Here is a 57,671-nt window from a genome sequence, read left to right on the forward strand (position 1 = left end):
TTATTCCTATTTTTGCTTGTTGACGAACATAAGAGTTAGCGCCATCAGCTCCAATCACCCATTTTGCTTTTAATACGGAATTATCACTTAGAGTTAATTCATTGTATTCTTGATGAAAAGTGATTGTATTAATGTTTATTGGAGTAAGTACATTTAAGTTACTGTACTGAGAAAATTCATTCCAAAGACCTAATTGGATTAATCGGTTTTCAACAATAAAGCCAAGTTGTTCCATATTAAGAGCATCTGAATGAAAACGCGTCCTACATTCAGGATGTTCCCACGTTTCTAATCGCTTATAGGGACAAACTCTTGTCTCGCTTATAAATTTCCAAGCCCCTAAAGAATCTAATAAGTCGACTGATGATTGTGAAATAGCCGAAACTCGAATATCCATAGGTTGTGCTTCGTCGTAAACCGCAGGTTCTCTTGCTTCAAGCAAAACAACTGAGTGACCTAATTTAGCCAAACCAACCGCAGTTGCAGCACCAACCATGCCACCACCGACTACGGCATAATCATATTCTTTTATCATCCATCGACCTTATTGAATCAATTATTTTCCCTTATTCTAGCCTGATTTATCAGTAATCGAAATCACTCACTGCATGTCCTTATAATTTTCATGGTCTACTACACCTAGTCACAGCCCTTGGAAAGCAGTACAATACGCGCCCTATCCGTTTTGATCGAGCTTGTCTCTCAAAACTGTACCGAATTTTAGTAATACAAAACGAGTGAAAAGTTACATGACTAAGAAACTGCTGATCAAAACCTGGGGCTGTCAGATGAACGAATACGATTCATCTAAAATGGCCGACCTTTTAGGTGCCGCAAATGGTTATGAATTAACAGAAGAACCAACAGAAGCTGACGTTCTACTATTAAATACCTGCTCTATTCGTGAAAAAGCACAAGAGAAAGTGTTTCACCAATTAGGCCGCTGGAAAAACCTAAAAGATAAAAAACCAGATCTAGTGATCGGTGTTGGTGGTTGTGTTGCAACTCAAGAAGGTGATCATATTCGCCAACGCGCTCCATACGTTGACGTAATCTTTGGTCCACAAACTTTACACCGTTTACCTGAAATGATCCGTCAATCTCAATCAAATGAAAAACCAGTAATGGATATTTCATTCCCAGAGATCGAAAAGTTCGATAACCTTCCTGAACCAAAAGCAGAAGGTGCAACAGCGTTCGTTTCTATTATGGAAGGGTGTTCTAAGTACTGTACTTACTGTGTTGTTCCATACACTCGTGGTGAAGAAGTAAGCCGTCCTCTTGATGACGTATTATTTGAAATCGCACAACTTGCAGAACAAGGCGTTCGTGAAGTAAACCTATTAGGCCAAAACGTTAACGCGTACCGTGGTCCAATGCACGACGGTGATATCTGCACATTTGCTGAATTATTACGTATGGTTGCATCTATCGATGGTATCGACCGTTTACGCTTTACAACAAGCCACCCATTAGAGTTTGGTGATGACATCATCGCTGTATACGAAGATACGCCAGAGCTAGTAAGTTTCTTACACTTACCTGTTCAAAGTGGTTCTGATCGTATTTTAACCATGATGAAGCGCCCTCACACAGCGATTGAATACAAATCAATCATTCGTAAATTACGTAAGGCTCGTCCTGATATTCAAATCAGTTCTGACTTTATTGTTGGCTTCCCAGGTGAAACGGCGAAAGACTTCCAAGATACAATGAAACTGATTAAAGATGTTGATTTCGACATGAGCTTTAGTTTCATCTTCTCTGCGCGTCCAGGAACACCTGCTGCTGATTATCCATGTGATATCCCTGAGCAAGAGAAGAAAGATCGTTTAGCTGAACTGCAACAGCAAGTAAACAGCCAAGCAATGCGCTACTCTCGTTTAATGCTAGACACAGAGCAACGTGTATTAGTTGAAGGCCCATCGAAGAAAAACCTGATGGAGCTTCGAGCTCGTACTGAAAACAACCGTGTTGTAAACTTTGAAGGTTCAGCGGATCTTATTGGTCAATTTGTTGATGTTAAAATCACAGATGTATTTGCGAACTCACTTCGTGGTGAACTAGTTCGTACAGAAAAAGACATGGGTTTACGTGTTGTTATGACTCCAGCTGAAATGATGGAAAAAACACGTCGTGAAGATGATCTAGGTGTGGGTACTTTTACGCCATAGTGTGATCTCTTTAATAAAATCAAAGACAAATAAAGATGATTGAGGTTACTCAGTCATCTTTTTTCTTTTATAGTCTTGAGAAAATACCTTATTTACCCAATAAATACGATATAGATATCTTACTAGTTACTTTATGCGAGGCGACATTGAGCATTAAAACAACCAAATTAGAGTTGACCTTAGAGCCAGCAGACAACCATCGTTTATCTAGCCTTTGTGGGCCTTTTGATGACAACATCAAGCACCTTGAACGTCGTTTAGGTGTAGAGATTAACTATAGAGGCAACCTATTTACTGTGGTTGGTAAACCTCATACCGTTTCAGCTACTATTGATATTCTCAAAGATCTATACGTCGATACTGCTCCTGTAAAAAATCAATACCCGGATATTGAACCAGAACAAATCCATTTAGCGGTAAAAGAATCCGGTGTTTTAGAACAGGCAAAAGAAGACATTTCAACTATTCCTTATGGAAAAGAAGTCTTTATTAAAACCAAAAAAGGGTTAATAAAGCCAAGAACTGAAAACCAAGCGCAATACGTAACCAACATGGTAACTCACGATATTACCTTTGGTATTGGCCCAGCAGGTACAGGAAAGACCTACCTTGCGGTTGCTGCAGCGGTTGATGCTTTAGAGCGCCAAGAAGTTCGTCGTATCCTACTTACTCGTCCAGCTGTTGAAGCGGGTGAAAAATTAGGCTTTTTACCAGGCGACCTTAGCCAAAAGGTTGACCCGTATTTACGTCCTCTTTATGATGCGCTATTTGAAATGCTTGGCTTTGAGCGTGTTGAGAAACTGATTGAACGCAACGTGATTGAAGTAGCCCCACTTGCTTATATGCGTGGTAGAACGCTTAACGATGCTTTTATCATTCTTGATGAAAGCCAAAATACCACAGTAGAACAAATGAAAATGTTCTTAACTCGTATTGGGTTTAACTCACGAGCAGTCATCACTGGCGATGTAACTCAAATTGACTTACCTCGTGGTGCTAAATCAGGTTTGCGTCATGCTATTGAAGTGCTTTCTGAAGTTGAAGAAATCAGCTTTAACTTCTTTATTGCTGATGACGTTGTTCGTCACCCTGTCGTAGCTCGAATTGTGAACGCTTATGAAAAATGGGAAGCAAAAGATCAAAAAGAGCGTAAACTAGAGGAAATACGCAGAAAGCAGGAGCGTGATGCTCGTATGGCTGAAGCAGAAAATAATCAGTAACAAAATCAGGTGAACAATGAGTATTGAACTCGATCTACAAATTGCATGTGAAAATGAAAACGGCTTACCATCAGAAAAAGATCTGATGACATGGTTAAATGCGGTTATTCCACAATTTCAACCACAAGCTGAATTAACCATTCGTATTGTAGACGAAAAAGAAAGTCATCAATTAAATCACGAGTATCGTGGTAAAGATAAGCCAACTAATGTACTTTCATTTCCGTTTGAAGCACCTCCTGGTATTGAACTCGATTTACTTGGTGATTTAATCATCTGTCGCCAAGTTGTTGAGAAAGAAGCTGTTGAGCAAAATAAGCCATTATTAGCACATTGGGCTCATATGGTTGTACATGGCAGTCTTCATCTGCTAGGTTATGACCATATCGAAGATGATGAAGCTGAAGAGATGGAATCACTCGAAACAGAATTAATGCAAGGTATGGGATTTGAAGACCCATATATTGCTGAGAAATAACAACGGAATAACCCGTAGTTACTAATGTGCGCTATCCACATTGATAGCATTTACTTTAAAAGAAGCCATGAACGACGAAAATTCACAGAATACAGAAGGTCCGAGTAGAAAGTCCTTCTTAGGACGCCTTTCACAATTATTCCAAGGAGAGCCTAAAGATCGCCAAGAGTTGGTTGATGTATTTAGAGACTCTGAAGAGAATGAAGTTATCGACCATGACACTCGAGATATGCTTGAAGGTGTTATGGAAATAGCAGAAATGAGAGTAAGGGACATTATGTTACCTCGCTCTCAAATGGTTACGGTCGAGAAAACTCAAGACCTTGAATCACTGATAGCAACCATCATTGAAGCGTCTCACTCACGCTACCCAGTGATCAGTGAAGATAAAGACCATGTTGAAGGTATACTCCTTGCGAAGGACTTACTAAGATACTTAGGCTCTGACTGTGAAGCCTTTGAAATAGAGCAAGTCATTAGACCTGCTGTTGTAGTTCCAGAAAGCAAACGTGTTGATAAACTTTTAAAAGAGTTTAGAGAAGAGCGTTACCACATGGCCATCGTTGTCGATGAGTTTGGTGGAGTTTCTGGTCTAGTTACCATTGAAGATATCTTAGAAGAAATCGTTGGTGACATTGAAGATGAATTTGATGACGAAGAAGAAAAAGACATTCGTCAGTTAAGCAAACACACATTCTCTGTGAAAGCATTAACTGAAATCGAAGACTTTAATGAAGCGTTCTCAACCAACTTCAGCGACGAAGAAATTGATACTGTAGGTGGTCTTGTATTAACTGGGTTTGGTCATTTACCTGAAAGTGGTGAAACGATTGAAATCTCAGGATTTACATTCAAAGTTACAGCTGCGGATAACCGTCGAATTATTCAACTTCAAGTGACGATTCCTGATAAAGAATCTGAAAACAAAGATCTTGAAGAAGAATAACAAAATCAGCCACTGATATTTCAGTGGCTGAACTTTATCTAGATTATACAGACTAACTCTTTTTCGCTACTTACCATCTATTTGAGTTATAGCCGATGCCTTTACTTTCTCATTACCTTATTCGTCTTCTTGTTGCTCTACTATCAGGTGCAAGTGCAACCCTCGCTTTTGCTCCCTACTCCTTATGGCCTTTTGCTTTTATTGCGCCTTTAACCCTTTTATTATTAATGCATAAGCAAACAACAAAAAAAGCCACTTGGTTAGGTTTTGTTTGGGGTTTAGGTTACTTTGGTGCAGGCGTGAGTTGGGTTCATGTCAGTATCGATAATTTTGGTGGAATGCCTGTTGCTGCCAGTTTATTTTTAATGATAGGACTCATCAGTTATCTGTCATTATATCCAATGCTATTCTCATTTCTTTTACAGCGCTTTTTTAGCAATCACAACATCACAAAGTACTTACTTGCCGCACCTGCTCTTTGGATTATCACCGATTGGCTTCGTGGTTGGGTATTTACTGGCTTTCCATGGTTATGGCTAGGTTACAGCCAAATCGATAGCCCATTGTCTGCTTGGGGACCAATATTTGGTGTTGAAGGCATTACTATAATGATCCTTCTATCTGTTGGTACTATTGCGTACAGTTTCCTTGAAAAGAAATGGGCTTTATTGCTTATTCCCGCAGTAATTTTAGCGACATCTTTTGCTGTAAAACCTTTTGATTGGGTTGCGCCCCAACCTGATAAAGCAACTAAAGTGGCGTTAATTCAGGGGAATATTAATCAAGCGATTAAATGGCTACCGAGTGAGCGTTGGCCAACGATCATGAAATATATGGATTTAACGCGTAAAAACTGGGATGCCGATGTCATTGTATGGCCTGAAGCCGCTATTCCAGCATTAGAAGTAGAAATCCCTAGTTTTCTTCGCAACTTAGATAGTGCTGCATCAATGAATAACAGCACAGTCATCACTGGAATTGTGGGTCAAAGCCCTACCGGTAATTTCTACAATAATATCATTTCATTAGGCGTTAACGGCACTAATGGCTACGATTACGGACAACAACCAAGATACAGCAAACACCATTTACTTCCATTTGGTGAATTCGTTCCTTTTGAAAACTTATTACGTCCAATTGCACCACTATTTAATCTACCTATGTCATCATTTAGCCGAGGTGATTATATTCAACCAAATATGGAAGCGAGTGGTACTCATTTAGCCCCTGCATTGTGCTATGAGATCGTTTATGGCGAACAAGTGAGAGAAAATATCACACCACAAACCGATTATATTTTAACCCTGTCTAATGATGCATGGTTTGGTACTTCTATTGGTCCATTACAACACATGGAAATGGCTCAAATGCGAGCGTTAGAAATAGGAAAACCAGTAATTCGCTCAACCAATAACGGGGTTACAGCAATTACTGACCATAAAGGACATATAACAAAACAAATACCACAATTCACTACTGCAGTATTACGTGGAGAAGTCATTCCAACCACGGGGACGACACCTTATCGCTACTGGGGATCGATACCTCTATATTTCCTAGTTGGTTTATCTTTACTTATTGCTTGGCGTAAACGAAAAGACAATATGTAATTTCATACGGTCTGTATCTCTTTTTATTTTGATATACAGACCTTTTAACCAATAGCCTTTTTAAACTAAGGTTTTAAAGAAACTCTTGTAAATTCATCATGTTGACAGTGAGTACACGGCTCTATGATTTGAGCGTGGTTAAATTGCTCACGATGTCCGCACTTTTCACAGACTAAAATACCTAAACCGATAACCTCTCCTGTCTGATATACCCCTTGATGCTCCAAATCATCAAAAACCTCTTTCCATTCAACTTGCGTTCTATCGGTTATTTCCAATAAACCATGCCAGATCGAATCCGCAATTAATCGGTAGAAAGGCGAATCGGGGAATGTGCTTTTACTCTCTTCATAACTTTGAGCAAATTCTTTAATGTCACGTTTAACGTAAGTGGAAATGAGCGCAAGCTCATCTTTGGTCATATCAGAAGCCGCATCCACCACTTCCTCTGAAGATTTAGCCCAATGTTCAAATTCTTCAGGACTTCTTTCTAATACATTCATTACCCGCTCAAAGACAGCGTTATAACCTGTTTTTTGCTTAGACATAAGTCACCTCCAAGATTTCGCTGGATTTATATAGCGAAGAGTGAGTTAAAGGTTATCAGGTCGCTTGAGTATAAGCGCTCCATTAGTTATTCTATGCCGATCAAGTATTATCTGATCAAACCGATCTCACATTTTTTGTGATCCACTGACATAACTGGGTAAATCGATGCAAGAACAATATAATCCACAGGATCTTGAACAAAAGATCCAAAAACATTGGGACGACAACAAAACGTTTGTTGTAACTGAAGACGCAAACAAAGAAAAATTCTACTGTCTCTCAATGTTCCCATACCCAAGTGGTCGTCTACACATGGGTCACGTTCGTAACTACACTATCGGTGATGTAGTTTCTCGTTACCAACGTCTACAAGGTAAAAACGTAATGCAACCTATTGGTTGGGATGCGTTTGGTCTTCCTGCTGAAAATGCGGCTGTTAAAAATAAAACAGCTCCAGCGCCTTGGACTTATGAAAATATCGAGTACATGAAGAACCAACTTAAGCTATTAGGCTTTGGTTACGACTGGAACCGTGAATTTGCAACATGTACTCCTGAGTACTACCGTTGGGAACAAGAGTTCTTCACAAAACTGTACAACAAAGGTCTAGTTTACAAGAAAACCTCTTCTGTAAACTGGTGTCCTAATGACCAAACGGTTCTGGCTAACGAACAAGTTGAAGACGGTTGTTGTTGGCGTTGTGATACCCCTGTTGAACAAAAGAAAATTCCACAGTGGTTCATTAAAATTACTGAATACGCACAAGAACTTCTTGATGATCTAGATAACCTTGATGGTTGGCCTGAAATGGTTAAAACCATGCAACGTAACTGGATTGGCCGCTCTGAAGGTGTTGAACTTTCATTTACTGTAAACGGCGAAGAAGCACCATTAGAAGTATATACTACACGTCCTGATACGCTAATGGGCGTAACTTACGTTGGTATTGCTGCTGGTCACCCTCTTGCAGAAAAAGCATCTCAAAATAACCCTGAGTTAGCTGCTTTTGTTGAAGAGTGCCGTAACACTAAAGTTGCTGAAGCAGAATTAGCAACGATGGAAAAGAAAGGCATGGACACAGGTCTACGTGCTATTCATCCATTAAATGGTCGTGAAGTACCAGTATTTGTTGCCAACTTCGTATTAATGGATTACGGCACAGGTGCGGTAATGGCGGTTCCTGCTCACGATCAACGTGACTTTGAATTTGCAACTAAATACGGCCTAGATATTATCCCTGTAATCAAACCAGAAGATGGCTCTGATTTAGATGTATCTGAAGCAGCTTACACCGAAAAAGGCGTTCTATTCGATTCGGGTGAATTCGACGGTCTTGCTTTCCAAGAAGCATTCGATGCTATCGCAGCTAAACTTGAAGCGGAAGGCAAAGGTAAGAAAACAGTAAACTTCCGTCTACGTGACTGGGGTGTATCTCGTCAACGTTACTGGGGTGCTCCAATCCCAATGGTAACAACTGAAGATGGTGAAGTTCACCCAGTACCTGCAGACCAATTACCAGTAATTCTTCCTGAAGACGTAGTAATGGATGGCGTTACTAGTCCAATTAAAGCAGACAAAGAGTGGGCTAAAACTACATTTAACGGCGAGCCAGCTCTACGTGAAACTGATACGTTCGATACCTTTATGGAATCATCTTGGTACTACGCTCGCTACTGTTCACCACAAGCTGACGACATCCTAGATCCAGAAAAAGCAAACTACTGGTTACCAGTAGACCAATACATTGGTGGTATCGAGCACGCTTGTATGCACCTATTGTATTCTCGCTTCTTCCATAAGCTTCTACGTGATGCAGGTTATGTTACTTCTGACGAACCATTCAAGCAGCTTTTATGTCAAGGTATGGTACTTGCGGATGCATTCTACTACACCAACGACAAAGGCGGTAAAGAATGGGTAGCTCCTACGGATGTTACTATCGAGCGTGATGGTAAAGGTCGTATCGAGAAAGCCGTTGATGACCAAGGTCGTGAAGTTGAACACTCAGGCATGATCAAAATGTCCAAGTCTAAAAACAACGGTATCGACCCACAAGAAATGGTAGACAAATACGGTGCTGATACCGTTCGTCTATTCATGATGTTTGCTTCACCAGCAGACATGACACTTGAATGGCAAGAGTCTGGCGTTGAGGGTGCAAACCGTTTCCTTAAACGTGTATGGAAACTGGTTCACGAGCACACAAACAAAGGCACAACTGAAGCGCTAGATACATCATCACTAACAGGTGATCAAAAAGCACTTCGTCGTGACGTTCACAAAACAATCGCAAAAGTAAGTGATGATATTGGCCGTCGTCAAACATTCAATACAGCAATCGCTGCTATTATGGAGTTGATGAACAAGCTAAACAAAGCACCTCAAGAATCAGCACAAGATCGTGCTCTTCTTGATGAAGCACTAAAAGCGGTTGTTGCTATGCTTTACCCAATGACACCACACGCAAGTTTTGCAATGTGGGAAGCACTAGGTGAATCAGATTTAGATTCTGCAACATGGCCAACATTCGATGAGAATGCACTAGTTGAAGATGAAAAAACAATCGTAGTAATGATCAACGGTAAACTTCGTGCAAAACTGGTTGTTGCTGCAGATGCAACAGAAGAGCAGGTACGTGAACTGGGTCTAAAAGACGAAAACGCAATGAAGTTCTTAGATGGCTTAACAATTCGTAAAGTTATCTACGTACCAGGTAAGCTATTAAACATCGTAGCGAACTAAGAAACGATAAGAAAAGTAATTTGAACCATTTTTCTTATTACTTTTCTACTAAAGCATAAGCGGCTATCCGCTTGTGCTTATTTAACCATTTTGTCTTATGCAATCCATAAGAGAGCCGATAAAGTGGTTAAATAAGCATTTTTATCACCACTTGAGGGAGTTACTCGGTGAAACGACTTTTATCTCTATTTTCTCTTCGAACGGTAATCGTTCTGACTCTTTCATTAATGACTTCAGCCTGTGGGTTTCACCTACGTGGTGATTATTTATTACCAGATGAAGTTCATGAAATATCATTAACAAGTTTTGACCAATACAGTTCACTAACTCGTGATGTTCAAAAGCAACTTCGCATGAATGGTATTCGTCAGGTGGCACCAACAACAGTGACTCCAAGTTTAGATTTAATCAGTGAAAGTCTAAATGAGCGCACGTTATCTCTTTATCAAAACAGCCGTGCAGCTGAAAAAGAACTTACTTACAATGTTCGCTATAGCGTTTTAATTCCGGGACATGATTTAAAAACATATACAACAACGGTAAACCGTAATTATCTTGATAACCCACTAACAGCCTTAGCAAAATCGGTTGAACGAGATATGATTGAAGATGAAATGCGAACTCAAGCGGCTGAACAGATTTTACGTCAAATGGCACGTTTAAAAGCAGATGATACGCCAGTTGTGACAACTGATGTAATTACGCACGATGATGAAACTGAAAGTAAAGTGACAACTAAAGAAGTCATTAAGTCAATGAGCACTACAGCTGAAACAACTCAATAATCATGCGTGTATTTCCAGAACAATTAGCTCAAAGTTTAGAGCGTGGGCTACGTCAATGCTATTTACTGTTTGGTAATGAGCCTCTGTTAAAACAAGAAAGCCTTGACGCAATTCGCCAAGCGGCATTTGCACAAGGTTTTGAAGAAAAGCACCAATTTACACTGGATAAGCAGTTAGATTGGAATAACGTGTTTGATTGTACTCAAGCGTTAAGTCTTTTTTCATCCAGACAAATAATAGAGCTTACTATTCCTGATACTGGGATAACTACCGCGCACACAAACAAACTTAAAGAACTCGTACCAACACTGCATGACGATATAATTTTATTGTTACAAGGTCCAAGAGTTAATAAAGCTCAAGAAAACACCCAATGGTTTAAAGCTTTAACGCAACTTGGTTTATTTATTCCATGTAATACACCTGACAATCAGCAGTTACCACGTTTTATCCAACAACGTTGTAAAAAATTAAAGCTAAAGCCAGATACAGAAGCAATTCAAATGCTTGCTCAATGGCACGAAGGTAATTTATTAGCACTTGCTCAAAGCCTAGATAAATTAGCCCTTTTATATCCCGATGGCTTGCTAACGTTAATTCGAATAGAAGAAGCCTTAAATAGAAACAATCATTTTACGCCATTTCAATTAGTCGATACGTTATTATCAGGCCAAGCTAAGCGTGCACAACGAATATTGCGTCAACTTGAAAGTGAAGGGACAGAAGTCATCATCCTTTTACGTACACTGCAAAAAGAATTGTTGTTATTACAGACATTCCAATATGCCATCTCTCAAGGTGATGCGATGTTCACTGTTTTTGACCGCTATAAAGTATGGCAAAACCGTCGAGCACTATACCAAGCAGCTCTACAGCGCTTATCTATCACTCAGATAAAGCAATTAATTCGTTTGCTTGCTCAAATTGAGATAGCAACAAAAACAGACTACGACAGCGATAGCTGGCCACAACTTAGTCAACTAACGCTAGATATGTGCAATATTCACATTTCGGTGACATCGAACGTCTCTCATTAAGCGGCGTTCACTGATATACTTCATTATAAATAATCCATTTCTAGGTGATTACTTTGCAAGATAAAGAACTCCATGATTTTCTATTCAACAATGTTGATGATATGAAAGCTGAAAATATAACAACTCTTGATGTTCGTGGTAAATCAAGCATTACCGATTTTATGATCGTATGTACAGGAACATCGAAACGTCATGTAAGCTCTATTGCATCAAATGTCTCAGATAAAGCAAAAGAAGCAGGCTTAATGCCTTATGGGATTGATGGTGAAGCAGAAGGCGAATGGGTTGTTGTAGATATGGGGAACGTTATGGTTCATATTCTACAAGAAGAGCACCGTGAGTTATACCAACTAGAAAAACTGTGGAGCTAACTCCATGAAAATTCAGTTAATCGCTGTTGGAACTAAAATGCCTAAATGGGTTGAAGAAGGCTATAAAGAATACAGCCGACGCTTCCCTAAAGATATGCCTCTTGAGCTTGTAGAAATTACAGCAGGAAAACGAGGTAAAAATGCCGACATAGCTCGAATCCTTCAAAAAGAAGGTGAAGCAATGCTTGCTGCTGTTCCTAAAGGCAATCGTATCGTAACACTTGATATTCCAGGAAAACGTTGGGATACAGAGCAGTTGGCTGAACAACTAGAAGCTTGGAAATTAGACGCTCGTGATGTATCTATTTTAATAGGTGGCCCTGAAGGTTTAGCTCCTGCATGTAAGGCAGCAGCCGATCAAAGCTGGTCTTTATCACCACTAACCCTCCCTCACCCTCTGGTTCGAGTTGTCATGGCTGAAAGCCTATATCGAGCATGGAGTATTACGGCAAATCATCCTTACCATAGAGAATAAGAGTTGATTAAGCGCAAACGCACACAGATCCGTGACTATCACGCTGAAACGAGATTATTTGCATCACGTGCAATTATCTCGTTTTCAGGGATCATTGTACTTATTGGTCTGCTTTTGACTAACTTGTACAACATTCAAATCAATGAATTTCAAGATTATAAAACACGCTCAAATGATAACCGTATTAAGATAGTCCCTATCGCACCAAACCGAGGATTAATCTTTGATAGAAACGGAAATCCATTAGCGGAAAACCGCCCTGTTTTTAATTTAGAAGTGACACCAGATAAGGTATCTAATCTTCCTCAGTTATTCACTGAGTTACAAACTATCTTACCAATCACACAAGATAATATTGATGACTTTCAAAAAGAACGTCGCCGTACTCGTCGTTTTAAATCCGTCCCTCTTCTTACTCAATTAACACAAGAGCAAGTAGCGATATTTTCTGTTAATCAACACAAATTCCAAGGGGTTGAGATAAAAGCTTACTTAAAACGTTTTTATCCTTATGGGAAAACCCTCACGCATGTTCTTGGTTATGTAGCTAAAATTAACGACCGTGATTTAGCTCGTTTAGCACGTGAAGAAAAAGACGCAAATTATCAAGCAACTCGTGATATTGGTAAATTAGGTATTGAACGCTTTTATGAAGATATTCTTCATGGAACCGCAGGCTATCAAGAAGTTGAAGTAAATAGCCGAGGTCGAGTCATTCGTACACTGAAGTATGTGCCACCAATCCCGGGTAAAGATATCGTATTAAACCTAGATATCAAACTTCAAAAGTTTGTTGAGAAACAACTCGATGGACGCAGAGGTTCTGCCATTGTTCTTGATCCAAAAACCAGCGCTGTTTTAGCTATGGTTTCAAGTCCAAGCTACGATCCGAACTTATTTGTACATGGCATTTCAAGTAAAAATTACAGTGCCCTATTAAACGATCCTGATCGCCCATTAGTTAACAGAAGCACATTAGGTATCTATCCACCAGCATCAACTGTAAAACCATTTATCGCAGTTTCTGCATTAAAAGAGAAAATTGTTACCACAGAAACAACCCGTGATGATCCTGGTTATTGGCGCATACCTAACTCTAAGACTAAACCATTTAGAGACTGGAAACGTTGGGGTCACGGTACAGTTAACTTAAAACAATCTATTGAAGAGTCTGTTGATACCTTCTTCTATCAAATCGCCTATGATATGGGCATTGATAGACTATCAAGTTGGATGATGAAATTTGGTTTTGGTGATTATACCGGTATTGATATTCGTGAAGAAAGTAAGGCGAACATGCCTACTCGTGAGTGGAAAGTTGCCCGTTTCCGTACCCCATGGTACCAAGGGGATACTATCCCTGTAGGTATTGGTCAAGGCTACTGGACAGCAACGCCAATGCAGCTTGCAAAAGCAACCGCTGTATTAACCAATCATGGTAAAGTTCAAGCACCGCATTTATTAAAAAGCATCATTGAAAATAATAAAGAAGTGCCTTATGAACCAGAACCTTACCCACCAATTGAAGGGGTAAAAGACAGTTACTGGCAATTAGCTATTGATGGCATGATTCTAGTAAATAATGGACGTAAAGGTACAGCAAGAAGAGCTTTTGCAGGCACGCCTTATGTAAGTGCTGGTAAATCAGGTACATCGCAAGTATTCGGTCTAAAAGAAGATGAAGAATATAATGCAGATGAAATTGCAGAGCACTTACGTGACCACGCCTTATTTACCGGTTTTGCACCAGCAAAAGATCCAAAAGTTATTATTTCTCTAGTATTAGAGAATGGTGGTGGTGGCTCTAGCCAAGGTGGTCCAATAGCTCGTCACGTCTTCGATTATGTATTATTACCGAAAACGGAAGAGGCAACTAAGAAGTAATGAGAGTTGATATTGCATCAGGAAAGAATCGCGACTTTTTTCATCGTATTCATTTAGATTTACCGCTACTGTTGGGTATTTTACTACTAATGGCATGCGCCTTAGTGATTATGTACAGTGCTAGTGGTCAAAGTTTATTGATGATGGACAAGCAAGCAATGAGAATGTTGCTTTCTTTAGGAGTCATGTTTTTTCTTGCGCAAATATCGCCAAGAGCCTATGAAGCTGCAGCTCCCTATGTTTTTACTATAGGGATCTTTCTATTGTTAGGAGTACTCCTATTTGGTGAAGCCTCAAAAGGTGCTCAACGATGGTTGAATTTTGGCTTTGTTCGATTTCAACCATCAGAGCTTATCAAATTAGCCGTGCCATTAATGGTGGCTCGTTATATTGGCAATAAACCCTTACCACCAACGGTTAGAACTCTCTTTTTCGCTCTGTTAATGGTCTTTGTTCCAACCATCATGATTGCCAAGCAACCAGATCTAGGAACCTCAATATTGATTGCTGCATCGGGTATCTTCGTTATTTTTCTAGCTGGTATCAGTTGGAAAATAATCACAGCAGCAGCCGTTGCCGTTGGCGCTTTTATCCCTATTTTATGGTTTTTCTTAATGCGACCTTATCAAAAAGTTCGTGTTCAAACGCTATTTAACCCTGAATCCGATCCACTTGGTGCTGGTTATCATATTATTCAATCTAAGATAGCGATTGGTTCTGGTGGCCTATTAGGAAAAGGATGGTTACACGGGACCCAGTCTCAACTCGAATTCATACCTGAGCGACATACCGATTTCATTTTTGCCGTGATTGCAGAAGAATGGGGACTTATTGGTGTTATTGCTTTATTAACGCTCTATCTATTTATCATTGGTCGCGGCTTATTTTTGGCGAGTCAAGCACAGACGGCTTTTGGACGCATGATGGGAGGAAGTGTTGTACTAAGCTTCTTTGTTTATATTTTTGTAAACATAGGCATGGTAAGTGGCATTCTTCCTGTTGTAGGCGTTCCTCTTCCCTTAGTTAGTTATGGTGGTACTTCCATGGTTACCCTCATGGCTGGTTTTGGTATTTTAATGTCAATCCATACACATAGAAAAGTTCACTCAAAGGCAAATTAATGCGTGTTATTCTACTTGCAGTTTCTCTTATATTAGCGGGTTGTGCTTCTGAACCACCAAAAAAATCAACTGATGAACCTAATGCTGGTCGTTATCAAATTGATAATGACATTGCACCTGATATGCCAATTTCAGTTGAACATATTGAAGATGCTCACCCTCGTTATGAGCCAAAAAGTTTATATGGCAACAAAGATTACACCTTATTAGGCAAAGATTACCCGATAGTAAAAGAACCCAAAGGGTTTACTCAAGAAGGGATAAGTTCTTGGTATGGTAAAAAATTTCATGGCCATAAAACATCAAATGGCGAAGTGTATGATATGTATTCAATGAGTGCAGCTCATAAAACACTTCCGCTCCCAAGTTACGTAAAAGTAACCAACAAAGACAACGGAAAAACAGCCATTGTTCGAGTTAATGATCGTGGACCTTTTCATGAAGGTCGAATTATAGACTTAAGTTTTGCAGCTGCCGCCAAACTTGATGTACTTAAAACCGGAACAGCAAATGTAAAAATCGAATATATTTCTGTAGATAAACCGACAAATCCACAAGAATGGCATGCAATAGACCCTAATCAATATCATATTCAAATGGTCGCCGTTAAAAATGAACAAAGTGCGGATAAAATAGCAAAGAAACTAGAAGCACAATTTAATGCCCCAACAAACATTATAAAATCAGGTAATGTTTACCGTGTTCGTTTAGGGCCTTTTATTGATAGAGACAAAGCAGATAAAACATTAATCGAAGCAAAAAATGGACAATATACTTCAGCGTTTATCATCCAAGAACTGAAGAAGTAATGATTTCAAAGATGACAATATCAACAGAAATGTCAATCTTTAGTAAATATTGTAAGTAAATATCCAGCATCTCTTATTGATGTAAATGTTAATGAACTAATGTGGAATCTTATTGTCTTTATATAACAACAAGATAGGAATGTCTCATAAAAAGAGCAGATGAATTTTTATTATCTTTCTTTTCATATAAAATCAGTTATTTAATTACACATCTGGTTATGATATTCAAATCTGCTATTATGTACGCAGTTTCACTACCTCACAGTGCAAAGTTATTATTATGAAAAATTCAGCGAAACAGTTAAAACGACTTATCTTATCGAGCTTTATTTTAGGCTCAACCGTTGCTGTAGCAGCACCTGCGGTTATTCCAAATGCACCGCAAATCGCAGCTAAAGGCTACGTATTAATGGATTATCATTCAGGCAAAGTATTGGCTGAAAAAGATATGAACGTTCGTATGAACCCAGCAAGCTTAACTAAAATGATGACAAGTTATGTTATCGGTCAAGAAATTGAAAGTGGCAACATTTCAATGGATGACGATGTAGTTATCAGTAAAAATGCTTGGGCTAAAAACTTCCCTGGTTCATCAAAAATGTTCATTGAAGTGGGTAGTACTGTAAAAGTTCGTGAACTTAATAAAGGTATTATCATTCAATCTGGTAACGATGCTTGTGTAGCAATGGCTGAGCATGTTGCGGGATCTGAAGATGCATTTGTTGACCTAATGAACGCGTGGGCAAAAACATTAAATCTGAAAAACACACACTTTGCTAACGTTCATGGTCTTGATCGTGATGACTTATACTCAACGCCTTACGATATGGCATTGATTGGTCAAGCCTTAATCCGTGATGTGCCTGAAGAATATCGCGTATATTCTGAAAAATCATTTACTTACAATGGTATCACTCAATACAACCGAAATGGTCTATTGTGGGATAAAAGCATGAACGTTGATGGCATTAAAACAGGCCATACAAACGGTGCTGGCTTCAACCTAGTAAGTTCAGCAACTGAAGGGAAAATGCGTTTAGTTGCTGTTGTTATGGGAACTAAATCAGGTAACGCTCGTAAAGCAGAAAGTAAAAAATTACTTAACTACGGTTTCCGTTTCTTTGAAACAGTTTCACCGCATAAAGCAAATGAAACATTCGTAACTGAAAAAGTATGGATGGGTAGCACCGATGAAGTTGCTTTAGGTGTTGCAGAAGACACGTATGTAACTTTACCGCGTGGTCAAGCTAAGAAAATGACAGCAAGCTTTGTATTAGAAAAAACGCTTGAAGCACCTATCTACAAAGGTGATGTTGTTGGTAAGCTTTACTACCAAATCGATGGTGAAGACATTGCTGAATATCCACTACTTGCTCTAAATGATGTGGAAGAAGGTGGTATCTTTAGCCGTCTTATCGATTACATTGTTCTAATGTTTAAAGGCTGGTTAAGCTAATATTCAGCTAAGCTTGGAATACATAAAAGGCAGCTTCGGTTGCCTTTTTTAATTTACTGGATTAACACTTGTTATCTGACCTAGGTCACAGTAATATTCTCAACATATATTATCCACTCTCGATTGGAGACGGTTATGCAAGAGCAACCAAAGCTAAAAGATCTTCTAGAATTCCCATGTAAATTTACGTACAAAGCCGTTGGCCTTGCTCATGAAGAGCTTCCTGAGCTTGTTCTTGAAGTGATCCAACGCCATGCTCCTGGCGATTACACACCAGCAGTAAAGCCAAGTGGCAAAGGTAACTACCACTCAGTATCAGTAAGCATTACAGCGACCTCTATTGAGCAAGTAGAAACTCTTTATAAAGAACTAGCGGAAATCGAAATCGTTCGTATGGTTCTGTAATAAAATGATAGGCAATATTAGCTGATAATATTGCCTACCTTTTTGATCTTTTGATATACCCCTACATTTCTTATCTATTCCTTCCCTTCTATCCTTGCTATCATTAGGCAAATTTTCAACCTAGTGTGATCTAATTGAACAAACGTCTAGTGGTTAAAAATCTTGGTCGACAAGATTACGAACCGGTATGGAAAGCAATGCATACTTTTACCGATGAACGTGATGAAAATACATGTGATGAAGTATGGCTAGTGGAACATAACCCTGTATTTACACAAGGACAAGCAGGTAAAGAAGAACACGTTCTTGCTGCTGGTGATATCCCTATTGTAAAAAGCGATAGAGGTGGACAAGTGACTTATCACGGTCCGGGTCAATTAGTTGCTTATGTATTAATTAATTTGCGACGTAAAAACATTGGTGTACGTGAATTAGTAACGCATATTGAAAATACCGTAATCAATACATTAAGTCATTTTAATGTTGAGTCAGCAGCACGTCCTGATGCTCCGGGAGTGTATGTTGATAACAAGAAAATCTGCTCATTAGGATTACGCATCCGTAAAGGATGTTCATTTCATGGATTAGCACTTAACATTAATATGGATTTATCTCCTTTCCTACGTATAAACCCTTGTGGTTATGCTGGTATGGAAATGATCCAACTTCATGACTTAGTTAAAGATAACATGACAGTAGAGAATAAAGCAGAACACGTCGAAGATGTTCATCCTTTACTGATTAAAGAATTAACAACACTACTTGATTACACTGATATCGAGTATTTAACGGAAAGCAGCAATCATGAGTAAGCCAATCCAAATGGAAAAAGGTGTAAAATACCGCGATGCCGATAAAATGGCATTAATTCCAGTTAAAAACATGCCTACAGAGCAAAAAGAAGTACTACGTAAGCCTGAATGGATGAAAATCAAACTTCCTGCTAGCAGTAAACGTATCGACGATATCAAATCAGCAATGCGTAAGAATAACCTTCACTCTGTATGTGAAGAAGCCTCTTGCCCTAACCTAGCAGAATGTTTTAACCACGGTACTGCAACCTTCATGATCTTAGGTGCTATCTGTACCCGCCGTTGTCCTTTCTGTGATGTTGCCCATGGCCGTCCTGTTGCACCAGAAGCTGAAGAACCAAAAAAACTGGCTAAAACAATTCAAGATATGAAATTGAAGTATGTGGTAATTACTTCGGTTGACCGTGATGATTTACGTGATGGCGGTGCTCAGCATTTTGCAGATTGTAACCGTGAAATCCGTGCATTAAATCCTGAAATCCGCATTGAAACATTGGTTCCAGATTTCCGTGGCCGTATGGATCGCGCTCTTGAAGCGATGATCGATAACCCGCCAAATGTATTTAACCATAACTTAGAAACCGCACCTCGTCTTTACCGTAAAGTACGCCCAGGAGCGAATTACCAATGGTCTTTAGATCTACTTAAAAAATTCAAAGATCAGCACCCGAACGTTCCGACTAAATCGGGCCTAATGATGGGCTTAGGTGAAACAAAAGAAGAGATTGTTGAAGTATTAAAAGACTTACGAGCTCATGGTGTGACCATGCTTACTCTGGGTCAATACTTAGCACCAAGTCGTCACCACTTACCAGTAGAACGTTACGTTCCACCTGCTGAGTTTGATGAGTTAAAAGAAATCGCATTAGAACTTGGGTTTACTCACGCTGCATGTGGTCCTTTTGTTCGCTCTTCTTACCATGCCGATCTTCAAGCTAAAGGCGAAGAAGTTAAGTAAGGTCTAGGGTCTGAATAATAAAAAAGGTTGACGTTTTGGCGTCAACCTTTTTTGTTTATAGATACTTTAACGTTGAGACTAAGAACGGATTAGATAATCTGCTTTACCTACCCATTTATAGCTTGTTAGCTCTTCTAAGCCCATTGGACCACGTGCGTGAAGTTTCTGTGTAGATACCGCAACTTCTGCACCTAAACCAAACTGAGCGCCATCAGTAAAGCGTGTTGATGCATTTACGTATACCGCAGCAGAGCCAGCCGTATTAATAAATTTTTCAGCTGATTCAATATTATTCGTTAGAATGGTATCAGAATGACTCGCGTTATGCTTTTGCATATGTGCAGCAGCTTCATTAACATCAGCAACCACTTTCACACCTAATGTGTAACTTAACCATTCGGTATCAAAATCACCATCTTGCGCTTCACGTAGCGAGATGCCATCACACTCTTTTAATAAAGCATAAGCTTTAGGCTCAGCCACTAACTCAACACGACCAGCCATATTATTAGCAAGTAACGTTAAGAATTGTGGTGCAACGGCTTCATGAACCAGTAATGTATCTAATGCATTACATGCGGATGGACGTTGTGCTTTTGAATTATCAACTACAACTAACGCTCTTTCTAAATCAGCACTTTCATCAACAAACGCATGGCTAATACCAAAGCCACCAATAATCACAGGAATAGAGCTGTTTTCTTTACACATTTTATGTAAACCAGCACCACCACGTGGAATGATCATATCTACATAATCATCCATAGTCAGAAGTTGAGACACTAATTCACGATCTGGCTTTTCGATATATTGAACAGATGCTGCTGGTAATCCTGCTTTTTCCAAAGCAACTTGAATAACTTTTACCAACTCCATATTAGAGAAAAACGTCTCTTTCCCACCACGTAAAATGCTTGCGTTTCCTGTTTTCAAACACAAAGAAGCAATATCAATGGTTACATTTGGTCGAGCTTCATAAATCACACCGATAACCCCGATAGGTACACGGCGGCGTGATAATGACATGCCATTTTCAAGGACTTTACTGTCGATCTCACTGCCAACAGGGTCGTTTAAACTAATAACATTACGTACATCATTAGCAATACCAACCAAACGCTCTTCAGTCAGTAATAAGCGATCTTGCATCGCTTCAGAAATGCCCGCTTCTACAGCCGCTTTAATGTCTTTTTCATTGGCTGCCAATATCGCATCTTTATTTGCTTCTAATTCATCAGCAATAATTGCAAGTGCTTTATTCTTTTGCGCTGTCGGGGCAACAGCTAAGTCAAATGCAGCGGCTTTAGCTGCTTGACCCATAGTTGTTAAATTCACAATATATCCTTTTACTAAATCAGTACTAAATCATCACGATGGATAGCTACAGGGCCATATTCGTAGCCTAATACTGCGTAAATATCCTGACTGTGTTTTCCTAAAATCTTAGATAAGTCGTCACTTGAATAACGTGAAATACCACGAGCGATCAATTCACCTTTTGTATTCACAATTTTCGCTACGCCACCACGAACGAAATGGCCTGATACTTCAGTGATCCCTTTACTTAATAAACTACTGCCTTTTTGCTGTACGGCATTAACTGCGCCTTCATCAATAACAATGCTGCCTTTTGATGGAGGTCCCGCTAAAATCCAACGTTTACGACTCTCTAGAGCACACTCAACAGGTAAGAACTTCGTACCTTGAGGTTTAGAATTAACCACATCAGTAATGACATTCTCAGCACTACCAGCAGCAATAATTACTTCAATACCAGCTCGGCGCGCCACATCAGCAGCTTGCAGCTTCGTCGCCATACCACCAGTACCAAGAGTTGTACCACTTCCGCCAGCTATCTTGCGTAATGTTTCATCGATAGTATGAACTTCTTTGATCAGTTCTGCTTTTGGATCTTTACGTGGATCAGCAGTAAATAGACCCGATTGGTCTGTTAACAATAATAATTTATCTGCGCCCGCTAAAATACCGACTAATGCAGAAAGGTTATCGTTGTCACCGACTTTAATTTCATTGGTTGCTACCGCATCATTTTCATTAACGATAGGAACGATGTTATTTTTTAATAGCGCCTGAAGCATATCTCGTGCATTTAAATAACGCTCGCGATCATCTAAATCAGCTCGAGTTAATAGCATTTGACCTACATCGACACCATAAATACCAAACAAACTTTGCCATGCTTGAATTAAGCAACTTTGACCAACAGCAGCTAATAACTGCTTGTTAGCCATGGTTTTGGGTAGTTCGGGGTAGTTAAGATGCTCACGGCCAGCAGCAATTGCGCCTGACGTAACAACAATAACTTGATGGCCAGCTTTTTTTAGCTGAACACATTGGCGAACTAATTCAACCATGTGTGCTCTATCTAATTTTAATGTGCCACCGGTGAGTACACTTGTACCAAGCTTAACTACTATGGTTTGAGATTGTGTATTCAATTCCCTACTACCTATTTTACTTAAATAAATGATGTAAATTTTACGACAATAATCATCGTAACGTTGTTGGTAAAACTGACACTACTTTTAGCAAGCAAATCAGAACAGTACAAGCTTAAAATAGCATTTAATAACATTTCACTTTAATTCTATTAATAAAAAGAGAAACTATTGCTTCATTTCCTCTTTGATCCATTCAATCATCTGCTTTAATGCTTCTTCATAGCCACTATGTAATGTCTTACTATTTAGCTCAACCCCTTTACCATATTTGCTAAAGAGAGCCGCTAATTTATTATCTGACTTAGGTGAAACAGGATCATCCTTCAGACCAATGGCTAAAACGGAAACTGATGTTTTTCGCCCGCCAGACAAGAAACCTTGATTTTTTAGCGACCATGCTTGCATTTGATTTGTAAGACTATTTATATCAACAACTTGCTTAGCCAACCTTGAAGCTAACACATCAAGATACATTTTAGGCATGGTTTTCAATCTTGTTGAATTGGTTAGAATTTGATGCACAGGTGCGCCTAATGCAACACAAGCTTTTAATCGACTTGGCTCTAAAAACGAAAGGCGCAATGCGACATTACCGCCAAATCGAAATCCCATAACAGCAGCATGAAAACGATCTACCCACGGAATATTCGGAAGATAATTCAATACAGCTTGATGCAAACAACTTGAATCTTCACTTAATGGCCAGTGAGAACTATGGCCTATTGATGGCATATCTAATGTCAACATCGCCATATTATTAGGTGCAAGAAAGTCACGATACAAACGCCACATATCCGTTTGTAATGAATCCATACCACCACTCACTATAACGACAGGCAATGGTTTTTCTGTATTTGGTAAATGCAAATAGCAGGTTATTTTTCTTCCCTGATATGGCACAAGTATTTTTTCAACACGGTGAGAAGTTTGTTTTGCAGCCATATCATAGGCTTGACTAGCTAACACTTGTGATTGAATCGCTAAGTTATCTCCTTTTATATGAGGATAACCTGCCACACTAAAATACAAGCTTGCTTTAAAATACGCTTCTGCAGCCTCATCACCCTCAAGTTCCGAAGCATTTTTTTGATGCTCCATTCCCGCATGGATCCATTCATAGGCCCAGTTTCCAGAATGATACCCGCTTACAGTATCTAACCATTCATCACGTGAACGATGTTTTTTACTATTTGCAATACGAGCTAATATTGATTCAAGTTCTATTGCATCAACACCTTGCCATATCCATTGCGGTCGGCGTAATTCACGATACCAAGTACGCCCACTGTGTTCCAATTGCGCCAAACTACTAGGAAGATAAGGAACCAAGCCAGACGTTTCTAATGCTTGTTTATGATTTTTAAACAATTTAACTGAAAGATTTTCACTCTCTGGTTGAGGCATATCTACCACCAATCAACAACATATTCATATTCTCACTATATACTGAAAGAAGAATAAGGAATATGAAGAAGCGAATAAAATTAAGTTTTAAATAAAAAAAATGACCCTATAAAAGAGTCATCTTATTAAAATAATTTTTGCTAATTATTTTTTAGCAATAGGATCTACGTAAGTTACCGCCATATCCCAAGGTTGTTCAATCCATGTATCTTGTGGGATATCTACAACATAAGCGTCGACTAAATGAACACCTGCAGGTTTAGCACATACCGTAACTAGTTTACCTTTAGGGTACATTTCACGTAATTTAACCGCAGTATCTCCGCTATCGACTAGATCATCAATGATGATGAAACCTTCACCGTCACCTTCCATAGCTTTAACAACCGTCATATCACGCTGATGATCATGGTCATAGCTTGAGATACATACTGTATCAACATGACGAATATTTAGCTCACGAGCTAAGATTGCAGCAGGAACTAAACCACCACGGCTCACAGCCAAAATACCTTTCCATTGATCTGCAGGAAGTAACTGTTCAGCAAGCTGACGAGTATACATCTGCATGTTGTCCCAAGTGATTACAAATTTATTAGCCATAATTGACAAAACCTCTAAGTGACACAGTCATCAACGACTATGCCGTAAAAATAAATTTCAGCGTGAATAATGCAGCTAGAACCCAAACACTGATGTGAACTTCACGACCTTTACCACTAAGCAACTTAATTGCAGCGTAAGAAATAAAGCCTAATGAAATACCATCAGCAATAGAAAAGGTTAACGGCATTAATAAGCATACCACAACAACTGGGGCTGCTTCAGTAAGATCTCGCCAATCAATACTAACAAGACCAGACATCATCAAAATCGCGACATAGAACAATGCGCCAGCGGTTGCATAAGCTGGAACCATTCCTGCTAATGGAGCAAAAAACAATGCAAGTAAGAACAGAATACCAACAACAACAGCGGTCAAACCTGTTCGACCACCCGCAGCTACCCCTGCAACACTTTCAATATACGATGTCGTATTTGAAGTACCCAATAAAGCACCAACAGATGTCGCTGTTGAATCAGCAAGTAACGCTTTATTTAATCGAGGGATATTGCCGTCTTTGTCCATGATCCCAGCTTTTTGTGATACACCAACTAAAGTGCCGGCTGTATCAAATAAATCAACAAACAAGAAAGCAAACACAACAGTTAACATGCTTAGTTCAAACGCACTAGAAAAATCTAATTGTAAAAAGGTAGGTGCGATACTTGGTGGCATTGACATAACACCAGCATATTGAACTTCACCAAAAAGCAGCGAAAGTGCAGTTACAGCCAAAATAGCAATCATAACAGCAGCTTTATAACCACGATGCACTAAAGCGATTGTTAAAAAGAAAGCTAGCGCCCCCATAACAGCAGGAAAACTGTTAATGTGACCCATTGAAACCAATGTTGCTGGGTTATCAACAACAATCCCTGAATTTTTTAGCGCAATAAATGCCAAAAATAAACCAATACCAGCAGAAATACCCGTTCTTAAAGAAAGAGGGATTGAGTTAATAATTAATTCTCTAATTTTAAATAAACTAAGAAGAATAAATAAAACACCAGACATAAATACCGCAGCAAGAGCAACTTGCCACGTATGACCCATACCTAAAACAACGGTATAAGTAAAAAAAGCATTTAATCCCATACCTGGAGCTTGAGCTATTGGGAAGTTTGCGACAAATCCCATAATGAAACAGCCAATTGCTGCAGCAATACACGTTGCTACAAATACTGCTCCTTTATCCATTCCCGCATCAGCCAAAATAGCTGGGTTAACGAAAATAACATAAGCCATGGTCAAAAATGTGGTTATACCTGCAATAACTTCAGTACGAACATTCGTACCATTGGCTTTTAGTTGAAATAATTTCTCAAGCATTAGAGTAATTTCCTAGTGAATTTATGCAATCTAAACGTTTGCGTAATCGATTGGCTGAGAATTATAAAGTGGAATTATGCTAATTTCTAGCGATAGTTGCCCTTTTAATAAGCAAACAGTAAATAAAGTGAATGCACTAATCTTACGAACATGAAATTAATCCAATGATTCAATTAGTTAGAATGTAAAATAAAAAGAGTATGGAAGTGAATAATATTTTTTAGATAAAAAAAACGCCATCCAAAATAATTTTGAATGGCGGAGAATTAACTGCCCATAAGGGTAGAATAGAATTCCAATTATAGGGGTATTACTTTAACGCATAAAACCGAAGTTTTATTAGTAACCAAAGCACATTGGGTACACAAATTGACTTGTGTATACTGAGCGTTGGTTCCAGAATTTTGAAGAACTTAAAAAAGACATAACATCACCTTATCAATTGATAGTTTTTAACATTAAAATTGATCTCGGTTCCTTGGAGGCGATAAATCGGACTCATCCTATGAGCATTTCTATTTGCTTTATCAGCAGATGAAGTAACTATACCACCAAGAAATTAAATTACAACAAAAACATGACGAACCTCACATAAAAAACAGAAAATAGATTATTACCTATACGTATTATGTAATTTTATTACGAAACTGTTTGCGAAGTTCGTTCATTTTATAGACCACAGTTCCCCCTATATAAATTGTTTTTTTCATTTAGAATATCAAACAGAGTAATTATCTAAATTCAGAGGTATACTGAATTGTATTAACAAATAATGACTCAAATACTTAGAGCATTAATAAGTAAAAACCGCTTTCATAAAGGAGATTCTTGTGTCTGAAATAAGTCAACTTACCCCTCAACCTCTATGGCAATTTTTCGACAAAATCTGTTCTATTCCTCATCCTTCTAAACATGAAGAAGCATTGGCTCAGTACATTATTGAATGGGCAACCACTGAAGGTCTAGACGTACGCCGAGATCCTACAGGTAATGTTTTTATCAAAAAACCTGCAACACCAGGGATGGAAGATCGTAAAGGTGTCGTTTTACAAGCCCATATCGATATGGTTCCACAAAAAAATGAAGATACAGACCACGACTTCACTAAAGATCCAATTCAACCATATATTGATGGCGAATGGGTAACGGCCAAAGGAACGACGCTTGGTGCTGATAACGGCATGGGCATGGCATCTTGTCTTGCTGTTCTAGCTTCAAAAGAGCTAAAGCACGGTCCTCTAGAAGTATTACTAACTATCGATGAAGAAGCGGGTATGACTGGTGCTTTTGGCTTAGAAGCGGGATGGTTAGAAGGTGATATCTTATTAAACACCGATTCAGAGCAAGAAGGTGAAGTTTACATGGGGTGTGCTGGTGGTGCCGATGGTGCTATCAAATTAGACATTGAACGTGAAGCACTTCCTTCAGGTTACATCACTCGACAAATTACACTTAAAGGCTTAAAGGGTGGTCACTCAGGTTGTGACATTCATACAGGCCGTGGAAACGCAAACAAACTACTAGGCCGCTTCTTAGCTGGTCATGCAAAAGAGCTTGATTTACGCCTTGTTGAATTCCGTGGCGGGAGTCTACGTAATGCAATTCCACGCGAAGCTTTTGCGACTATTGCCGTTCCTGCAGAAAATGAAGCTAAGTTAGCCGAGTTATTCACTTTCTATACAAATCTATTAAAAGATGAACTAGGAAAAGTAGAAACAGATATCATTAGTTTTAACGAAACGGTTTCTGCAGAACAAGTATTAACAAAGGGTACTCAATCTCGCTTCATCGCAACATTAAATGCATGTCCAAACGGCGTTATTCGCATGAGTGATGATATCGAAGGTGTGGTTGAGACATCTTTAAATGTTGGTGTAATCACAACTGACGAAAACAGCATTACTATTCTATGTCTTATCCGTTCATTAATGGATTCAGGTCGTAGTATGGTTGAAGGTATGCTTTCATCTATTGCTGAGTTAGCTGGAGCACAAGTCACATTCTCTGGTACTTACCCTGGTTGGAAACCGGATGCAGATTCAGAGATCATGCACGTTTTCCGTGATGTGTATGAAGGTATTTATGGCAATAAACCTAATATCATGGTGATTCATGCTGGCCTTGAGTGTGGTTTATTTAAGAAACCTTACCCAGAAATGGATATGATCTCATTTGGTCCAACAATCAAATTCCCTCACTCTCCAGATGAGAAAGTGAAGATTGACACTGTTGCATTATACTGGGAACAAATGGTGGCTATTTTAGAAAATATTCCTAAAAAATAACACTATCTAGCTAAATACAAACGGTCAGCATACGCTGACCGTTTTTTTACCATGTAATACTTATTCAACTAAGTATCTAAACACACTTAGTTAACTTAATATAAATCAATATCTATTTGTAGATTTTAGGGTTTGTTGCACCCCAAATAACGTAAAGTTCTGGCATGCTACGACTACTGAATGCTTCCATTTCTTTTGCTTCAATAGTGAATTCATTTTGCTTACCAAATAATACAACCTCATCTCCCGGCTGCACATTTTTAATATCAGTGACATCCACCATTGTGGTATTCATTGATGTTACACCAACAACATTCGCTTTTTGCCCATTAATTAGTACATAGCCATTATTACCAATAGAGCGAACATAACCATCAGAATAACCTAATGGTAAATTAGCTAAAATAGAATCGCGCCCTAGCACATAAGTACTGCTATAACCAATGGTGCTCCCTTTTGGTAAATAGTTTAAAGAAGCCACAGATGTTTTGAATTGAACGATACGTTTGTATTCAGGATTATTTGGCATATCACCATAAAGAAGACCACCAGGACGAACCATATCTAAGTGCGCTTCAGGTAGATTGATTGTGGTATATGAATTTGCCACATGCAGTGTAATATCATCACGGTTTAATTGTGCTTCATCAATTAACCATTGGCTCTCTTGTTTAAAAAGGTTTAATTTAGTGCGGATTTCATCGACAGATTCATTTGGGAAGTGAGTCATAATGCCAACAATGTTCACATGTCCATTAAAGGCAATATTTAATGCTTCTTTCTTACCCTGAGGTTGTGATAAATCCAAACCATTACGTCCCATACCACCAGCATTCAAAGCCAGATGCACAGGAATAATCGTGTTGTTCTGTTTTGCTAGTTTCGCAATAATATTAGCTTGTTCACTTGAACCAATTAACTCTTCAATTTTATATTGTAAACCAGATTCAATTTCATTCGGTGATGCCGCACGAACGCGCATTAGTTCGCCGACAAAACCTTTAGCACGCACAATACGAGCTTCTTCATTACTTGTGATACCAATACATTCAACATTGCGCTCAATCACTGAGGCCATTAAACCTTCAATACCATTACCATAAGCATCCGCTTTCATGATGGCGCACACTTTAGTGCCCTGTTCTAATGATGCTCTTAAAGTATCAATATTATTTTGGAAAGCTTGGGTATCGATCTCTAACCATGCGTTAGTTTGTTGAATTTTTTCTTGATTTGATAATGTATCTAAAGAAAGAAGTGGAGCTGAATTAGCGATACTTGGTAATGCCAAACTTAACGCTAATGCACATTTAGTAAACTTCATAAACAACCGTTTTTATATAATAATTATTTCGAAAACTCGAAAGGGAATTATATATCGTCGTTTTTTTAACCTCTACAGAAACAGTGTAAATAAGAACCAATTGATTTAACTTTAAGCAAAAATCAATAAATTCACATGGAATTTATACTTAAATCTTAATATTGAGATGTGTAATTATATTTTTCATCATTAAATAAGTTGTAATTGCTGAAAATACTCTTTCTCTTTAAGCATAACGCTTAATCCAATTAAACGAATCTCTCTACCCTTTTGCCTTTCTAATACCTCCTCTAACAACTCCTTAAAAAATGGAAGCGTTAAGTTATGATGTACATGTTCAATTGTCGTTTGTTGAAAATCAGCAAACTTAATTTTGATCCCCTGCTTAGCAATAAAAGTTGAACCATTCGCTTTTAATAGTCTTTTTTCTAATTCAGGAAATAACCTATTTTCGATAACATCCCAACACTCATTAAAACTACTGATATTATGCGTAAATGTGCGCTCTACTCCCACAGACTTTCGATTTCTTTCAGTAACAACCTCTCTTTCATCAATACCATGCGATCTTTTCCATAATGATGCCCCCATTTTGCCAAATTTCAGTAATAAATCTCGTTGATCACTCTTTTGTATATCTTCGCAAGTATACAGACCAAATTGATGAAGACGTTCCAAACTCACTTTACCTACTCCTGGAATTTTCTCTAAAGGCAATGCTTTAATTTCATTCATCATAGAATCAGGAGTAATGACATACTGCCCATTGGGTTTATTAAGATCTGACGCTATTTTAGCTAAAAATTTGAGCGGAGCGATTCCTGCAGAAGCGGTAAGTTGAAGTTCATTAAAAATATCTTTTCTAATTTGTTCTGCAATTAATGTTGCTGAACCATGTAATAGTGAGCAATCACTTACATCCAAATAGGCTTCATCTAACGAGAGAGGTTCAATTTTATCGGTATATCGTCGAAATATACGATGAATATGGTGAGATACTTCTTTATAAACCTGCATTCGTCCAGGCACCACAACGAGGTTTGGGCATAATTTTAATGCTTTCCCTGTTGGCATAGCTGAGCGAATACCAAACTTTCTCGCTTCATAATTACAAGTACTTAAGACCCCTCGTTGACGTTCATGCCCACCTACAGCCAAAGGCACATTACGTAAATTGGGATTATCTCTCATTTCTACAGCCGCATAAAAACAGTCCATATCTATATGGATGATTTTCTGACTTCTATTTGCAGTCTTTAATGATGACGGTTGATGATCAATACTCATAAAAATTAACTGTATAAAAACACAGTTAATAATAGCTTTGAACTATGCATTATTCAAATAAAAACAGCACCAATGAAAGGTGCTGTTTTAAAGTAAAATAATAAAATCTTAACTATGCAATACGGTCTTTTTCCCATGCAGCCAACTTTTCTGCTCGAAGAGCGGCTTTTGCTTCGCGTTTTTTACGAGCATCACATGGCTCAGGGCAATTACAAACTTTATCAATACCTACAGCACCAAGCCCACCACAGCTACCTTTCACAACTTTACGCTGAATGATGTATCCGATAGCCATTGCAGCTATCACCGCTAAAAAAACAAAAAATGTAATCAGAAATGTACTCATTATCTACTCACTTACTTCAAAAAAGGCTTAAAGGCTTCAGAAGCAATTTCTTTAAAGCCATCTTTTGTTTTCACAATCATGAAAACAGGAATATTGTGTTTATTAGCAACTTCTATACCTTGCTCTTCACCAAGAAGCATTAAGCCTGTAGCAAGCCCATCAGCTGTCATTGATGATTTATCAAGAACAGTTACAGAGACTACCTTATTTGAAATAGGGTAACCTGTAATTGGATTAATAATATGAGAATAACGAATACCCTCTTTTTCAAAGTATATACGGTAATCACCAGATGTCGCTACTGCATGATGACCCGGTTCAATAATCTCTTGAATTGCACGCTCATCAACTGATGGTTTTTCAATTGCGATACGCCAAGCAACATTTTCTTTATTTTTGCCTTTCACTCGCATCTCACCACCAACTTCAACCATGTAATCAGTGATACCAAGATCTTCTAGATAATTCGCAACAACGTCAACACCCCAACCTTTTGCAATCGTTGATAAATCAACATATAACTCAGGAATATCTTTTGTAACCGTGGTTTCTGTAGCAGTTAAATGCTGAATACCCACAATTTTACGTCGTGCATTTAATTCTTCATCAGTAGGAACGACTTCTGGTCGAGCTTCTGGGCCAAATCCCCATAGATTAACGAGAGGACCAACCGTTACATCAAGCGCACCTAAAGTCACTTTATTTAATCGAATAGCTTCTTTAATAACTGTTGCTGTATCTTTTGATACGGTAAATGGAGTCAGTTCTTTACTTTGGTTAAATCGACTCAGCTCTGAATCTTTTCTGTAAGTCGACATTTGGTCATTAACAAGCTCTAATCGCTTATCTATCTCCGCATGAACGTCTTCAGATTTAGGCAGTCCATCTTTGCTTATATATTTAATATTATAGCTTGTCCCCATCGTAGGGCCATTCAGATACACTTGCTCACGCTGATCACCACAACCAGCAAGTAAAATAAGGGCAAAACAAGATAATAAAATAAGTTTTGCTTTATGAATTAACTGAGTAAAACTGACAAACACTGCCAACTCCTTTAAATACAAACAATACACAGGAATATAAATTTAAGTTTGTTTACTAAACCTATAACCCTGTACTTTGTCAGGTTAAATACGGACCATAAATACGAAAAAAGGCTGACTCAATACTGAGTCAGCCAATATTTCTTACTTCAATAGATTAACCACCGAAGTCATCTAGTAAGATGTTTTCATCTTCAACACCAAGATCTTTTAGCATACCGATAACAGCAGCGTTCATCATTGGTGGACCACACATGTAGTATTCACAATCTTCAGGTGCTTCATGATCACGTAAGTAGTTTTCATAAAGAACATTGTGGATAAAGCCTGTGTAACCATCCCAGTTATCTTCTGGCATTGGATCAGAAAGTGCACAGTGCCATACGAAGTTTTCGTTATCAGCCGCTAGGCCGTCGAAATCTTCAACATAGAACATTTCACGCTTAGAACGTGCACCATACCAGTAAGACATCTTACGCTTAGATTTAAGACGTAATAATTGGTCAAAGATATGAGAACGCATTGGCGCCATACCTGCACCACCACCAATGAATACCATTTCATTATCAGTATCTTTAGCGAAGAACTCACCAAATGGACCTGAAATAGTACATTTATCACCAGCTTTTAGTGACCAAATATAAGAAGACATTACACCAGGTGGAACATCAGGATTATTTGGCGGCGGAGTCGCGATACGAACGTTCAATTTAATAATGCCTTTCTCTTCTGGGTATGAAGCCATAGAGTAAGCACGGATTGAATGCTCATTAACGATTGACTCGTAACGGAATAAGTTAAACTTATCCCAATCACCACGATATTCTTCAGGAATATCAAAATCTGAATATTTAATATGGTGTGGTTCAGCTTCAATCTGAATATAACCACCAGCACGGAATGGAACTTCTTCACCTTCTGGAATAGCAAGTGCTAATTCTTTAATGAAAGTAGCTTCGTTATCATTAGAGATAACAGTACATTCCCACTTTTTAACACCAAAGATTTCTTCAGGAAGTTCAATTTCCATGTCAGTTTTCATTGAAACTTGACATGCTAGGCGCTCACCTTCACGAGCCTCACCTTTTGAAATGTGATCAAGTTCTGTAGGTAGAATATCACCACCACCAGATTTCACTTTCACACGACACTGACCACAAGAGCCACCACCACCACATGCAGATGATACGAAAATACCAGCGCTACCAAGAGCACTAAGTAATTTACCACCTGGTTGTGTAATGATTGCTTTATCAGCATCGCCGTTTACAGAGATAGTAATGTCACCTGATGGTACTAACTTAGATTTAGCGAATAAGATCACTAATACTAAAGCCAATACAATAATGGTAAACATCGCTACACCAAGAATAATGCTTTGCATTTGTTATTCCTTATTATTGGGTGCTTACCCTACAGTTGAACACCAGAGAAAGACATAAAGCCTAACGCCATTAAACCTACTGTAATGAAAGTAATACCAAGGCCACGAAGACCAGGAGGTACATCAGAGTACTTCATTTTTTCACGAATACCAGCAAGTGCTACGATAGCCAACATCCAACCAATACCTGAACCGAAACCGTATACTACAGATTCAGCAAAGTTATAGTCACGTTGAACCATGAAAGATACACCACCGAAAATAGCACAGTTAACTGTGATTAACGGAAGGAAGATACCTAGAGCATTGTACAAAGGTGGGAAGAAGCGATCTAAGATCATTTCTAGAATTTGTACTAGTGCTGCAATTACACCGATAAAAGTAATAAAGCTAAGGAATGTTAAATCAACACCCGCAACTAACGCATTTTCTTTTAGTAGGTACGTATAAACAAGGTTGTTCACAGGTACAGCAATTGTTAATACAACAACTACAGCAACACCAAGACCAAACGATGTTTTTACTTTCTTAGATACCGCTAAGAACGTACACATACCTAGGAAAAATGAAAGCGCCATGTTTTCGATGAAGATCGATTTAACAAGTAAACTAATATAATGTTCCATTTCGACCTTACTCCTTCGCTTCTACTTGTTCTGGTTTAAGGATACGGATAGCCCAGATCATAAAACCAATTAAGAAGAATGCTGATGGTGCTAGAAGCATTAGACCATTTGGTTGGTACCAACCACCGTTAGAAACAAGTGGAAGAACTTCAACACCAAATAGCTTACCAGAACCAAGAAGTTCACGGAAAAATGCTACTGTCATCAGTACAAAACCATAACCAAGACCGTTACCAATACCATCAATAAATGATGGGAATGGAGCAGATTTCATTGCGAACGCTTCCGCACGACCCATTACGATACAGTTTGTAATGATCAAGCTTACGAATACTGAAAGCTGTTTAGAAATATCATATAGATATGCTTTCAATACTTGGTCAACAACGATAACCAAAGAAGCGATGATCGCCATCTGAACGATGATACGAACGCTGTTTGGCATGTGGTTACGAATTAGCGAAACGAATAAGTTAGATAAAGCAGTAACAAACATTACCGCTAAAGTCATAACGAAAGCCGTTTCAAGCTTAGTTGTTACAGCTAGAGCTGAACAAACACCAAGAACTTGTAGCGCGATAGGGTTGTTATCCAACACCGGCGCTAAAATGCTCTTTTTAATATCTTTTGCGCTAGCCATTAGTTCAGACCTCCATCACGAACTTTAGCAAGGAATGGACCGAAGCCGTCATTACCTAACCAGAAGTCAAACGTGTGTTGAACACCGTTACCTGTTAGCGTTGCACCAGAAAGACCATCTACACCGTACTCAGAACCAGCTGGAGCACCGCCTTTAACAATCTTAATTGCAGGTTTATGATTTTCATCAAACAGTTTCTTACCTACGAATTGTGCACGCCACGTTGGGTTTTCAACTTCACCACCAAGTCCCGGAGTTTCCGCTTGGTCGTAGTAAGTGATACCCGCAATAGTGTTACCATCAGTCTCAACTGCAACAAACGCATACATCATTGACCATAACCCAGTACCGTGAACAGGTAGGATAATTTTAGTCACTTTGTCGCCATCTTTAACTAGGTAAACAACACCCAAGTTTGCACGACGAATGATTTTTGCTTTATCTTGCTCAGCTGTTAGCTTAATTGATTGTTTTGGATCTTTAGCTGCTTTACGTTGATCGTAAGTAGCCGCATCACCATCAACGAACTCACCTGTTGCAAAATCAACAAGACGAGGTTCGATATTTGCAGCGAATAGCTCAGGAACAGTACCTGAACCTGTAACACCTGCAACTTCAACAATTTTGCTTTGCTTATCTAGAACTGCGTTTGCTTTTTGCTTATCACGCAGACCAACTGCCGCCGTTGATACGATGATTGAACACACTAGGCTCAAACCAATAACAACACCGAGAGTCTTTTTAATGCTATCGTTATTACTTGCCATAGCGTTTTAGTCTCCGTTTCACGTTACCTTCAACTACAAGGTTATCAAACAATGGAGCAAACAAGTTTGCAAATAGAATAGCTAACATCATACCTTCAGGGTATGCAGGGTTAACTACACGGATCATTACAGCCATACCACCAATTAAAATACCGTACCACCACTTACCTTTATTAGTAAATGAAGCCGATACTGGGTCTGTTGCCATAAAGATCATACCAAACGCGAAACCACCAAGAACTAGGTGCCAGTGCCAAGGCATGCTGAACATTGCATTTGTGTCAGAACCGATTAGGTTAAACAGTGTAGACACTGCAACCATACCGATCATTACACCAGCAATGATACGCCATGAAGCAATACGCATGTAAACGATCATTAGACCACCAAGGATCAGAGCAAGAGTCGAAACCTCACCAATTGAACCTGGGATATTACCAATGAATGCGTCCATCCAAGTGATTGTGTCGCCAGTAATTGTATTTACTAGACCACCTTGACCGCCTTGTGCCCATTGGCTAAGTGCTGTAGCACCAGAGAAGCCATCAGCAGCAGTCCAAACTGTATCACCTGAAATTTGAGCTGGGTATGCAAAGAATAGGAATGCACGACCCGCTAGCGCAGGGTTTAGGAAGTTACGACCAGTACCACCAAAGATTTCTTTCGCTACAACAACACCGAAAGTAATACCTAACGCTGCTTGCCATAGTGGAAGTGTTGGTGGAACGATCAATGCGAAAAGGATAGAAGTTACAAAGAAACCTTCGTTAACTTCATGCTTACGCACCATACAGAACAATACTTCCCAGAAACCACCAACAAGGAACACTGTTGCGTAGATTGGTAAGAAGTACGTTGCACCCAGTAGCATGCTACTGCCCCAACCTGCATCAGCACTTACTGTGCCACCTAGCATTTCAGTCAACCAGTAGTGCCAGTTGCCAGAAATAACAGCTGCAAGTTCAGCGCCTGAATACATGTGTTCAAGAGCAACAATTGCTTGGTTACCTGCGTTGTACATACCCCAGAACATTGCTGGGAATACCGCAAACCATACCATGATCATGATACGTTTTAAGTCAACGCTATCACGAACATGTGAACCACCTTTTGTTACTGTACCTGGAGTATAGAAAAGTGTTGCTGTTGCTTCGTATAAAGCAAACCACTTCTCATATTTACCGCCTGGCTCAAAATGATGTTCAACTTTTTCAAATAAATTTAAAAGGCTCATCAATTACCCTTCCTTCTCGATGGTATCCAAGATCTCACGAAGCATTGGACCATACTCATATTTACCAGGGCACACATATGTACATAGACCTAGATCTTCTTCATCTAACTCTAATGCACCTAGGCGTTGTGCACTGTCAACATCACCAGCACAAAGGTCACGCAATAACATGGTTGCTTCCATGTCTAATGGTAATACGCGTTCGTAGTTACCGATTGGCACCATTGCACGATCACTACCGTTAGTAGTTGTCGTCATGTTAAACAGTTGACCTGAGAATAAGTGACTCAAGAATGAACGAGTTACTGAGAATTTGTTTTTGCCAGGAACAGCCCAACCAAACAATTCTTTCTCACGACCTTCGCGAAGAACAGAAACTTGCTGATGGTAACGACCAAGGTAAGCGTGAGGACCTGATGCTTGTGTACCGTTAAGTACAGAACCAGAAATCACACGAACTTCACCAGGCATTACTTCACTGTCAGTTAAATCAACTAAGCTTGCACCAGTAATAGTACGAACTAAGCGAGGATTATTTACTGCAGGGCCAGCTAAAGATACGATTCTTTCAGAGTAGATTTCACCCGTTAAGAACAGTTGACCGAATGCAATCACATCTTGGTAACCAATGCTCCACGCTACATGATTTGTATCTACTGGATACAAGTAATGCATGTGAGTACCGGCTAAACCTGCTGGATGAGGGCCATCAAATACATGTTCTTCAACATTTTTTTGAGAAGAACGAGGTAAGCTACCTCCTTTCTTACATACATAAACTTTATCACCTGTTAATACAGATAATAGGTCTAAGCCTGCAACAAAAGCTTCTTCTTGTTGGTTAATGATCACTTCTGCATCAGCCGCTAGTGGATTAGTATCCATAGCAGTAACAAAGATAGCCTTTGTTTCAGAATCAATCGCTGGAACCTTGCTGAACGGACGAGTACGTAATGCAGTCCATGCACCTGAATCAACCAGTTGTGTTTTAATCGTTTCACGATCAAGCGACACTAGTTCATTTGCTGCATAGCTATTAAAAGTAACCTGCTCTTCGCCTTCAACTGCAATTACTACAGATTGAAGTACGCGCTTCGCACCACGGTTAATTTCAACAACCTTACCACTTACTGGAGCAGTAAATACTACGCCTGGATTCTTTTTATCAGCAAAAAGAACCTGACCTTTCTTTACTACATCTTCCACGCGGACATGCATCGTAGGACGCATACCAACGTACTCTTCGCCAAGCAAGGCGACTTTAGTGATGGATTTACCATCATTAATCACCTGAGTAGGAACACCTGCTATAGGAAGATCCAAACCCTTTTTTATTGTAATCATACGCACTTGCACTAATTTTATGGGAAAAAAGATTCTATATAAGACACGACACTGCATGTGTCCAGTATTGACGACACAAATCGCGCAACACTATTAACATCCTAGTAATATGCTTTTTACATAAATACGAAAAAAGCTGTTTTAAGGCGGAGGATTCTATCATTTTTTATGGTGTAGATGCCACGTTCAATGACTCGATTCCTGCTATTTTTTACTATTCATTGTCAGAAATCATTGAAATAGGTTGAGCATTTTAGACCTACTGCACAATTCTTGTTCAAAATCAAAAAATACCCCATAAGTAGCAATGACATTAAATATTGGTCATTTTTTAACAAACAGCCTCACTTTATATTTATTTTATGTTAAAAAATAAACATTAGCGTTTCATTTTTAACCTTTTCCACCGCCCATACAGTTGGGACTAAGAGGAACTTGCTCTGTATCTAGAGCTTGCCATTCTGCTTCTGTATACGTATGAATAGCTAAAGCATGAATATGGTCAGACAATTCTTCAGCTAAGATGCTATTAATAGTTCGGTGACGAGTAATTAAACGTTTACCTTCGAATTCATCAGTCACTACAATTACCTTAAAATGGCTCTCTGAACCTTCAGGTACATTATGCATATAGCTTTCATTTAGAACTTTAATATAAGAAGGTGCTAACGCTTCGCGTAATTTTTGTTCGATTTGATGCTGAATCATATAATTCCTTTCTTTATTTGAATTCTTCTGTTTCCACTTTATACGCCATTTGCGACAATAGCTAGAAGCCTTCCCTATTTGAAGATCAAATCATTATGAAAACAGAACTGTGTCTACTTGACCGAAACCTAAATTTACAACGCTACCCTAAACGTGCTCAAGAACTACTGCAAGCATGGGATGCTGGTGATGAATACATCATTAAATATGTAGAAGAAGAGCTAAACCTAGAAGATGGCAAAAACATTCTTATCTTAAATGATAATTTTGGTGCATTATCATGCTGGTTCTCAGACAAACATAACGTAACAATGATGACCGATTCGTTTGTTTCACAACGTGGTACATTAAAAAACCTACAACGAAACCAATGTAACCGTGTACAGCTCATCACATCAACTGAAGAGATGCCACAAGGTTTCGATTTAGTATTAATGCAAATCCCAAAAAACAATCGAATGTTAACATGGCAGTTACAGCAACTGCGCCAATCTATGAACGCTGATTGTCCTATTATTGCGGTTAATAAAGCTAAAGAAATTCATAATTCAACACTTGAGCTGTTTGAAGAGTACCTTGGTGAAACTAAAACATCTCTTGCTTGGAAGAAGCACCGCTTAGTATTTTCAAATGCAAACGCAACGAATCCAAAAACCATCGCAGAAGCTGTTTGTTGGAGTGTTGATAATGAAGACATCGATCTTCTTAACTACCCTAATGTATATTCAGGGGAAAAATTGGATCAAGGTGCTCGCTTCATGCTTGAGCATATTCCTTCAGATCCTGAATTACGACACATTATCGATCTTGGTTGTGGTAATGGTGTACTCAGTGTAAAAGCTGGTCAACTAAACCCTGAAGCTCGTATTACTTGTGTTGACGAAAGCTTTATGGCTGTTGAATCTGCACGCCGTAATTTAGAAGTAAACTTAGGCAAAGAACGTCAATTCCAATTTATCGCCAATAACTGTCTCGATGGTTTTAAAAAGCACAGTAGTTACCTTGTACTTTGCAACCCTCCATTCCATCAAGGCCAGGCTATTACCGATCATATTGCATGGCAAATGTTCTGTGATGCTAAGCACATCTTGTGCAAAGATGGTAAATTATTAGTTATTGGAAACCGTCATCTTGATTATGATGGTAAGTTATGTCGCTTATTTGGTGAAGAAAATGTCACCACAGTTGCTAGCAATTCAAAATTCGTTATTTTAGAAGCTGTTAAAGCCGAAAAATCAAAATAAAAAAGGATTACACCATGAAAAAGGTCATCATTGCCCTTTCTGCACTTTTTTTAGCTGCTTGTAGTGCACCATCAGATCCACAATTGGATATTCAACCTAAAGCATCATCAAATGCTCACCAAATCGTTGATGGTATTAAATTAACATTAGATAGCAGTGATTTACGTACTGCACAATATGTTGCAGTAATTGATAATGGTCGCCAAAATGTACAACCAATTCACGCAAAACAAAACTTACGTGTCACTCTAGAAGATGCATTATCGACACAATTAAAAACTCAGGGTTTTGTGATTACTGTAGATAGTGACAACACGTTACGTTTAGACATTATCGAAGCGTTAGTAAGTGTTCAGCATTCTCTAATGAGTAATGAAATCAAAACTCAGGTTAAGCTTCAAATTACAGCAGAAACACCAAAAGGTAAGTTTGTTAAAACCTACAATGGCGTATCTGAAAAAACAGGCTCTATGAGTGCTGATAATCAAGATATTGAACAAGTTCTTAATGACTTATTAAATGCAGTATTAGATAAAATCGCTGTTGATGAAGAATTACAAACATACATTAAAGGTAACTTTTAATGATTAAAATGATTTCAAAAGCCGCATTAATTATTGCAGCTCTTAGCACGAGTCAAATGGCTCTAGCAGAATCGGTAAAATTTGAAACCACATTAGGTAACTTTACTGTTGAACTAAATTCAGAGAAAGCCCCTATTTCTGTGGCAAACTTCATCCGTTATGTTGAAGATGGCAGTTATGTTGGAACTCAATTTCACCGAGTAATCCCAGGCTTCATGGCTCAAGGTGGTGGTTTTGACAAAAATATGATGAAGAAACCAAGCTATGGCCCAATTAAGAATGAGGGTTATAACGGTTTAGGTAATGACACTGCGACGATTGCGATGGCACGCACTAATAATCCTGACTCTGCTACTCGTCAATTTTACATTAACCTAAATGACAATGACTTCTTAAACGCAAGTCAGCGTCCACCGGGCTATGCTGTGTTTGGTAAAGTAACACAAGGTTTTGATGTGATTCAAAAAATGGCAACTAAGAAAACCAAAGCACTACCAAATGGTATGCGTGATATTCCAGTTGAGCCAATTATCATAACTAAAGCAACATTAATTAAATAATTTAGTTAATATAGCACTACTCTAAAGCAGCTTTCGGGCTGCTTTTTCTATCTATTTCAATAAGAACAAATAACAAGGAGCGTTTCATGTCTCATTCCATGCAATGGAAAACAGCCGTAAAAAGCTACATGGATAAACGTTTACTTTGGGTTTTCATGCTAGGTTGTTCTAGTGGCTTTCCTTGGGTACTTATTGGCTCGAACATGTCGGGTTGGTTAAAAGATGCTGGATTAACTCGTGCTGCTATTGGTTATTTCGGTTCAGTATTCGCGGTATATGCGATTAACTTTATGTGGGCACCACTTGTTGACCGTGTAAAGCTCCCTTTTATTGGAAATAAACTAGGCCAACGCCGTAGTTGGATCTTTGTTTGCCAAGCTATTGTTCTATTTTGTACGTTGCAAATTGCAGGATTAGACCCTTCAAAAAATTTAATGCTAACATCAATGTTTGCACTTGCTATTGCGACTGCATCAGCGACACAAGATGTAGCCATTGATGCATTCCGTATTGATACCTTCCCAAAATCAGAATCCACTAAAATGCCTCAGGCATCAGCAATGGCCGTGATTGGTTGGTGGACTGGCTATTCATTACCTGGTTATTTAGCTTTTATTAATGCAGATAGCATCGGATGGAATGGCGTTTACTATGGCATGGCGGGAATTGTTGGCTTATTAATGGTATTCACTCTATTAGTCGGCGAACCAAAAACCAAACGTGATGAACTGCAACACGAAGCCGAAGAGCGTCATAATAAATTGGTTGGCTCTAAAATTGCCGCTTGGTTTACCGTAACAGTAATTGAACCATTTTATGACTTCTTTAATCGAAACGGCGTAAAAACAGCTTGTACTCTACTATTATTCGTTTTCTTATTTAAAATTGGTGAAGCTTTTCTGGGAAGAATGTCGATCACTTTCTATAAAGAAATCGGGTTTAGTAACGAACAAATTGGCTATTACTCTAAACTGATCGGCTGGGGAGCAACCGTATTTTTCACCCTATTAGGCAGCTTAATCAACGTTCGTTTTGGTGTAGTAAAAGGTCTAATGATTGGTGGGATCGCTATGGCTGCAAGTAATTTAATGTTTGCACTTATCGCTAATGTCGGCCCTAATGAGCACTTATTCCTAGCGACTATTATTGTTGATAACTTCACAACTGCGTTTTCAACCGTTGCCTTTGTATCCTTCTTAACCATACTTACTGGTGAAGCTTTCTCTGCGACTCAATATGCGTTACTAGCTTCATTAGGTAACTTAGGCAGAACAACATTAGCCTCTTTCAGTGGTGAGTTGGCTGACTACTTAAATAGCTGGCCTTTATTCTTTGTATTAACCGCCGTAATGGTTATTCCTAGTCTAATTATGCTGCTTATGCTTAAAGGGCATTTCAAAGCTCTTCTTGATAAGCATCAAAGCTCTTAAAGTTCTTATACGTAACAACTGTGCTACCAAAGCCTCCGTTTATCGGAGGCTTTTTTGTTTTTGTTCACACTTTTACGTCAGAGTTTTGTCAAGTAAGTGATATTGATCACTTAATTTTCTTAGCTCAATTTATAAACACGATCGAGATCTACATATAACATTGCTATTACATAAATTGCATTTAAAAAAGTGAACTTTCTCTATATTATTTGCGTCATTCGAGAACGATACATATCGTCCTTCTATCATTTTTTGTAATACATAACTATAGAGATACCATTATGCGTAAATCACTTTTAGCTCTATCTGTTCTTGCTACAACTGTTGCTATTCCTGCTCAAGCTGAAAATCTATACACTTGGGGTAACATGAACATCAACTACCTTGATTGGTCTAACAGCTCTAATGATGGTGGTAAAGATGATTTTGCATACCTTGAATTTGAAGGTGGTGCAGGCTTTGATTGGGGTGAACTATACGGTTTCCTTGATCTAGAAGGTCAAAAAGACAGCATGGCTGCTTCAAGCAAAGGTTCTATTACTTACAAAACTGGTCTTGGTGAATTACGCCTTTACGGTCAAACTTATTCAACAGAAAACCTAGGCTGGCATGTTCGTAACACTGTTGCTGGTGTTTCTTACAACTTTTCAGGTGAGCAATGGTTCTTTAACCCGTTCATTGGTGCTCACTACACTAATACAAACGGTTTCTCTGATATGAACGGTGGTATGGCTGGTTGGGTTACAGGTTATAACTTTAACCTTGGCGAGCAATCTTTCTCTATCAGTAACTGGAATGAAATGGAATTTGCTCGTGATAGCGCTTATACAGCTCTATCTGGTGAAACAGATGATATTTCTTTCAACGGTGCTGTAGCGTTCTGGTGGAATGCAACTAAACACATCACTACAGGTATTCAATACCGTTATGCTGATAATAAACTAGGTCAAGGCGATCTAGACGATGCTATCATCTACACTCTAAAATATAACTTCTAATCTAATTTAGAATATCTATTTGACTAAGGCGCTCACTATGAGCGCCTTTGTTTTTTGTAGTAAACCAATTACACTGCTTTCATTATTTCTTCTTAATGGATTCATCTGTGAATATCACCATTCTTGGTCCTGGTGCAGTCGGCTCTTTATGGGCATGCTATCTGCAAAAAGCAGGACACAATGTCTGTTTATGGACAAGAAATTCAATACCTTCTGAACAATCATTTTCATTATCAGCTAACGAAAACTCATCACACCAATTTAAGTGTAATGATAAGCAAGCCTTGATTGATTGTGATTTGCTATTAATTACGGTTAAAGCTTGGCAAGTCGAAAGTGCCTTACTCCCTTTACTTCCATTATTATCAAAAGAAACCATACTGCTGTTTATGCATAATGGAATGGGAGCAATTGATAGCTTAAAAGAACACATTAATCACCACCCTATTTTACAAGCAACGACGACTCATGGTGCATTAAAAGAAAATAGCACTAGCGTAATCCATACAGGTTATGGAAATACCTCTGTAGGGCCATTTAACTCACTAGGTAAACAGTGTCAGTTTATTCAAGATGTATTGCATCATAGCTTAGCAAGTGTCGATTGGAACCCAGAAATTAATATCGCATTATGGAAAAAACTCGCTATCAACTGTGCAATTAACCCATTAACAGCGATTCATCAATGTAAGAATGGACAATTAGTACAACCCGATATCCATCAATATGTAATGAACATTTGCTCCGAAGTACATCAAGTTCTGCAAAAAGAAAATATTGAATGGGCACAAAATGAATTACTTTCAACGGTAACTCAAGTTATAAAAGCAACATCTGCCAATTATTCTTCAATGAATCGTGACTGTTTTTATCAACGAAAAACTGAGATTGATTTCATTACTGGCTATTTATTAAAGCGTGCTAAATTTCACGGTATTTCAGCACCTATCAATCAATCGTTATATAATCAAATTAAACAATTTGAAGAGAACACATTATGACTAAAAAAATTCTCGTATGTATCGCACCCGGCACTGAAGAGTTAGAAGCTATTACGGTAATTGATATTCTAGAGCGTGCAAAATTTGATGTGACCGTTGCAAGTACGGCTTTTGACGGCTCATTAACCATGAAGGCCGCACAAAGAGTGATGTTAACCGCTGATGTAAAACTCGTTGAAGTTGCTGATGAAGAGTTTGATTGTATTGTTCTACCTGGTGGATTAAAAGGCTCTGAAAATTTCAGAGACAGTACCCTACTCATTGAGATGTTAAAACAACAAAAATACGATGAGAAATGGGTAGCTGCTATTTGTGCTGCACCAGCCATTGTTTTACAACATCATAATTTATATCCAGATGCATTAATGACTTGCTACCCAAGCTTTATGGAAACCATTCCAGAGAAAAATCGCCGTATTAAGCGTGTATTTACTGATGTGTTAAATCATTTAATCACAAGCCAAGGTCCAGGTTCGGCACTTGAGTTTGCAATGGAAATAGTAACAACGCTTGCAGGAAAAGAGCTTACAGCTAAATTAGCAGCTGATTTAGTAACACTTCCTAATCTTAATTATCATCAAGTTTAATTCCAATCGGTTATAAACAAAAAAAGGGCGTTGAATGATCAACGCCCTTTTTAAATAAAAATGGTTAACTGACTATGGACGGTAAACTTTTACGTTCTTGTAACCATTCTCAATTAATAATAAAGCTTGAAGACGGCTCATCACACCGCGTTCACAGTATAATAAGTACTCTTTAGATTGGTCTAGATCACCAAACTTGGTTGCCAATTTGAAGAAAGGAATGTGAGTTACCTCAACACCATCAAGTTCTAATGGCTTTTCATCTTCTTCTTCAGCACTACGGATATCAAGAACCACAACATCAGATCCTAGCTCAGATACCATTTCAACTTCTGGTGCTTGTTCTTGGCTTTCTTTTTCAATATCACGAATGTCCATAACTCGTGCGTTATAAACAGCTTGCTCAAGAACAGAGAAATCAAATTTCGCTTCTTCTTTCTCTAATTTTTCTTTCACCGCTTTTACTGTTGGTTTCTTAGAAATTACACCACAGTATTCAGGCATTGTTTTCGCGAAATCTTCAGTACCAATCTCACGAGCTAAATCAATAATGTCTTCTTTATCCCAGTTAATTAGAGGACGTAGAATTAATGAATCAGTTACATTATCAATATGGCGTAAGTTAGTTAGTGTTTGACTAGATACTTGACCTAATGCTTCACCTGTAACTAAACCTTCAATGCCAAATTTCTCAGCAACCATGCCGCCAGCACGCATAAACATACGTTTTAAGATAACACCCATTTGGCCATCATCGACTTTCTCTAAGATCTCAGCGACAACTGGATCAAAATCAACAGAGATAAATTTAACTTTTGCTGATGAACCGTATTTTTTCCACAAGAAGTGCGATACTTGTTTCACGCCAATCTCGTGAGCTGGGCCACCTAAATTAAAGAATAAGTAATGAACTTTTGAACCACGTTTAATGTGTAAGTAGCTTGATACACCAGAATCAAAACCACCAGAAATCAAACTTAGAACATCTTCTTGAGTACCAAGTGGAAAACCGCCTAAGCCTTTATGACGAGCAATGATCAGGTTTAATTTATCATTTGCGACTTCAAATTTTACCGTTACTTCAGGGTTCTTTAAACGAACACTTGCACTTTCTACTGATTGGTTTAAACCGCCACCAACGTAACGCTCTAGTTCAATAGAGGTAAAGTCATGATTACCACGACGTTTAACACGCACACAGAATGTTTTGCCTTCGATAATCTCACGATTCATTTCAAGACATTGCTCAAAAATATCATGCATGTCTGTAAAGCCTGACTGCTTAACTTCAAGTACATGGTGAATACCTGGAGTTTGCGTTAGTACCGACAATGTTACATCACGGTATTCATCACTCAGTCCTGTCACTTCGATATGATCACGACGGTTGATGACTTCAACACCTTTGGTTTCACGCTGAATAATACTGCGTAGGTTAGATTCTAGAATACGAATAAAACGCTTACGTACTGAATCACTTTTAACAAAAACTTCTGGGTGTGGCTTAACGATAAACTTCATATATAGACTTCACTGATGTAGGAAAACAATCAAAAGGATAGATAAGGTTGGTTCAGGACCGAATCTAAGGCGCAAGATTATACCGAAAAAAAAGGCGAGTTGCTAATTCAACTCGCCTTTCATTATTATCTTAATTAACTCTGAGCTCTTTAACTCTAATTACGGTTGAGCACTAGGTACTTCATCACTCTCATGAGGTTTACCTTGCATGATACTGATTTCAACACGACGATTTCGAGCTCGGCCTTCAGCGGTTTTATTTGAAACCAATGGTTCTGTTGACGCCATACCACGAACTCGTAGGCGGTCACTTTCAAAACCTTTAACTCTTTCCATCTCAAGAGCAACGGATACCGCTCGTTGAGCAGATAAATCCCAATTAGAACGGTAAAGCTCTGAATCTAAAGGCTGATTATCAGTATGACCTGATACGCGAATGATACCTGGAACATCTTTAACTAATTCAGCAATTTGACGAATAAGTGGACGGAACTTCGGCTGTAAAAATGCAGAGCCCGCAGGAAACGCGCCTTTTTCTCGAATTCGGATCACTAACTGTTGACCTAAATTCTCAACTTCAATCGCCCCTTCACTTATCTCACGCTCGAGTGCTTTTTTAATCGTATCTTCTAACTCTTGTTGACTTTGAGTTTGACTTTCAGATTCTGAATTACTTTGAGCACTCGTTTGTGTCGAGTTAGATGGTGACTCACCACCAGTCTGCTTACCCGCTTCTCGTTTAGTACCACCAGCACGATCCGATTCTCCATCATGAAAATCTAATGTTTTCTGCGGAATATCAATTGTCTGTTGCATGATAACTTCGATAGGCGTTGGCTCTGGTCGTCCCGGGCGGAATTCTTGAGCAATAACGCTAGTGCCTTTTGGTATGTCTTTTACTTCTAAAACATTTTGCACGCCAAAAGCAAACTTCATCGAACCTGCAATCTGCTTAAACTTCAATACATCCATTTCTGAGAACGAAAGTAATAGAACGAAAAAACACATTAATAATGTTGCTAAATCAGCAAATGTTGCCATCCATAAGGGGGCACCAGGAGGACATTTGCAGTCGTTTTCATCTTCCATTAGTGACTCCCAGTCTTATTCTTCGCCAGTATCGACAACACGTTTTTTCTCGTTTAAGTAGTTACGTAAATAACTATCAATAACGCGAGGGTTTTGACCATCTTGAATCGCTAAAATGCCATCAAGAATTAAACGGCGATTCAATTTTTCTTGTTCTTTACGTAATTCAAGTTTATGAGCAATAGGGAATGCCACCATGTTTGAAATAACAGAACCGTATAATGTTGTTAATAGAGCAACCGCCATCGCAGGACCGATAGATTTAGGATCGTCCATGTTTGATAACATACCAACCAAGCCTACTAAGGTACCAATCATACCCATCGCAGGAGCTACATCGCCAAAAGCGGTAAATACACCAACACCACGTTCATGACGCTCATTCGTTAATGCAATGTCTTTCTGTAAAGTTGCTTTTACAACTTCAGCATCATGACCATCAACCAGTAAATCAATACCTTTTTGCATAAAAGAGTTACTGATCTCTTTTTCTTCTAATGCTAAGAAACCACCTTTACGAGCCGCATCAGCCATTTCAACAATAGTTACAATAAGATCAACAGGTTCATCTGTTTTAAAAATAAAGGCTTTACCGGCAATTTTACCCGCGCCAAAAAATTGGCCCACGGTAAATTTCATCAAAACAACAAAAATTGAACCACCAACTACGATTAAAACCGATGTTGTGTCCATAAAAATGGCTAAACCACCAGCCAGTACCATTGCCATGATAATAAATGCAAAACTACCAACTAGGCCTATTAACGTTGCTAAATCCACAGAGCGCTCCCCTATATGCTGCTTGTGTTTACTTACAATGTGCTAAGCAAAATTTAAGCCATAAAATCATATCGCTTTTTTGCCGCTTATTTCTTATCGACCAAAGCCTTGGATGGTTTAATTTTTTTGTATAAAAAGATTCACTCCATTAAAATATCGATTGAAAAGTAGCCCTTAATCACTAAATTTTACTTTTATACGTGACTTTCTCACCTGTTCAATTGACCCTCACCTCTCTCTGAGTTACCTTTCTTGGATCTTTTTAAGAGTGAATCATTATGGCTGTAAAAAAACCTGAAAATTTATCGTTTGAAGCGGCAATAGAAGAACTAGATTCTGTCGTCAATCAACTTGAAAGTGGTGACTTGCCACTCGAAGATGCATTGAAGAAGTTTGAACGAGGTATTTCTTTAGCAAGAGCAGGACAAGAAAAATTAACTCAAGCAGAGCAACGAGTTGAAATTCTTCTTCAAGCAGACGATAACGCAGAACTAACGCCTTTTGATGGACAAGATGACTGATTCACTAAAACAACAACTGACTTTTTTTCAAAATAGAAACATTGAACAATTGAATCAATGGATTGAAAAAATCGAAATACAGCAACAACCATTAACAGAAGCAATGAAATATTCGCTTTTGTTAGGTGGCAAACGAGCTCGACCATATTTAGTTTATATCACAGCACAAATGCTTGGCATTAAAGCTGAATTTGCCGATAGTGCAGCCGCAGCTATTGAATGTGTCCACTCTTATTCATTGATCCATGATGACTTACCAGCAATGGATAATGATGATCTTCGTCGTGGTCATGCGACTTGTCATATTAAATTTGATGAAGCTACTGCCATTCTAGCTGGTGATGCATTACAAACTCTTGCTTTTGAAATATTAGCCAATGGTCAATTAAGTGACGATGCCGAAACATCACGCATCGATATGATCCGTGTATTATCAAAAGCATCAGGCGCATCAGGTATGTGCATGGGACAATCGTTAGATTTAGAAGCCGAAGGCAAAAAAGTGGACCTTGTTTCACTTGAACGCATCCATGCAAATAAAACCGGCGCCCTGATTAAGTGTGCAATTCAACTTGGTGCACTTTGTGCAGGTGAGAAAGGCAAAGCTATTCTTCCTCAGTTAGAAGTTTATGCCGACGCTATTGGTCTCGCCTTTCAAGTACAAGATGATATCTTAGATATTATTAGTGATACTGAAACTCTCGGAAAACCACAGGGTTCTGATCTAGAATTAGATAAAAGTACCTATCCTGCTTTACTTGGCCTTGAAGGCGCTAAACATAAAGCAGAACAACTGTATCAAACAGCAATTGAAGCATTAAACGACATCCCTTATAACACGGATGCAATGCAAGCGTTCGCCCAATACGTCATTGAGCGTAAAAACTAAAACAGATAAGCGCTAACTACTATGTCATTAGATATTTCAAAATACCCAATTCTGGCTTTGGCAAATACTCCAGATGAATTACGTTCTTTACCTAAAGAAAGCCTTCCTGCTTTGTGCGATGAGCTGCGTACTTACTTATTAAATTCAGTAAGTAAAACGAGTGGCCACTTAGCATCTGGTCTTGGTGTCGTAGAGTTAACTGTTGCTTTGCATTACGTGTATAACACTCCATTTGATCAACTTATTTGGGATGTTGGCCATCAGGCTTACCCACACAAAATACTGACTGGTCGTCGTGAACAACTTTCAACCATCCGTCAAAAAGATGGATTACATCCATTCCCATGGCGCGGTGAAAGTGAATACGATGTTCTCTCGGTAGGTCATTCATCAACATCGATTAGTGCCGCTTTAGGCTTAGCTATCTGTGCTGAAAAAGAGCAAGAGAATCGTAAAATAGTCAGTGTTATTGGTGATGGAGCTATAACTGCTGGTATGGCATTTGAAGCACTAAACCATGCTGGTGATATTCATCCTGATATGCTGGTTGTTTTAAATGATAATGAAATGTCAATTTCTGAAAACGTAGGCGCATTAAATAATCAACTAGCACGTGTCTTGTCTGGTAGTTTATACACATCTATTCGTGAAGGTGGCAAAAAAGTTCTTTCTGGTACGCCTACGATTAAAGAACTATTAAAGCGCACAGAAGAACATTTAAAAGGCATGGTTGTACCTGGTACCATGTTTGAAGAGTTAGGCTTTAATTACATTGGTCCTGTAGATGGCCATGATGTTAATGAGCTGGTTAGAACGCTTAAAAATATGCGTAACCTAAAGGGGCCGCAATTTTTACATATCATGACGAAAAAAGGTAAAGGCTATGAGCCTGCTGAAAAAGATCCAATCAGCTACCATGGCGTACCTAAGTTTGATCCAAGCAATACTTCATTACCAAAATCGTCTGGTGGCAAACCAACCTTCTCTGCTGTTTTTGGTGACTTCCTTTGCGATATGGCTAAAGAAGACAGCAAGCTTATGGCTATTACACCAGCAATGCGAGAAGGCTCTGGTATGGTTCGTTTCTCTAAAGAATACCCTAGCCAATATTTTGATGCAGCCATTGCAGAACAACACGCAGTTACTCTAGCTAGCGGAATGGCGATTGCGGGCTATAACCCGATAGTTGCTATCTACTCAACGTTTTTACAGCGTGGTTACGATCAATTAATTCATGATGTTGCGATTATGGATTTACCCGTAATGTTTGCTATTGACCGTGCAGGTTTAGTCGGCGCAGATGGACAAACACACCAAGGTGCTTTTGATATCAGTTTTATGCGCTGTATTCCGAATATGGTCATAATGACACCAAGTGATGAAAACGAATGCCGCCAAATGCTTTACACAGGCCATAAACACACTGGACCAAGTGCTGTTCGTTACCCTCGAGGGAGTGCAACAGGTATTCAAGTAAATAATGAAATGCAAGCACTTGAAATTGGTAAAGGTCGCTTACTCCGTGAAACTAAAGTGACGGAAAAAGGAGAGCGAGTTGCTATCTTAAACTTTGGTACCTTCTTAGCAAATAGCTTAGAAGCGGCAGAAAAGTTAGATGCAACCGTTGCAGACATGCGTTTTGCTAAACCTCTCGACGAAGCACTGATCTGCGAATTAGTAACCAATCACGATGTTTTAGTGACTATTGAAGAAAATGCGATTTCAGGTGGTGCAGGTTCAGGTGTCATTGAATTTTTAATGAAAAACCGTCTTGTTAAACCAGTTCTTCAATTAGGCTTGCCAGATGAATTTATAGCTCAAGGTACGCAAGAAGAAATGCATACCGAACTAAAACTTGATGCAAATGGCATTGAGCAACAAATTAGAGATTATCTTGATCTCTAATTTCATGTCCATCTTAGTTTCCTAAGCAATGCCACCGTTTGGTGGCATTTTTATTTTATGGAATCTTAGGAGCATCAAAATCAATTGGCTCATCCGTATAAATACACACATTCCATTTATCGACTAATCCATCATCTGCTATACATTGCTGCTCGAAAAATTGTTTAATTTCATCACGCTGACAATGCGCTTCAAATACTTCGTTATCAGCCCAAATTTCATTAAAAGCAATAGGGTAGCTTTCGCCTTCGGCAAATGGTGTTTGAATATGACGAGTAACGATATATTGAAGACAACCATCTTCTCTTATTGTGTTTGGTTCTAAGCTTTGTAATACCTTAAACAGTTCATTTAATTTCCCCTCTTTTGGCAAAAACTGAGCAACACAATACACTTTTTTAGACATATAGCTTTCCTTGTTATATTGACTGAAATTAGGATATATCCCATCATTGGATAGAATTAACGAGTGAGCCGAATGATGAAATCTAACGTAGACAAAATGCTAAATAAACATCAGCAACTAACCCATAGTGTTGATGTTAAAGTCACCTCTCATACACAAAGAGATATAGGAGATTGGATACAGCATACTATTATGATTGATGGATGTAATGTTCCATTTAAATTTAATAGAACAAAAGCCTACCAATCTCTCAAAGGCGCAAAGGTTAATCTCACCTATTACCCAAGTAGTGAAAAAATAGCAGGCTTTGATATTGAAGTAATGAGAGTCGTTCGAATTAAACGAAGCTAGTTACGAGTCAAAAGGTGGCAAACCGAGCTCTGATTTATAAAAAACCAATGCATCCAATATCGACTTTTCTTTTATTGGCTTAGTAATAATATAATTAGCCCCTGCTGAGAAAAATTCTTGATTGGATTCCTCTAATGCATCAGCAGTATACGCATAAATAGGCGTCATTATTTTCAAATGATTACGAATATATTTGGTTGCTTTAATACCGCTCATTCCCGGCATTTGGTTATCCATTAAGATCAAATCAAACTCAGATTTAGACAGCTCAGCAATGCCTTGAGCAGCATCATTTCGCCAGGTCACGTTTAACCCATACTTTTGACAATAAGCTTTCGCAATGTAAGCATTGGATTTATTATCCTCAATTAATAAAACCTTTAATCCTGTTGGTAATGACGTTATTTCATTTTCAGCTTTAACATCTAAAACACCCGCTTTATCCTCACAAATTAAGACAGGAATAAGAACGCTAAATGTAGAGCCGACACCTATCGTGCTATTTATAGTTATTTTACCTTTGAGCAAATCAAGCAATTGCTTAACAATAGCCAGCCCTAATCCACTTCCTCCAAATTTTCTCGATTCAGAAAATCCTGACTGTTCAAATGGTTCAAACATTCTTGCTTGCTCTTCAGAACAGATCCCAACCCCTGTATCATCAACCGAAAATTGTAAGTAGTAATCTGAATTATGCTTATTAAGTGATAAAGTTAGTTTTACTTTACCTTTCTCTGTAAATTTAACGGCGTTACTTAACAGATTAAAAAGTATCTGCGTTAATCTTACTTGATCAGAATTTATGAATACGTCTGAACTAACATGGTTTTCAATTGAAAAAAATACATTTTTATTTTTACAAAGAGGAAAATAGATTGCATTAATATTTTCTAATACATCACTCAGTTTAAAAGGTGCGCTATTTATTTTTAGTTTCTCTTGCTCTATTTGCGAAAAATCTAAAATATCATTCAATACAGCGAGAAGATGCTCCCCTCCTTGATGGAGAATATTGACTTGTTTTTGCTGTTCTCTATTTAAGTTACTACTCTTTAATAGACTAGATATGCCTAAAATCCCATTTAAAGGTGTTCTGATTTCATGACTCATTCTTGCTAAAAAATCAGATTTTACTTGAGCCAATTTTTCAGCTGCTCTTTGAGCTCTATAACTTTCTTCTTTCGCTTCAATTAATTCAGAAAATGTCTGCTCTAATTTTTCACCAATCTGATCAAACTCCAAAATACCACAACCTTGGTATTCGGAACGAGTTTCATTTTTTGATACTTTATTAGTGTATTTTAATAGAGAATTTAACGATAATAATATTTTATGCTCGAATAGACCTCGTATTAATACAGCAATAGCAATAAGAACAAAAAATGAAAGAACAACACTATAAATGAATCGTTGTTCTAACAATTCAATATTATCCTTATTTTTCAAAGATAAAATTGAAAGTTCACCAGATATTGATTTAATATTTATTGGTGTAAAGTTCAATATTTTACTTGGTATTCTCTTTCTTGTCCCTTCTAGGATAGAGGTAACTTCTTGATAAATTTCAGTATTAGAACTTACACTTGACGCAATTATCTTATTATCATTAATAATAAAAACATCTTGACTGTTCGTTAGTTTTTTAAGTTTATTCAAAAATGAGATGTTGTTATTCAACATGACTGCATTATATATAAAAGCAACAATCCTACCTGAATCATTATTAACTATTGGTGTTTTTCTAATTAAGAAATCAGATTCCGATAAAGGTTCTTCCATCTTAATATAATACCAAGTGTTAATATTAAGATTCTTTTTGATGATAATTTTCAAACAGTTTTCATTTAGGCTTAAAAATGAACTATTTCCATCATCCCAGTACAACTTATTATTAACTTCTATAAATCTAAAATCTGGTGAATTATAAGGAGATTTAGCTTCAATATTAGAAAAATAAATATTTAATTTCTTTTTATAATCACTTTCCACATACTGGTCATAGATAGCAAGACTCTCTGCATCCGTATCTTGTCGAATTTGAAGAATAGACAATCTATGTTCAAAGAAGTTATTAATTATGCCTGACGTTTGCTGTAGATTTCGTTTAACTTCTTCATTAATCGTATTCACACTTAACTGATAGGTATGTATGGTTATACCTACTGTTAATATAGAGAATATAATAAAAATTGAGCGAAAAATAAGATCCGCTAACGAGGCTTTACCTTTATTCATTATTAGTGTTCTACACCAGAATAACGAAATGCACGCTGTTTCAGCATATTAAGTGTTTCTTCAGTCGTATCAGATGTAACAAGTTCAAACTCTCCAGAGTAAACAGTAGCCACAGGTTTTTTCTCTAAATCTAGTTTGATAGCTTCTGCCATTGCTATACCTGTATCATCAGTCATACGCATAACAGTAACATCAAGATCTCCATCTTCTATGGCTTTTAACTCTAATGAACCGCCACCCCAACCATTAATGATGGTATTAGTATTCTTACTTTCTTTAATAGCATCAATTGCACCTAAAGCAATATCTGTAGATGAAGAGTAAATAAAATCAATATCAGGATTATCTTTTAATATATCTTGTGTTGCAGCATAAGCGCTTTTTTCAGTCGCTTCAGTATAAAAAGAAGAGGTCAGTGTATATTTATTACTATCCATAGATTGAACAAATACATCACCTCTTGCTGTACTCAAATAGCCATATGAATAATATAACATTCCATAATTAGCATGCTCTGGAAAACGATGTTGAAAATAGTTTGCTAATAATTTAGTACCAATAACATGGTCAAATCCCACATAAAGCAATGGTTGACTACCATGCCATGCTTTTACTGGTGTTGTGATATTTTGCAAAATAATCTTTGTTTCTGGGTTCTGCAATACATGCTCAATAAATTTACGATGACGAGTGGTGTTAAGAGTAAAAATTAAATAATCTGATTTTTGCTCTATCGCTTTATGCAAAGAACGACTTTGTTCTTTAAAATCAACATTTAGACGTGTTGAAACAGGAGTTAGTTCATATTGGATATTTAACGCTTTCAGACGTGATTCAAGAGCAACAATATTACGTTGCCAATAATCAGATGATTGCTCACCAGGGTAAACAAAAGATATTTTGATTGGTTTTGTTTGCTTAATAGATAGAGGTACGGGCTCACCTCTAACGGTTTCTTTTAGAGTATTGGTTAGTGCTTTCTCTTCAGGGTACAAATCAAGGTATTCATTATAACCCCAATAACCAACTAAAACAGGATCGGCTAAAGCCAACTTAGATGCACAAAAAAATGAAACAAGCGTCAAAAATAAGGAACTTAGTAACAATCTACCGTTACGCATTACAACCAACCAGAATACTTTCCAACTAGCCAAAGGCTAATTAGAGCCATAAATCCAGCAACAATATCATCAAGCATGATACCAAAGCCGCCATGAACTTTATTATCTAACCATCCAATTGGCCAAGGTTTTACCATGTCAAAAAATCGAAACAAAATAAAACCAGTTAGTAACCATTTCCAATCAGTTACTTCTAAATTTAAATATGGAACAATACTCATAGTGATCCATAAGCCAACAAACTCATCCCAAACAATTGATCCATGATCATGAACCTTCATGTCAGCTGAAGTAATGTCGCAAATCTTAATACCAATAAGAGCAGAGGCAGCCACAGCTATGACAAACAAAGCAAATGGCAACTGAGCAAGTAATAAATACAGTGGAATTGCGGCCAATGTACCCATTGTTCCAGGTATTATTGGAGAAAGGCCACTCCCAAACCCAGTAGCTAATAAATGCCACGGGTTTTTAAGACTAATTAAGGCTAGAGGATTTGTCATTTTTCTCTCCTAAAGTGGTCGTAACCTAATAATTGCCAATCTAATAGTTTATTATTATCAAACAATTGTACACTATCTGGTAAACTGTTAAATGGCTTATCAATTATCTCACCAATTATACTAATTTTTTTATTTAAAATAGTAGCTATTTGTTTGATTGCTTTACTATTTTTTTTAGGTGCCGTAAAACAAAGTTCATATTCTTCACCACTAGTTAATGCAAGTTTCTGACATTTTTCTTTATCTTGGCGATAATACGTAACAAGTTCACTTGAAATAGGTAAGTTATTAACATTAAGTTCAGCACTCACATTTGATTGCTTTAATATATGACCTAAATCTGAAATAACACCATCAGAAATATCTAATGCTGCGTGACATAGATGACGAATATCTTGCGCAAGCTCAACTTGTGGTGTTGAATAATAATGACGTTTTTCTAACTCTTTTTCTAACTCACCCTTCGCATTTTTTTGTGAATTTAAAATCACTTCAAGACCTGCGGCACTATCTCCTAAATTTCCAGTAACATAGATATCATCACCTATTTGTGCAGCACTTCGAGTTAACGCCGCTCCTTTAGGTATAATTCCTTGTACCGTAATCGTAATACTTAAAGGCCCTTTTGTTGTATCTCCACCAATGAGCTCAACTTGGTATTGTTTAGCTAAATCAAAGAATCCTTTACAAAACCCTTCTAGCCACTTTTCATCAGGTTGAGGTAAGGTTAATGCTAAAGACACCCAAGTTGGTTTTGCTCCCATAGCAGCTAAATCACTCAAATTAGATGCCAGTGCTTTATGACCAACACTTACCGGGTCTGCATCAACCAAAAAATGCGTTCCAGCGGCTAAAGTATCTGTGGTTATGGCTACTTGATAGCCCTCAGGTACTGTTACTAATGCGCAATCATCCCCAATGCCTAAATCAACATCATCACGCGAAACATTTTCTTGAACAAAAAATCGATCGATTAAATTAAATTCACTGCACATATTCGATTAATACTGTTTTTTAGTTATAAAAAAGGCCAGCAACGAGGCTGACCTTTACGATTTAATTAGTATGCTACGACCAACTTATTTTTTACGTAAAGTTGGAGCCGCTTTATCTAATACACCATTTACAAACTTGTGGCTATCTTCTGCTGCGAATACTTTTGCAAGTTCAATCGCTTCATTGATAACAACTTTGTATGGTACATCATCACGATTCATCATCTCATAAATAGACATACGTAGTAACGCAAGTTCCATTTGGTCAAGATCTTGAAGCGGACGAGATAAGTATGGGCGCATTTTCCCATCTAATTTCATATGATTTA

The 57,671-nt window shown here is 38.2% G+C and carries 56 protein-coding genes (2 of these 56 running past the window's edge); 29 read left to right on the forward strand and 27 right to left on the reverse strand.

Annotation, left to right across the window (positions count from 1 at the left end):
• Positions 1–535 carry the 5' end (the start) of a 2-octaprenyl-3-methyl-6-methoxy-1,4-benzoquinol hydroxylase gene (locus GNP81_RS09275; RefSeq protein ID WP_155674997.1) on the reverse strand. The gene continues 623 nt to the left of window position 1, outside the view, so 535 of the gene's 1,158 nt are visible here — the first part of the coding sequence; its start codon is at positions 533–535; the stop codon falls past the left edge of the window.
• A 214-nt stretch (positions 536–749) separates the two neighbouring features.
• On the opposite strand from GNP81_RS09275, the gene miaB reads away from it, so the two are divergent.
• From miaB to lnt, 5 genes are all read left to right on the forward strand, one after another.
• Positions 750–2,174, forward strand: a complete 1,425-nt coding sequence (miaB, locus tag GNP81_RS09280) for a tRNA (N6-isopentenyl adenosine(37)-C2)-methylthiotransferase MiaB (protein WP_005418189.1) — start codon at positions 750–752, stop codon at positions 2,172–2,174.
• Positions 2,175–2,320: 146 nt separating this feature from the next.
• The gene (locus GNP81_RS09285; protein ID WP_155675000.1) at positions 2,321–3,394 is read left to right on the forward strand and encodes a PhoH family protein; all 1,074 of its coding nucleotides are present in this window, start codon (positions 2,321–2,323) and stop codon (positions 3,392–3,394) included.
• A gap of 16 nt (positions 3,395–3,410) precedes the next feature.
• On the forward strand, positions 3,411–3,872 hold the full coding sequence (gene ybeY, locus GNP81_RS09290) for an rRNA maturation RNase YbeY (RefSeq protein ID WP_155674996.1): 462 nt from the start codon (positions 3,411–3,413) through the stop codon (positions 3,870–3,872).
• A 67-nt stretch (positions 3,873–3,939) separates the two neighbouring features.
• Positions 3,940–4,818, forward strand: coding sequence for a CNNM family magnesium/cobalt transport protein CorC (gene corC / locus GNP81_RS09295; protein WP_155674995.1), 879 nt, complete (start codon positions 3,940–3,942; stop codon positions 4,816–4,818).
• Positions 4,819–4,913: 95 nt separating this feature from the next.
• Complete coding sequence (gene lnt, locus GNP81_RS09300; RefSeq protein ID WP_155674994.1) at positions 4,914–6,428, forward strand: apolipoprotein N-acyltransferase; 1,515 nt, start codon at positions 4,914–4,916, stop codon at positions 6,426–6,428.
• Positions 6,429–6,493: 65 nt separating this feature from the next.
• Here the strand turns inward: lnt and GNP81_RS09305 are convergent, their stop codons facing one another.
• Positions 6,494–6,976 (reverse strand): zinc ribbon-containing protein, encoded by a 483-nt coding sequence (locus GNP81_RS09305; RefSeq protein ID WP_155674993.1) that lies wholly within the window; start codon positions 6,974–6,976, stop codon positions 6,494–6,496.
• Positions 6,977–7,142: 166 nt separating this feature from the next.
• On the opposite strand from GNP81_RS09305, the gene leuS reads away from it, so the two are divergent.
• From leuS to lipA, 12 genes are all read left to right on the forward strand, one after another.
• Positions 7,143–9,719 (forward strand): leucine--tRNA ligase, encoded by a 2,577-nt coding sequence (gene leuS, locus GNP81_RS09310; RefSeq protein ID WP_155674992.1) that lies wholly within the window; start codon positions 7,143–7,145, stop codon positions 9,717–9,719.
• Between the two features lie 227 nt (positions 9,720–9,946).
• Complete coding sequence (locus tag GNP81_RS09315; protein ID WP_155671517.1) at positions 9,947–10,504, forward strand: LPS-assembly lipoprotein LptE; 558 nt, start codon at positions 9,947–9,949, stop codon at positions 10,502–10,504.
• Between the two features lie 2 nt (positions 10,505–10,506).
• Positions 10,507–11,541: a DNA polymerase III subunit delta gene (gene holA, locus GNP81_RS09320; RefSeq protein ID WP_155674991.1), complete on the forward strand. Its 1,035-nt coding sequence runs from the start codon at positions 10,507–10,509 to the stop codon at positions 11,539–11,541.
• 53 nt (positions 11,542–11,594) lie between these two features.
• Positions 11,595–11,912 carry a ribosome silencing factor gene (gene rsfS / locus GNP81_RS09325; protein ID WP_005418177.1) on the forward strand — a complete coding sequence of 106 codons (318 nt, stop codon included), beginning with the start codon at positions 11,595–11,597 and terminating at the stop codon, positions 11,910–11,912.
• Between the two features lie 4 nt (positions 11,913–11,916).
• Positions 11,917–12,387 carry a 23S rRNA (pseudouridine(1915)-N(3))-methyltransferase RlmH gene (rlmH, locus tag GNP81_RS09330; protein WP_005418174.1) on the forward strand — a complete coding sequence of 157 codons (471 nt, stop codon included), beginning with the start codon at positions 11,917–11,919 and terminating at the stop codon, positions 12,385–12,387.
• Positions 12,388–12,390: 3 nt separating this feature from the next.
• On the forward strand, positions 12,391–14,271 hold the full coding sequence (gene mrdA / locus GNP81_RS09335) for a penicillin-binding protein 2 (RefSeq protein WP_155671501.1): 1,881 nt from the start codon (positions 12,391–12,393) through the stop codon (positions 14,269–14,271).
• A complete protein-coding gene (gene rodA / locus GNP81_RS09340; protein WP_005418170.1) occupies positions 14,271–15,392 on the forward strand; it encodes a rod shape-determining protein RodA in 1,122 nt (373 codons plus the stop codon). The genes mrdA and rodA overlap by 1 nt, the downstream gene beginning before the upstream one ends.
• The gene (locus GNP81_RS09345) at positions 15,392–16,201 is read left to right on the forward strand and encodes a septal ring lytic transglycosylase RlpA family protein (protein ID WP_155674990.1); all 810 of its coding nucleotides are present in this window, start codon (positions 15,392–15,394) and stop codon (positions 16,199–16,201) included. The genes rodA and GNP81_RS09345 overlap by 1 nt, the downstream gene beginning before the upstream one ends.
• 280 nt (positions 16,202–16,481) lie before the next feature.
• Positions 16,482–17,657, forward strand: coding sequence for a serine hydrolase (locus GNP81_RS09350; protein WP_005418164.1), 1,176 nt, complete (start codon positions 16,482–16,484; stop codon positions 17,655–17,657).
• 135 nt (positions 17,658–17,792) lie between these two features.
• Positions 17,793–18,062, forward strand: a complete 270-nt coding sequence (ybeD, locus tag GNP81_RS09355; protein WP_005418162.1) for a DUF493 family protein YbeD — start codon at positions 17,793–17,795, stop codon at positions 18,060–18,062.
• A 134-nt stretch (positions 18,063–18,196) separates the two neighbouring features.
• Entirely contained in the window at positions 18,197–18,874 is a 678-nt protein-coding gene (lipB, locus tag GNP81_RS09360) for a lipoyl(octanoyl) transferase LipB (protein ID WP_011261452.1), read from the forward strand.
• A complete protein-coding gene (gene lipA / locus GNP81_RS09365) occupies positions 18,867–19,832 on the forward strand; it encodes a lipoyl synthase (RefSeq protein ID WP_155674989.1) in 966 nt (321 codons plus the stop codon). The genes lipB and lipA overlap by 8 nt, the downstream gene beginning before the upstream one ends.
• Positions 19,833–19,910: 78 nt before the next feature.
• Here lipA and GNP81_RS09370 read toward each other — a convergent pair whose 3' ends face one another.
• The 5 genes from GNP81_RS09370 to GNP81_RS09390 all read right to left on the reverse strand — a co-directional run bounded on the left by GNP81_RS09370 (position 19,911) and on the right by GNP81_RS09390 (position 25,631).
• Positions 19,911–21,167 carry a glutamate-5-semialdehyde dehydrogenase gene (locus tag GNP81_RS09370; RefSeq protein ID WP_336495391.1) on the reverse strand — a complete coding sequence of 419 codons (1,257 nt, stop codon included), beginning with the start codon at positions 21,165–21,167 and terminating at the stop codon, positions 19,911–19,913.
• 14 nt (positions 21,168–21,181) lie between these two features.
• Positions 21,182–22,291: a glutamate 5-kinase gene (proB, locus tag GNP81_RS09375; protein WP_011261449.1), complete on the reverse strand. Its 1,110-nt coding sequence runs from the start codon at positions 22,289–22,291 to the stop codon at positions 21,182–21,184.
• A 168-nt stretch (positions 22,292–22,459) separates the two neighbouring features.
• Positions 22,460–23,698 (reverse strand): esterase FrsA, encoded by a 1,239-nt coding sequence (frsA, locus tag GNP81_RS09380; RefSeq protein ID WP_155674988.1) that lies wholly within the window; start codon positions 23,696–23,698, stop codon positions 22,460–22,462.
• A 144-nt stretch (positions 23,699–23,842) separates the two neighbouring features.
• Positions 23,843–24,301, reverse strand: coding sequence for a xanthine phosphoribosyltransferase (gpt, locus tag GNP81_RS09385; RefSeq protein ID WP_005418150.1), 459 nt, complete (start codon positions 24,299–24,301; stop codon positions 23,843–23,845).
• 37 nt (positions 24,302–24,338) lie between these two features.
• Entirely contained in the window at positions 24,339–25,631 is a 1,293-nt protein-coding gene (locus GNP81_RS09390; RefSeq protein ID WP_155671492.1) for an NCS2 family permease, read from the reverse strand.
• Between the two features lie 830 nt (positions 25,632–26,461).
• Here GNP81_RS09390 and GNP81_RS09395 point away from each other — a divergent pair.
• Positions 26,462–27,916, forward strand: a complete 1,455-nt coding sequence (locus tag GNP81_RS09395; protein ID WP_336495390.1) for an aminoacyl-histidine dipeptidase — start codon at positions 26,462–26,464, stop codon at positions 27,914–27,916.
• A 112-nt stretch (positions 27,917–28,028) separates the two neighbouring features.
• Here GNP81_RS09395 and alr read toward each other — a convergent pair whose 3' ends face one another.
• The 11 genes from alr to bolA all read right to left on the reverse strand — a co-directional run bounded on the left by alr (position 28,029) and on the right by bolA (position 38,622).
• A complete protein-coding gene (gene alr / locus GNP81_RS09400; RefSeq protein ID WP_155671490.1) occupies positions 28,029–29,240 on the reverse strand; it encodes an alanine racemase in 1,212 nt (403 codons plus the stop codon).
• A gap of 189 nt (positions 29,241–29,429) precedes the next feature.
• Positions 29,430–30,527 carry a DNA polymerase IV gene (dinB, locus tag GNP81_RS09405; protein ID WP_155671488.1) on the reverse strand — a complete coding sequence of 366 codons (1,098 nt, stop codon included), beginning with the start codon at positions 30,525–30,527 and terminating at the stop codon, positions 29,430–29,432.
• A 112-nt stretch (positions 30,528–30,639) separates the two neighbouring features.
• Positions 30,640–30,873, reverse strand: a complete 234-nt coding sequence (nqrM, locus tag GNP81_RS09410) for a (Na+)-NQR maturation NqrM (RefSeq protein ID WP_155671486.1) — start codon at positions 30,871–30,873, stop codon at positions 30,640–30,642.
• Between the two features lie 11 nt (positions 30,874–30,884).
• On the reverse strand, positions 30,885–31,877 hold the full coding sequence (locus GNP81_RS09415; protein WP_370539778.1) for an FAD:protein FMN transferase: 993 nt from the start codon (positions 31,875–31,877) through the stop codon (positions 30,885–30,887).
• Positions 31,878–32,076: 199 nt separating this feature from the next.
• On the reverse strand, positions 32,077–33,303 hold the full coding sequence (nqrF, locus tag GNP81_RS09420) for an NADH:ubiquinone reductase (Na(+)-transporting) subunit F (protein WP_005418137.1): 1,227 nt from the start codon (positions 33,301–33,303) through the stop codon (positions 32,077–32,079).
• 29 nt (positions 33,304–33,332) lie between these two features.
• Positions 33,333–33,929: an NADH:ubiquinone reductase (Na(+)-transporting) subunit E gene (gene nqrE, locus GNP81_RS09425; RefSeq protein ID WP_005418136.1), complete on the reverse strand. Its 597-nt coding sequence runs from the start codon at positions 33,927–33,929 to the stop codon at positions 33,333–33,335.
• Positions 33,930–33,936: 7 nt separating this feature from the next.
• A complete protein-coding gene (locus GNP81_RS09430) occupies positions 33,937–34,569 on the reverse strand; it encodes an NADH:ubiquinone reductase (Na(+)-transporting) subunit D (protein WP_005418135.1) in 633 nt (210 codons plus the stop codon).
• Positions 34,569–35,336, reverse strand: coding sequence for a Na(+)-translocating NADH-quinone reductase subunit C (locus tag GNP81_RS09435; RefSeq protein ID WP_005418134.1), 768 nt, complete (start codon positions 35,334–35,336; stop codon positions 34,569–34,571). The genes GNP81_RS09430 and GNP81_RS09435 overlap by 1 nt, the downstream gene beginning before the upstream one ends.
• Positions 35,326–36,570, reverse strand: coding sequence for an NADH:ubiquinone reductase (Na(+)-transporting) subunit B (locus GNP81_RS09440; protein ID WP_005418132.1), 1,245 nt, complete (start codon positions 36,568–36,570; stop codon positions 35,326–35,328). Before GNP81_RS09440 ends, GNP81_RS09435 begins: the two co-directional genes overlap by 11 nt.
• A gap of 3 nt (positions 36,571–36,573) precedes the next feature.
• Positions 36,574–37,914, reverse strand: a complete 1,341-nt coding sequence (locus GNP81_RS09445; protein WP_017018585.1) for a Na(+)-translocating NADH-quinone reductase subunit A — start codon at positions 37,912–37,914, stop codon at positions 36,574–36,576.
• A gap of 393 nt (positions 37,915–38,307) precedes the next feature.
• Positions 38,308–38,622, reverse strand: a complete 315-nt coding sequence (bolA, locus tag GNP81_RS09450) for a transcriptional regulator BolA (RefSeq protein ID WP_155671484.1) — start codon at positions 38,620–38,622, stop codon at positions 38,308–38,310.
• A 95-nt stretch (positions 38,623–38,717) separates the two neighbouring features.
• Here bolA and GNP81_RS09455 point away from each other — a divergent pair, with 95 nt between their 5' ends.
• The 7 genes from GNP81_RS09455 (at position 38,718) to GNP81_RS09485 (ending at position 45,026) form a co-directional block, all read left to right on the forward strand.
• Positions 38,718–39,866, forward strand: a complete 1,149-nt coding sequence (locus GNP81_RS09455; RefSeq protein WP_155671482.1) for a methyltransferase — start codon at positions 38,718–38,720, stop codon at positions 39,864–39,866.
• A 14-nt stretch (positions 39,867–39,880) separates the two neighbouring features.
• A complete protein-coding gene (locus GNP81_RS09460) occupies positions 39,881–40,450 on the forward strand; it encodes a YajG family lipoprotein (protein ID WP_012534307.1) in 570 nt (189 codons plus the stop codon).
• Entirely contained in the window at positions 40,450–41,010 is a 561-nt protein-coding gene (locus GNP81_RS09465; protein WP_012532986.1) for a peptidylprolyl isomerase, read from the forward strand. The genes GNP81_RS09460 and GNP81_RS09465 overlap by 1 nt, the downstream gene beginning before the upstream one ends.
• A gap of 86 nt (positions 41,011–41,096) precedes the next feature.
• On the forward strand, positions 41,097–42,440 hold the full coding sequence (locus tag GNP81_RS09470) for an AmpG family muropeptide MFS transporter (RefSeq protein ID WP_155671478.1): 1,344 nt from the start codon (positions 41,097–41,099) through the stop codon (positions 42,438–42,440).
• Between the two features lie 281 nt (positions 42,441–42,721).
• Positions 42,722–43,438: a nucleoside-specific channel-forming Tsx family protein gene (locus GNP81_RS09475; protein WP_012533336.1), complete on the forward strand. Its 717-nt coding sequence runs from the start codon at positions 42,722–42,724 to the stop codon at positions 43,436–43,438.
• A 107-nt stretch (positions 43,439–43,545) separates the two neighbouring features.
• Entirely contained in the window at positions 43,546–44,439 is an 894-nt protein-coding gene (gene panE / locus GNP81_RS09480; RefSeq protein WP_336495389.1) for a 2-dehydropantoate 2-reductase, read from the forward strand.
• Complete coding sequence (locus GNP81_RS09485) at positions 44,436–45,026, forward strand: DJ-1 family glyoxalase III (RefSeq protein ID WP_155671476.1); 591 nt, start codon at positions 44,436–44,438, stop codon at positions 45,024–45,026. Before panE ends, GNP81_RS09485 begins: the two co-directional genes overlap by 4 nt.
• A 72-nt stretch (positions 45,027–45,098) precedes the next feature.
• Here the strand turns inward: GNP81_RS09485 and thiI are convergent, their stop codons facing one another.
• From thiI to pomA, 3 genes are all read right to left on the reverse strand, one after another.
• Positions 45,099–46,547: a tRNA uracil 4-sulfurtransferase ThiI gene (gene thiI, locus GNP81_RS09490; protein ID WP_065595551.1), complete on the reverse strand. Its 1,449-nt coding sequence runs from the start codon at positions 46,545–46,547 to the stop codon at positions 45,099–45,101.
• Between the two features lie 159 nt (positions 46,548–46,706).
• Positions 46,707–47,636: a flagellar motor protein MotB gene (locus GNP81_RS09495; protein WP_005418111.1), complete on the reverse strand. Its 930-nt coding sequence runs from the start codon at positions 47,634–47,636 to the stop codon at positions 46,707–46,709.
• A 15-nt stretch (positions 47,637–47,651) separates the two neighbouring features.
• Positions 47,652–48,416 (reverse strand): flagellar motor protein PomA, encoded by a 765-nt coding sequence (gene pomA / locus GNP81_RS09500; RefSeq protein WP_005418107.1) that lies wholly within the window; start codon positions 48,414–48,416, stop codon positions 47,652–47,654.
• A gap of 278 nt (positions 48,417–48,694) precedes the next feature.
• On the opposite strand from pomA, the gene xseB reads away from it, so the two are divergent.
• From xseB to dxs, 3 genes are read left to right on the forward strand one after another with little or no spacing between them, the layout of a single operon-like run.
• Entirely contained in the window at positions 48,695–48,937 is a 243-nt protein-coding gene (gene xseB, locus GNP81_RS09505; RefSeq protein ID WP_005418105.1) for an exodeoxyribonuclease VII small subunit, read from the forward strand.
• Entirely contained in the window at positions 48,930–49,826 is an 897-nt protein-coding gene (gene ispA, locus GNP81_RS09510; RefSeq protein ID WP_196587448.1) for a (2E,6E)-farnesyl diphosphate synthase, read from the forward strand. The genes xseB and ispA overlap by 8 nt, the downstream gene beginning before the upstream one ends.
• A 21-nt stretch (positions 49,827–49,847) precedes the next feature.
• Positions 49,848–51,731 (forward strand): 1-deoxy-D-xylulose-5-phosphate synthase, encoded by a 1,884-nt coding sequence (dxs, locus tag GNP81_RS09515; protein WP_155671472.1) that lies wholly within the window; start codon positions 49,848–49,850, stop codon positions 51,729–51,731.
• A gap of 55 nt (positions 51,732–51,786) precedes the next feature.
• On the opposite strand, the gene GNP81_RS09520 is transcribed toward dxs, so the two are convergent.
• Positions 51,787–52,137: a putative quinol monooxygenase gene (locus tag GNP81_RS09520; RefSeq protein WP_155671470.1), complete on the reverse strand. Its 351-nt coding sequence runs from the start codon at positions 52,135–52,137 to the stop codon at positions 51,787–51,789.
• Positions 52,138–52,209: 72 nt separating this feature from the next.
• Here GNP81_RS09520 and GNP81_RS09525 point away from each other — a divergent pair, with 72 nt between their 5' ends.
• The gene (locus GNP81_RS09525) at positions 52,210–52,488 is read left to right on the forward strand and encodes a hypothetical protein (protein WP_155671468.1); all 279 of its coding nucleotides are present in this window, start codon (positions 52,210–52,212) and stop codon (positions 52,486–52,488) included.
• On the opposite strand, the gene GNP81_RS09530 is transcribed toward GNP81_RS09525, so the two are convergent.
• From GNP81_RS09530 to nusB, 5 genes are all read right to left on the reverse strand, one after another.
• Positions 52,489–54,723: a LuxQ periplasmic sensor domain-containing protein gene (locus tag GNP81_RS09530; protein WP_155671466.1), complete on the reverse strand. Its 2,235-nt coding sequence runs from the start codon at positions 54,721–54,723 to the stop codon at positions 52,489–52,491. It abuts the gene before it with no gap.
• 2 nt (positions 54,724–54,725) lie between these two features.
• A complete protein-coding gene (locus GNP81_RS09535; RefSeq protein WP_155674987.1) occupies positions 54,726–55,844 on the reverse strand; it encodes a substrate-binding domain-containing protein in 1,119 nt (372 codons plus the stop codon).
• On the reverse strand, positions 55,844–56,347 hold the full coding sequence (gene pgpA, locus GNP81_RS09540; RefSeq protein WP_155671462.1) for a phosphatidylglycerophosphatase A: 504 nt from the start codon (positions 56,345–56,347) through the stop codon (positions 55,844–55,846). The genes GNP81_RS09535 and pgpA overlap by 1 nt, the downstream gene beginning before the upstream one ends.
• Complete coding sequence (gene thiL, locus GNP81_RS09545; protein ID WP_155671460.1) at positions 56,344–57,342, reverse strand: thiamine-phosphate kinase; 999 nt, start codon at positions 57,340–57,342, stop codon at positions 56,344–56,346. Before thiL ends, pgpA begins: the two co-directional genes overlap by 4 nt.
• Positions 57,343–57,426: 84 nt before the next feature.
• Positions 57,427–57,671 carry the 3' portion of a transcription antitermination factor NusB gene (gene nusB, locus GNP81_RS09550; protein ID WP_005418093.1) on the reverse strand. Its footprint extends 223 nt past the window's final position, so only the last 245 of its 468 coding nucleotides appear in the window; the start codon falls outside the window, past its right edge — the gene reads right to left on this strand; its stop codon occupies positions 57,427–57,429.

Source organism: Aliivibrio fischeri (genome assembly GCF_009727955.1).
Taxonomy (GTDB): Bacteria; Pseudomonadota; Gammaproteobacteria; order Enterobacterales; family Vibrionaceae; genus Aliivibrio; species Aliivibrio fischeri_A.

Bases quoted from the DNA above. Each gene is read 5' to 3' on its own strand.
- nqrF (WP_005418137.1), bottom strand. From the start codon at position 33,303: ATGCAAAGCATTATTCTTGGTGTAGCGATGTTTACCATTATTGTATTG.
- nqrM (WP_155671486.1), bottom strand. From the start codon at position 30,873: ATGAGTACATTTCTGATTACATTTTTTGTTTTTTTAGCGGTGATAGCT.
- leuS (WP_155674992.1), top strand. From the start codon at position 7,143: ATGCAAGAACAATATAATCCACAGGATCTTGAACAAAAGATCCAAAAA.
- frsA (WP_155674988.1), bottom strand. From the start codon at position 23,698: ATGCCTCAACCAGAGAGTGAAAATCTTTCAGTTAAATTGTTTAAAAAT.
- GNP81_RS09390 (WP_155671492.1), bottom strand. From the start codon at position 25,631: ATGCTTGAGAAATTATTTCAACTAAAAGCCAATGGTACGAATGTTCGT.
- ybeY (WP_155674996.1), top strand. From the start codon at position 3,411: ATGAGTATTGAACTCGATCTACAAATTGCATGTGAAAATGAAAACGGC.
- GNP81_RS09315 (WP_155671517.1), top strand. From the start codon at position 9,947: ATGACTTCAGCCTGTGGGTTTCACCTACGTGGTGATTATTTATTACCA.
- GNP81_RS09475 (WP_012533336.1), top strand. From the start codon at position 42,722: ATGCGTAAATCACTTTTAGCTCTATCTGTTCTTGCTACAACTGTTGCT.
- GNP81_RS09470 (WP_155671478.1), top strand. From the start codon at position 41,097: ATGTCTCATTCCATGCAATGGAAAACAGCCGTAAAAAGCTACATGGAT.
- rlmH (WP_005418174.1), top strand. From the start codon at position 11,917: ATGAAAATTCAGTTAATCGCTGTTGGAACTAAAATGCCTAAATGGGTT.
- miaB (WP_005418189.1), top strand. From the start codon at position 750: ATGACTAAGAAACTGCTGATCAAAACCTGGGGCTGTCAGATGAACGAA.
- nqrE (WP_005418136.1), bottom strand. From the start codon at position 33,929: ATGGAACATTATATTAGTTTACTTGTTAAATCGATCTTCATCGAAAAC.
- thiI (WP_065595551.1), bottom strand. From the start codon at position 46,547: ATGAAGTTTATCGTTAAGCCACACCCAGAAGTTTTTGTTAAAAGTGAT.
- bolA (WP_155671484.1), bottom strand. From the start codon at position 38,622: ATGATTCAGCATCAAATCGAACAAAAATTACGCGAAGCGTTAGCACCT.
- ispA (WP_196587448.1), top strand. From the start codon at position 48,930: ATGACTGATTCACTAAAACAACAACTGACTTTTTTTCAAAATAGAAAC.
- GNP81_RS09455 (WP_155671482.1), top strand. From the start codon at position 38,718: ATGAAAACAGAACTGTGTCTACTTGACCGAAACCTAAATTTACAACGC.
- holA (WP_155674991.1), top strand. From the start codon at position 10,507: ATGCGTGTATTTCCAGAACAATTAGCTCAAAGTTTAGAGCGTGGGCTA.
- GNP81_RS09465 (WP_012532986.1), top strand. From the start codon at position 40,450: ATGATTAAAATGATTTCAAAAGCCGCATTAATTATTGCAGCTCTTAGC.
- gpt (WP_005418150.1), bottom strand. From the start codon at position 24,301: ATGGCTAATAAATTTGTAATCACTTGGGACAACATGCAGATGTATACT.
- dinB (WP_155671488.1), bottom strand. From the start codon at position 30,527: ATGAGTATTGATCATCAACCGTCATCATTAAAGACTGCAAATAGAAGT.
- GNP81_RS09305 (WP_155674993.1), bottom strand. From the start codon at position 6,976: ATGTCTAAGCAAAAAACAGGTTATAACGCTGTCTTTGAGCGGGTAATG.
- alr (WP_155671490.1), bottom strand. From the start codon at position 29,240: ATGAAGTTTACTAAATGTGCATTAGCGTTAAGTTTGGCATTACCAAGT.
- corC (WP_155674995.1), top strand. From the start codon at position 3,940: ATGAACGACGAAAATTCACAGAATACAGAAGGTCCGAGTAGAAAGTCC.
- GNP81_RS09525 (WP_155671468.1), top strand. From the start codon at position 52,210: ATGATGAAATCTAACGTAGACAAAATGCTAAATAAACATCAGCAACTA.
- rodA (WP_005418170.1), top strand. From the start codon at position 14,271: ATGAGAGTTGATATTGCATCAGGAAAGAATCGCGACTTTTTTCATCGT.
- thiL (WP_155671460.1), bottom strand. From the start codon at position 57,342: ATGTGCAGTGAATTTAATTTAATCGATCGATTTTTTGTTCAAGAAAAT.
- GNP81_RS09345 (WP_155674990.1), top strand. From the start codon at position 15,392: ATGCGTGTTATTCTACTTGCAGTTTCTCTTATATTAGCGGGTTGTGCT.
- GNP81_RS09430 (WP_005418135.1), bottom strand. From the start codon at position 34,569: ATGGCTAGCGCAAAAGATATTAAAAAGAGCATTTTAGCGCCGGTGTTG.
- ybeD (WP_005418162.1), top strand. From the start codon at position 17,793: ATGCAAGAGCAACCAAAGCTAAAAGATCTTCTAGAATTCCCATGTAAA.
- GNP81_RS09460 (WP_012534307.1), top strand. From the start codon at position 39,881: ATGAAAAAGGTCATCATTGCCCTTTCTGCACTTTTTTTAGCTGCTTGT.
- GNP81_RS09440 (WP_005418132.1), bottom strand. From the start codon at position 36,570: ATGAGCCTTTTAAATTTATTTGAAAAAGTTGAACATCATTTTGAGCCA.
- lipA (WP_155674989.1), top strand. From the start codon at position 18,867: ATGAGTAAGCCAATCCAAATGGAAAAAGGTGTAAAATACCGCGATGCC.
- lnt (WP_155674994.1), top strand. From the start codon at position 4,914: ATGCCTTTACTTTCTCATTACCTTATTCGTCTTCTTGTTGCTCTACTA.
- GNP81_RS09350 (WP_005418164.1), top strand. From the start codon at position 16,482: ATGAAAAATTCAGCGAAACAGTTAAAACGACTTATCTTATCGAGCTTT.
- pgpA (WP_155671462.1), bottom strand. From the start codon at position 56,347: ATGACAAATCCTCTAGCCTTAATTAGTCTTAAAAACCCGTGGCATTTA.
- GNP81_RS09495 (WP_005418111.1), bottom strand. From the start codon at position 47,636: ATGGAAGATGAAAACGACTGCAAATGTCCTCCTGGTGCCCCCTTATGG.
- xseB (WP_005418105.1), top strand. From the start codon at position 48,695: ATGGCTGTAAAAAAACCTGAAAATTTATCGTTTGAAGCGGCAATAGAA.
- GNP81_RS09530 (WP_155671466.1), bottom strand. From the start codon at position 54,723: ATGAATAAAGGTAAAGCCTCGTTAGCGGATCTTATTTTTCGCTCAATT.
- dxs (WP_155671472.1), top strand. From the start codon at position 49,848: ATGTCATTAGATATTTCAAAATACCCAATTCTGGCTTTGGCAAATACT.
- GNP81_RS09520 (WP_155671470.1), bottom strand. From the start codon at position 52,137: ATGTCTAAAAAAGTGTATTGTGTTGCTCAGTTTTTGCCAAAAGAGGGG.
- GNP81_RS09435 (WP_005418134.1), bottom strand. From the start codon at position 35,336: ATGGCAAGTAATAACGATAGCATTAAAAAGACTCTCGGTGTTGTTATT.
- GNP81_RS09535 (WP_155674987.1), bottom strand. From the start codon at position 55,844: ATGCGTAACGGTAGATTGTTACTAAGTTCCTTATTTTTGACGCTTGTT.
- GNP81_RS09445 (WP_017018585.1), bottom strand. From the start codon at position 37,914: ATGATTACAATAAAAAAGGGTTTGGATCTTCCTATAGCAGGTGTTCCT.
- GNP81_RS09485 (WP_155671476.1), top strand. From the start codon at position 44,436: ATGACTAAAAAAATTCTCGTATGTATCGCACCCGGCACTGAAGAGTTA.